Below are 57535 nucleotides of genomic sequence, written 5' to 3'. Positions count from 1 at the left end.
CACCGTGCATGCGGTGATCGACCACGACCATCCAGCAGAGGTCGCCTACCCGCTGCACGTCCGGGACGGCGTCACCGTCGAGTGGCACCTGCGTGACCGGGGCTCCCGGCTCGCCGACGTCGTGTCGGGTCTCGATATCGGGCGAGACCCGGCCGACGTCTTCCTCTTCGCCGCAGGCGAGGCCAACGACATCAAGCCGTTGCGCCGGTGGGCGAAGGAGCAGGGGATCGACGCGCTGGTCACGGGCTACTGGAAGCGGGGGGAGGTCGAGTTCGACCGGGAGGACCACGACCACGACGGCCACGACCACGACGGCCACGACCACGAGCAGGCGTGAGCGCGACCACTCACCGGATCCCTGCACGCGCCCTTGCCGTCGGGTCGGTGCTGCTCGGCGCCGCCGTCCTGGTCAGCCTGACCGTCGGCAAGGGCGGGGTCGGCAGCGCGGATGCGCTTCGCGCGCTCCTCGATCCCGAGCCGGGCAACGCGGCTCACCTGACGGTCCGCTCGGTCCGGCTGCCGCGCGCCCTCCTTGCCGTGCTCGTCGGGGCCGCGCTCGCCCTCTCGGGTGCGTTGGTGCAGACCCTGACCCGCAACGCACTGGCCGAGCCGGGCCTCCTCGGCGTGACCGCCGGCGCGTCGTTCGCCGTGGTTCTGGGCACCCGGTTCCTCGGAGTCTCCGGGCAGGCGCCGACCCTGCTGATCGCCTTCGTCGGCGCAGCGGTGGCCGCCGTTGCCGTGCAGGCGGTCGGCCGGGCTGACCCGCTGCGCCTGGTGCTGGCGGGCGTGGCACTCACCGCGGTGCTTGCCGGGCTGTCGATCGGCATCCGGCTCACCGACCCCGAGACGTTCGACAAGTACAGGTTCTGGTCGGTCGGCTCGCTGGCCGGCCGCGAGCAGTTGCCGCTGCTGCTGCCGTGCCTGGTGTTGACCCTCGCCCTCGCCGCCGCGTTGCTGCTGGGCAGGCCGTTGGGCGCGCTGATGCTCGGCGACGACGTCGCCCAGGGGCTGGGGGTGCCCGTGGCCCGGGTGCGGGGGCTGACCCTGGTGGTGGCCACCGTCCTCGCCGCGACTGCGACCGCCGTGGCCGGACCGATCATGTTCGTCGGCCTGATCGTGCCGCACCTCGTACGCCGCTTCGCCCAGGCGTCGATCACCTGGCTGATGGTGCTGTGCCTGGTGGTCGGCCCCTTGCTGATGGTCGTCGCCGACACGCTCGCCAGAGTGCTGCTGCAGACCGGCGAGGTGCCGGTAGCGGTGCTGACCGCGGTGCTCGGTGGAGCGATGCTGATCTGGGTGGTCCGACGACACGGAGCGATGGAGCTATGAGCCTCACTCTTCCGGTCGCTCCCGGCCGGCGTCTCCGCCTCGACGTACGCACGGCTCTCGTCTGTCTCGTCCTGGCGCTGCTGTCGTTGGCGATCGGCCTCGTGTCGCTGTGCTGGGGGAGCGGGTGGGACCCGCCCGGCGACGTACTCGCGGCATTGCGCGGGGAGGGACCGATCCAGATCTCGGTGACCCAGTGGCGGATGCCGCGCATCGTCGCCGCCCTGGTCTTCGGGGTGGCGCTCGGCCTGGCGGGCGCGATCTTCCAGAACCTGACGCGCAACCCGCTCGGGGCGCCGGACATCATCGGCCTCGATGCCGGCGCCTACACCGGCGTGCTGCTGGTCTTCACGTTGACCGCGGCGTCGGAGGCAACGATCATGTTGGCCGCCCTCGCGGGTGGTCTCTCGGCGGCGCTGGTGGTCTATCTGCTCTCCAGCGGCACCGGCTTCTCGGGGCTGCGCCTGGTCGTGATCGGCATCGGCGTGCAGGCGATCCTCACCGCAGTGAACTCGTGGATCATCCTCCGGGCGGAGCTGGACGTCGCGATCGCTGCCAGCGTCTGGCAGGCCGGATCGCTCAACGGGCTGGACTGGGTCGACATCGACACCCCCGTGACCGTCATCGCTGTCCTGACCGTGGCGCTGGTGCTCCTCGCTCGGCCCTTGCACCAGGCGGCCCTTGGGGACGACCTGGCGATCACCTCCGGGGTCCGCCTGGAGCGACTCCGGGTGCTGTTGGTGCTGCTCGGCGTCGGTCTCTCGGCCACCGTCACCGCCGTCGCGGGGCCGATCGTCTTCATCGCCCTGGCTGCTCCGCAGATCGGGCGACGCCTGGCAGGCGCGGCCGGCGTACCGCTGTTGCCGGCAGCCCTCGCTGGTGCGCTGCTGCTGACCGGCTCGGACCTGCTGTCCCAGTGGATCCTGGCGCCGACCGTCATGCCGGTCGGCGTGGTGACCACCGGGGTCGGCGGCCTCTACCTCTTGTGGCTCTTGACGAAGGAGATCCGCCGATGAACCGCTTGCGTGCCCAAGGCCTGGGGTTGGGGTACGGCGACCGGCTGGTCGTCGAGGGACTCGATCTGGAGGTGCCGACCGGGGCGTTCACCGCCATCATCGGCCCCAACGCCTGCGGCAAGTCGACGCTGCTCCGTTCGTTGGTGAGGCTGCAGCCGGTTCGCGAAGGGCGCGTCGAGCTCGACGGGCGGCGCCTGGCGGAGTGGAAGGGCAAGGAGGTTGCGAAGGAGCTGGGCTTCCTGCCGCAGTCGAGCACCGCTCCGGAGGGGATCCGAGTCGAGGGCCTGGTGCGCCGTGGACGCTACGCGCATCAGTCGGTACTCGGCTCGTGGAGCCCCGCCGACGAGGTGGCGGTCGCGGAGGCGATGCAGGCGGCAGGGGTGGCGGAGCTGGCGCACCGGCTGCTCAGCGAGCTCTCCGGCGGGCAACGGCAGCGGGTCTGGATCGCCATGGTGCTGGCCCAGCAGACGCCGATCCTGCTGTTGGACGAGCCGACAACCTTCCTCGACATCGCACACCAGTACGAGCTGCTCCGGCTGCTGCACGGCCTCGTCGCTGCTGGCCGCACCGTCGTCGCGGTGCTGCACGACCTCAACCAGGCCTGCCGCTTCGCCGATCACCTGGTGGCGATGCGCGAGGGCTGCGTCATCGCCCGCGGCACTCCCGTGGAGGTGATCACCGCCGAGACCGTCCAGCGAGTCTTCGGCATGGCAGCGGTCGTGGTGCCCGATCCGGTCACGGGAACGCCGATGGTCGTGCCCGAGCGCTGAGTGCCGGAGCCGCGGAGGTCATGCGCGACGGACCGGGGCCCGTCGGACGCATGACCTCCGCGATCCCTACCCGACGAGCTGCTTGGCGAGCTCGGCGCTGGCCGGGTAGTCGACCTTGCTGACCGGGGTTCGCGGCACCTTGTCGACGAAGAAGATCTGCTTCGGCACCTTGTAGTTGGAGATCAGCGACCGGCAGTGCTCGCGCAGCTGCTCCTCGGTGGTGGCGACTCCCTCGCGCAGCTGCACCAGCGCGGTCACCTGCTGACCCCAGCGCTCGTGGGCGGTGCCGACGACCACTGCGTCGAAGACGTCGTCGTGACGCAGCAGTACCGCCTCCACCTCCTCGGGGTGCACCTTCTCGCCGCCGGTGTTGATGCAGACCGAGCCGCGACCGAGGACGGTGACCGAGCCGTCCTCCTCGCGGCGGGCGAAGTCGCCCGGGATCACCCAGCGGACACCGTCGATCTCCTTGAAGGTCGCGGCCGTCTTCACCGGGTCCTTGTAGTAGCCCAGGGGTACGGCGCCGGAGCGGCCGAGCAGCCCGTCCGCGCCGACCGGGCACGGCCTGAACTCCGCATCGAAGACCTCCACGTCGGGACCGACTCCGAACTTCGGTGCTCCGGCAGGTCCCTCCTTGCCCTCGTCCATCCGGGAGCCGGTGGCGCCCGACTCGGAGGCGCCGTACGAGTCGAGGATGTAGCGGCCGGGCAGGGCCTTGCGGATCTCGTCGCGGACCCCGTCGGAGAGCGGCGCGGCTCCGTTGGAGACGGCGACCAGCGAGCTCAGGTCCCAGCGATCCGGCTCGGCCAGGATCGCCTCGGCGACCGGGCGACCCATGGCGTCGCCGAGGAAGGTCAGGGAGTTCACCCCGGCCTTCTGCACGAGGTCGAGGATGCCCTCGGGTGAGAAGTTCGGCTCGGTGTAGAGCGCGACGGTGAAGCCGGCGACGTGGCCGTTGCCGAGGATCCACTGGCTTCCGCCGTGCATCATCGGACCGCAGGCGAGCAGCGTCAGGAAGCCCTCGTTCGCGGCTGCCTCGGCTGCCAGCGCCTCCACCGACTCGATCGGTGCCCCGAAGCGACTGGCGTTGAGCGCCGCCTTGACCACATCCTCGTTGCGCCAGACGACGCCCTTCGGGTTGCCGGTCGTCCCACCGGTGTAGAGCACGTAGTGATCGTCGGCGGAGCGGCCGGTGACCTGACGCACCGGAGAGGCTGCGGCCAGCTCGGTCTCGTAGCTGTCGTCGAGCACGAGCAGCTGCCTCAGGTCGGGCAGGTCGAGGGCCTGCACCATCTCGACGAACTCGGGAGCGATGATCGCCGCCACGCAGTCGGCGTTGCCGTAGAGGTAGGCCAGCTCGTCGTGCTTGTACTTGTAGTTGATGTTGATCGGCACGGCGCGCGCCTTCAAGCAGCCGTAGAAGGCGTCGATCCACTCGATCCGGTTGGGTGCGTGCACCGCCACGTGGTCGCCCGGCTCCACGCCGAGCGCGACCAGGCGGTTGGCCAGGCGCGTGGCTCGTTCGTCGATCTCGGCGAAGGTGTAGGACCGATCGATCGTCTGGACGGCGATCCGGTCGGGGATGGTGTCGGCCATCGCCTCGAGGATGTCGGCGATGGTGAGGGGACGGGGCGCGGCTGTGGTCTCGGTCACAGGGACAGGGTGGCAAATCAGAACACGTTCTCGCAAAGGAACTCCCGAGAATCGGGACCCAGGGCACCGGCACAGGACCTTCGTCCCCTACCGATCGGCTCTCGACAGGGTGCTGCCGATCCGACATGGTGGGTGACATGAGCGGTCTGGGAGGACGTGTTCAAGAAGGCTCGGCGACTCGCTCGCCGAACATGATGCTGGCTGTCGCCACGCTCGGCTTCGCGGTCAACTTCTGGGCCTGGGCGCTGCTCAGTCCGTTGGGCCCGAAGTACCGCGACTCCGGGGAGCTCGGCGCGCTGACGGAGTCCGACGTGGCACTGCTGGTCGCGGTGCCGGTGATCGTCGGCTCCCTCGGCCGGATCGTGATGGGCGCCCTGACCGATCGGTTCGGCGGACGGGTGATGTTCCCCGCGGTGTCGGCGGCGACGGTCATCCCGGTGCTCTTCCTCGCCTTCTTTGCGCTCGACTCCTACGACCTGCTGTTGGTCGGCGGCTTCTTCCTCGGCCTCGGCGGCACCACGTTCGCAGTCGGCGTCCCCTTCGTGAACGCCTGGTTCCCGCCCGAGAAGCGCGGCCTGGCCACGGGCATCTTCGGTGCCGGCATGGTGGGCACCGCCGTCAGTGCGCTGACCACGGTCGCGATCTGGGACGGCGTGGGCCGCCGGGCACCGTTCCTGTTCGCCGCCGCGGCACTTGCGGCGTACGCGGTCCTGGCGTGGGTGGTGCTACGCGACGCTCCGGGCCGGCAGGTGCCGACCACCAGCATGCTGACCCGGATGCGCGCCACCGTCCAGCTGCCGATCACCTGGCAGGCGGGCGTGCTGTACGCCGTCGCGTTCGGTGGGTACGTCGCGTTCTCCGTCTACCTGCCCGCCTACCTGAAGACCGCACACGGGCTGACGGCGGCGGATGCGAGCAACCGGATGGCGGGCTTCGTGGCCGTCGCGGTCATCATGCGGCCACTCGGCGGTTGGCTCTGCGACAGGTTCTCCACCGTGCGTGTGCTCGCCGGCTGCTTCGCTGTGATCGCCGTCTGCGCGGGCGTCGCGGCCACCAATCCGCCGATGGACATCCGTGGCACCGCCGCCTTCTTGGTGATGGCCGCCGCGCTGGGTGCCGGGAGCGGCGCCACCTTCGCTCTCATCGCGCAGGCGACCGACCCGGCCCAAGTGGGCAGCGTGACCGGTCTGGTCGGCGCGGCCGGTGGGCTGGGCGGCTTCGCCCCGCCGTTGCTCATGGGCTACATCTACGGCCGGACCGAGTCCTATGCGATCGGCCTGTGGATGCTGGCGATCACCGCCGCCCTCACTCTGCTGCTGACGCTGACCCGCGTCCGCCATCTGATCGACGACCGTGAGGAGAGTGTCGCGTGAGCAAGGCCGGTCTGGACAGCGCCCTCAGCGACGTGCTGGTCGGGTCCCGCCGCTTCTTCACCCGGGCGGAGGTGAGCAGCGACCTGCGCAGCCTGCATCGTAAGGGCGGCCGTGAGGCCGACGACTTCTATCGGGATCGCTGGAGCCACGACCTCGTGGTGCGCTCCACCCACGGCGTGAACTGCACCGGCTCCTGCTCGTGGAAGGTCTACGTCAAGGACGGGATCATCACCTGGGAGACGCAGCAGACCGACTACCCCTCGACCGGCCCCGACCGCCCCGAGTACGAGCCGCGCGGCTGTCCCCGCGGTGCCGCCTTCTCCTGGTACACCTACTCGCCGACCCGGATCCGCTACCCGTACGTCCGCGGAGTGCTGCTGGAGCTCTATCGGGAGGGCAAGCGCCAGCACGGTGGTGACCCGCTCCAGGCGTGGTCGTACGTCGTCGACCACCCGGAGCGCGCGGCGGCGTACAAGAGCGCCCGCGGCAAGGGTGGCCTGGTGCGTGCCACCTGGGAGGAGGCGGTCGAGATCGTCGCCGCCGCCCACGTGCACACGATCGGAAGGTGGGGGCCGGACCGGATCGCGGGCTTCTCGCCGATCCCGGCGATGTCGATGGTCTCGCACGCCTCGGGGGCGCGCTTCATGCACCTCATCGGCGGCTCGATGCTCAGCTTCTACGACTGGTACGCCGACCTGCCGGTCGCCTCGCCGCAGGTCTTCGGGGACCAGACCGATGTGCCCGAGTCCGGCGACTGGTGGGATGCCGGATACCTCGTGATGTGGGGCTCCAACGTGCCGGTCACCCGGACGCCGGACGCCCACTGGATGACCGAGGCTCGCTATCGCGGCCAGAAGGTGGTCGCGGTCTCTCCTGACTACGCCGACAACGTGAAGTTCGCCGACGACTGGCTGGCAGTCCGGCCCGGCACCGACGGAGCGCTGGCGCTGGCGATGGGGCACGTGATCCTGCAGCGGTTCTTCCTCGACCGGCAGGTGCCGTACTTCGTCGACTACGTGAAGCGCTTCACCGATCTGCCGTACCTGGTGAAGGTGGACGGTGGCAGACCGGGGAAGTTCTTGACTGCGGAGGACTTGATCTCGACAAGCTCGATCGCCGGGGAGGGCTCGGTCGCCGGGGAGGGCTCGGTCACCGGGGAGGGCTCGATCACCGGGGAGGGTTCGGCTCCGTGGGCGGAGCACCGGGAGAACGCCGCGTTCCGCACCGTGTTGCTCGACTCCGCCACCGGCGAGCCGGTGGTGCCCAACGGGTCGCTGGGTCACCGCTTCGGGGAGTCCGGCAAAGGCGCGTGGAACCTCGACCTCGAGGGGGTGGATCCGTTGCTGCGCCTGGACGGCGAGACCGTCGAGGTGGAGCTCCCGCTCTTCGGGGACCTCGACGGCGCTCCCACCAGCCGGACGGCCTCGGTGCCGACCCGGATGGTCGGCGGGCATCGGGTGACGACCGTCTTCGAGCTGCTGCTGGCCCAGTACGCCGACTTCACCCCCGAGTGGCAGGAGCCGATCACCGGCGTGCCGGCGGCCGCGGCGACTCGGATCGCGACGGAGTTCGCACGCAACGCCGAGGAGTCCCGAGGCCGGTCGATGATCCTGATGGGAGCCGGCACCAACCACTGGTTCCACTCCGACACGATCTACCGCGCCTTCCTCGCCCTCACCACCCTGACCGGTTGCCAGGGTGTCAACGGCGGCGGCTGGGCACACTACGTCGGCCAGGAGAAGGTGCGGCCGATCACCGGCTACAACCAGGTCGCCAACGCACTGGACTGGTCGCGGCCACCGCGCAACATGAACCAGACGGTCTACTGGTACCTGCACACCGACCAGTTCCGCTACGACCAGTTCAGCGCCGACACCCTCGCCGCTCATGACGCGAGCAGCTTCGCCGGCCTGGCCACCGCCGACGTGATCGCCAAGGCCGCGCGGATGGGCTGGGCGCCGTCGTACCCGACCTTCGACCGCAACCCCCTGGCACTCACCGAGGAGGCCGAGGCCGCCGGCCGCCCGGTCGGCGAGTACGTCGTCGAGCAGCTGCGGGCGGGCACCCTCGGTTTCGCCGGCGAGGATCCGGATGCCCCGGAGAACTTCCCTCGTGTGCTCTCGATCTGGCGGGCCAACCTGCTCGGCTCCTCCTCGAAGGGCAACGAGTACTTCCTCAAGCACCTGCTCGGCACCGACTCCTCGGTCCGGGCCACCGAGGCTCCGGAGGGCATGCGACCGCGTGACGTGCGCTGGCACGACGAGGCGCCGGTCGGCAAGCTCGACCTGCTGCTCACCCTCGACTTCCGGCAGACGTCCACGACCCTCTTCTCCGACGTGGTGCTGCCGGCCGCGACCTGGTACGAGAAGCACGACCTCTCCAGCACCGACATGCACCCCTTCGTGCACTCCTTCAATCCGGCCATCGCGCCGCCGTGGCAGTGCCGCACCGACTGGGACGCGTGGAAGGCGATCGCGGCGAAGTTCTCCGAGCTCGCCGCGCCACGCCTAGGGATCAGGCGGGACGTGGTGGCGGTGCCGCTCTCGCACGACACCCCCGACGCGATGGCCAACCCGCACGGTCTCGTCAGGGACTGGCGCACCGGCGAGTGCGACCCGGTGCCGGGCACGACGATGCCCAAGCTTGTCGAGGTGACCCGCGACTACGGCGCCATCGCAGCGAAGATGACGTCGCTCGGCCCTCTGGTCGACACGTTGGGCGCGACGACGAAGGGCGTGACCTTCGACCTCAGCGGTCCGGTCTCCCACCTGCGTGCCAAGAACGGGGAGACCCGTGGCGGCGCCGGCGACGGCCGCCCCAAGCTGGAGACCGACGTCCACATGTGCGAGGCGATCCTGGCCATGTCGGGCACCACCAACGGCCATCTCGCCACGGCGGGCTTCAAGCAGCTGGAGGAGCGGGTCGGCAAGCAGTTGCACGACCTGGCCGCGGAGCACGAGGGCAAGCAGGTCACGTTCGCCGACACCCAAGCCGCGCCCGTCCCGGTGATCACCTCGCCGGAGTGGTCCGGCTCGGAGTCGGGGGGACGCCGCTACTCGCCCTTCACCGTCAACGTCGAGCGGCTCAAGCCCTGGCACACGCTCACCGGTCGCCAGCACTTCTACCTCGACCACGATTGGATGCAGGAGCTGGGCGAGGTGCTGCCGGTCTACCGGCCCCCACTCAACATGGCGGCGCTCTTCGCGGAGCCGGAGCTGGGCTCGGTCTCGCCGCCGGGCAGTGCGGCCGAGGGACTCACCGTGCGCTATCTGACACCGCACAACAAGTGGTCGATCCACTCGGAGTACCAGGACAACCTGTTCATGCTCTCGCTCTCCCGCGGCGGCCAGTCGATCTGGATGAGCGAGGCCGACGCCACCCGCATCGGCGTGGCCGACAACGACTGGATCGAGGCGGTCAACCGCAACGGCGTCGTGGTGGCGAGGGCGATCGTCAGCCACCGCATGCCGGAAGGCACGGTCTACATGCACCACGCGCAGGACCGACTGATCGACGTACCGCTGGCCGAGAGCTCGGGGAAGCGTGGTGGCATCCACAACTCGCTGACCCGTCTGCTGATCAAGCCGTCGCACCTGATCGGCGGGTACGCGCAGCTGTCGTGGGCGTTCAACTACATCGGACCGACCGGCAATCAGCGTGACGAGGTGACGGTGATCCGGAAACGGTCGCAGGAGGTGACCTACTGATGCGCGTGATGGCCCAGATGGCGATGGTGATGAACCTCGACAAGTGCATCGGCTGCCACACCTGCTCGGTCACCTGCAAGCAGACGTGGACCAACCGGGCCGGCACCGAGTACGTCTGGTTCAACAACGTCGAGACGAGGCCCGGGCAGGGCTACCCCCGCCGCTACGAGGACCAGGAGCGGTGGCGTGGCGGCTGGACGCTCACCAAGCGTGGACGACTCACGTTGCGCGGCGGGGGGCGGCTCAAGAAGCTGGCCACCATCTTCAGCAACCCGCTGCTGCCCTCGATCGACGACTACTACGAGCCGTGGACCTACGACTACGCGACCCTGACCAACGCCCCTGCCCAGGAGCACACCCCGGTGGCTCGGCCGCGCTCGTTGATCAGCGGACGCACCATGAAGGTCTCCTGGTCGGCCAACTGGGACGACAACCTCGGCGGCTCGGTGGCCACCTGGGCGGGAGACCCGGTGCTGGCCAAGGTCTCTGGAGAGGTCAAGCGCTCCTTCGAGGACGCCTTCATGTTCTACCTGCCACGCATCTGCGAGCACTGCCTCAACCCGTCGTGCGCGGCGTCCTGCCCGAGCGGCGCCATCTACAAGCGCGAGGAGGACGGCATCGTCCTCGTCGACCAGGACCGGTGCCGCGGGTGGCGGATGTGCGTCTCCGGGTGCCCCTACAAGAAGGTCTACTTCAACCACCGCACCGGCAAGGCGGAGAAGTGCACCTTCTGCTTCCCGCGGATCGAGGTGGGACTGCCGACCGTGTGCTCCGAGACCTGCGTCGGTCGGCTGCGCTACCTCGGCCTCGTGCTGTACGACGCCGACCGCGTGCTCGACGCCGCCTCGACGCCCGACGAGAAGGATCTCTACGCCGCGCAGCGCTCGGTGCTGCTCGACCCCCACGACCCCGAGGTGATCAGGGCTGCCACGCGCGACGGGATCCCGCACGACTGGATCGAGGCGGCGCAACGCTCGCCGATCCACGCGCTGATCAGCACCTTCGAGGTCGCACTCCCGTTGCATCCGGAGTACCGCACCATGCCGATGGTCTGGTACATCCCGCCGCTCTCGCCGGTGGTCGACGTGGTGCGCGACACCGGGTCGGACGCCGAGGACTCCGACAACCTCTTCGCAGCCATCGAGGCGCTGCGGATCCCGATCGAGTATCTCGCCGAGCTCTTCACTGCCGGCGACGTCTCGCTCGTCGACGGCGTGCTGCGCAAGCTGGCCGCGATGCGCTCCTACATGCGCGACATCAACCTCGGCCGGGAGCCGAACGCCGCCATCCCGGCGGCGGTGGGCATGAGCGAGGAGGCGATGTACGACATGTACCGGCTGCTCGCGCTGGCCAAGTACGACGAGCGCTACGTGATCCCCAAGGCTCACGTCGAGCAGGCACACGCACTGGAGGAGCTCGCCACGGAGTGCTCGCTCGACTACGACGGCGGACCCGGCATGGGCGGCTCTGGCCCGTTCGGGGAGGGCTCGGGGGCACAGGCGGTGCCGATCGCAGTGGAGAACTTCGCGGTGCTGCAGGCTCGGCAGACCTCCGACGACGTGCAGTCGATGGGCAGCGGTCGGGTCAACCTGCTGAACTGGGACGGCAAGGGTGCGCCCCCGGGCCTCTTCCCGCCACGGCCCGACGGCCAGGCGCCGGGGGAGGAGCGGTGAGGCGGCGGCGTACTCCCGACGACCGCGTGGTGGCAGCGACCTGGCAGTGCGCGTCCTTGCTGCTCGACTATCCGGGGGCGGTCGACCTCGACCCGGTGGCGCGCACCGTGCCCGAGCTTCCGGCGACCTTCGCCGAACCGCTGGGCGCGGTGCTCGAGCACCTGCGTTCGGGCGACCCGACCGAGCTCCAGGCGTCGTACGTCGACACGTTCGACACACGCCGCCGTCACAACCTGTTCCTCACCTACTTCCAGCACGGCGACACCCGCAAGCGCGGCATGGCGCTGCTGCGGTTCAAGCAGGCCTACCTCGCGGCCGGCGTGCAGCTGGGCGACGAGGAGCTCCCCGACCACCTGTGCGTCGTGCTGGAGTTCGGGGCATGCGTGGATCTCGCAGTCGGACGACAGCTGCTCCTCGATCATCGTGCCGGGCTCGAGCTGTTGCGGATGGCGCTGGTCGAGGCCGAGTCGCCGTGGGCCGGGGCGGTCGTAGCCGTGACGGCGACGCTGCCCGCACTGCGCGGGGATGAGCAGGAGGCGGTGCGCCGGCTGGCCGAGCAGGGACCGCCCGACGAGGAGGTGGGGCTGACGCCGTACGGCACCCCGGCCTTCGACGCGAGGCTGGCCGAGGCACGAGGGCCGGTCGACCTGCCGATGCCTACCCTCGCCGCGCGCGGCCCGGGGCGGGTGGAGAGCCCGAGGAGGCTTCGATGACCGACTTCTGGTGGGTCGTGGTTCCCTACGTCTGTCTGACCGTCTTCGTGGTGGGCCACGTCTGGCGCTACCGCTACGACAAGTTCGGCTGGACGACGCGCTCCTCGCAGCTCTACGAGGACAGGTGGCTGCGCCTGGGCAGCCCTCTCTTCCACTTCGGGATGATCGGCGTCTTCTTCGGGCACGTCCTCGGCCTGGGGATCCCGGAGTCGTGGACCGAGGAGCTCGGGATCAGCGACGAGGCCTACCACGTGGTCGCCGTCGGTGGGGGCGTGCTGGCCGGCGCGGCCGCAGTCGCGGGGCTGGTGATCCTGGTGCTGCGCCGTCGACTGGTCGGCCCGGTCTTCTCAGCGACCACGCGCATGGACAAGGTCATGTATGCCGTGTTGGGAGTGGTGATCTGCCTCGGCATCTGGAACACGATCGCCGGCTCCATCCTCAACCTCGGTGGGGAGTACGACTACCGCGAGGGCGTCTCGGTCTGGTTCCGCGGCATCTTCCGCGGCGACCTGCACCCGGAGCTCATGGCGGAGGCACCGTTCGGTTTCCAGGCCCATGGCCTGGCCGCGATGCTGCTTTTCGCGCTCTGGCCGTTCACTCGGCTGGTGCACGTCTTCAGCGCACCGCTCGGCTATCTCACCCGGCCCTACATCGTCTACCGGTCCCGCGACGGGCGCCCGACCGCGCAGCCCGGCTCCCGGCGCCCACGCCGAGGCTGGGACCAGGCTTCCTGACCGTTCCCGGGTTTCCTCGCAGGTAGACCCTCCGGGTGCCGATGAGGTAGCCGGAGGGAGAGGGCATGGACCGATCAGGTGCGGGTCGCGAGCGTGGCGCCGCTGCTCTGGAGTTCGCCCTCGTCGTGCCGATCCTGATGGGCCTGGTGATGGGCATCGTCGACTTCGGGATCGCGATCAATCGCGACACGCTCGTCAACAACGCGGTCCGTGAGGGAGCCCGGGAGGCGAGCCTCAATCCCGACGCCACGCAGGTCGAGGCAGTGGTACGCCGCGTGCTCACCTCGCTGCCCGCCGATGCGGTGACCGTGACCGTGGGCTGTCGCACGCCGGCCGGGACCGCCTGCGCCTCCTTCGCGGCCGGCGCGGCCTCCGGGGGCACGGCGATCGTCACCGTCACCTACCGGCACGAGCTGGTCACGCCGATCTCCAGTCTCGTCGGCGACAGCCTGACGCTGTCGGAGACCGCGGAGATGAGGATCGAATGAGGCGGCTCGCCGTCGGGACGACGCGCTCCGAGGTGCCCGGCGCCTCCCGCGGTCGGGACGCAGGTGCCACGACGCTGTTGGTGGCGGTGCTCATGTCGCTGCTGATGATGGCTGCTGCGCTCTCCATCGACATCTCCCAGCTGGTGAACGAGCGACAGGAGCTGCACGACACCCTGGACGCTGCCGCGCATGCCGGTGCCTACCACCTCCCCGGCGACGGGGTTGCGGCCGAGGACGCGGCCCGCCGGTTCGCGACTGCGAACGATCCCGACGTGCGGCCGACGATCGACTTCTGGTGTGTGGTGGCACCGACGCCTGCCGGTCTCGTGGACGCCACCCAGGTGCCGTCGACCTGCGATCCCGGGCCGCCGCCGTACACGAACGGGACCTATCCCGCGTTGCGCTGCAACACCCGCTACTGCGCGATCCCCTGCGATCCGCGCGAGGGCGACCGCTGCAACACGATCCGCGTGGCGGACAGCAAGGTCGTGCCCTTCGTCTTCGCGCCGGTGAGCGACATCAGGGAGGGCAGCACCGGCTCGATGGTCTCGGTCGCCTGCAAGGGAGCGTGCGGGACAGTGGCGCCGAACCCGCTGGACATCGCGATCGTCGCCGACCGCACCGGCAGCATGAGCGCCGCGGACGTGAGCGCCATGACGACGGGGATCCTGGCGACCCTGCGCACCATGACGCCCGCTCAGCAGTACGTCGCCCTCGGCACGATCGGCAGAAGCCGCACCGGCACGCCCTCGTGCGCGGTGGCCCCGAGCACCAGCGCGACGAGCGGTCCCTGGGTCCCCGTGCCGTTCACCGCCGACTACGTCACCGGGGCCGGCGCGACCCTCAATGTCAGCAGTCCGCTGGTCAGGGCGGTCAACTGCCTCGGCAGCTCCTCCTCAAGCACCGGCACCCATCTCGCCGCGCCGATGAAGGCGGCCGCCCGCTACCTGCTCGGGCTCGACCCCAACAACCTCCGGAGCTTGCCGCCACGGGCCGGGACGCCCCGCAAGGTGCTGCTCTTCGAGACCGATGGGCAGCCCAACGAGACGCTCAACAGCGCGGCTGTCGACCTTGCCAGCTCCGGTGAGCCCGGTGGAGGCAGCAACGGCAACACCGCGTGCTCGCGTTTTCTCGACGTGGCCACGCGCGCCAAGGCGGCCGGCATCCTGGTGGTGACCGTCGCCTACAACCTCGGCACCTTGGAGTGCGACGGCGACAAGCGCTCGGGCAACGCGCGTCGAGTGACCGCGGTGCTGGCCGAGGCCGCCTCGGTCGACTCCACCGGGGCGGCCAGCGATGCCGACAACGCCTGCACCACGGTCGCCCTCCGCGCGGCCGAGAACAGCGACGGCGACCACTTCTACTGTGCCGCGAGCGGTGACGACATGGCGAGCCTCTTCACCTCGGCCATCAGCGCGGCCGGGCAGGGGATCCGGCTGCTCCGACTGCCCTGAGCACGGGTTCACGAAGGTCATGGCCTGACCGAGCCTTCACGTGCTGAGGTGGGCTGCCCGGATTCCGCCGCGCACTGATCATCTGTTCGCCACCCGGCGGACGGATGCGGGTCGCCCGACCGTGATGGAACGAAAGACATGGGTCGGACGCGTGTTTTCCTGGCGGTGCTCGGCAGTGCGGCGGTGGGCTTCGTCGTCGGCTCCCGTGAGCTCCTGCGCCACCAGGCGCGGGTCGCCCGCACGGCCATCGGCAAACCGCTGGGGGAGGAGGCGCCGTACGCCGACCAAGTCTTCAAGCCGTCCTACGGGCAGCCCGTGGAGCTCCTCCTGCTCGGTGACTCCATCGCCGCCGGGCTCGGGGCCGAGACGCCCAAGGGCACCCTGGGAGCGCGCTTGGCGAAGGGGCTCGCCAAGGCCAGCCTGCGCTCGGTGCGGCTGACTACGGGCGCCGTCGTCGGCGCCGAGTCGTCGATGGTGGCCGACCAGATCGCCGTGCTGCCGCCGGACTATCGGGCAGACGTGGCCGTGATCGTCGTCGGCGGCAACGACGTCACCCATCGCGTCCCCGTGGCCGAGTCGCTGCAGCATCTGCGGGAGGCGATCACCGCCCTCCAGAAGCGCGGCACCGCCGTGGTCGTCGGCACCTGCCCGGATCTCGGCATGCTCCGTCCGGTGCCGCAGCCGCTGCGCTCCCTCGGCGCCCGTGCTTCCAGGCAGCTGGCCGCCGCGCAGCGCGAGCTCGCGCTCGACTGCGGCGCCTATGCGGTGTCGTTGGCAGACGTGGTGGGACCGTTCTTCATCACCAACCCGGACGAGATGTTCAGCCTCGACCGCTTCCACCCCTCCGCGCTGGGCTACAAGCGGACGGCGAAGGCGATGCTGCCGTCCGTGCTGGCCGCGCTCGGGCTGCGTGACGCCGTACCCTTCGGGCATCACGCGCCAGTAGGGTTCCTCAGGTGACCGAGATCCTGCTGGTGACCTGTGCCGCCCTGCCCGACGGCGAGCCTGAGGGGCAGCTGCTGGTCGACGCCTTCGCCCGCCGTGGCGCGTCGGCGCGCTGGGTCGCCTGGGACGCAGACGACGTCGACTGGGCGGCCGCTGACCTGGTGGCGGTCCGGGCCACCTGGGACTACGACGCGCGCGTGGAGGAGTTCCTCGGCTGGGCGGAGCGGATCGAGGCCGCCGGCGCCCGAGTGCTCAACGGCGCCGGAGTCTTCACCTGGAACACCGACAAGGCCTATCTGGCGGCGCTGGCCGAGGCGGGCGTCCCGGTGGTGCCGACGGTCGTCGTCGACGGCGAGGAGTCGCTGCCTGCGGCCGTTGCGGAGTTCGGTCGCGCCGTCGTGAAGCCGCGTACGGCCGCGGGTGGTCGAGGTGTCGTGGTCTTCGATCTCGAGGCCGGTGGGCCGTCCGACCTCGACGAGTCGGCGCTGGAGATGGGGCCGTGGGTGGTGCAGCCCCTGGTGGAGTCGATCCATACCGAGGGTGAGTGGTCGGTCTATGTGCTCGGCGGTCACGTCGTCTCGGCGGCCCGCAAGATGCCCGCTCCGGGCGACATCCGGGTGCACGAGCAGTACGGCGGCCACACCGTTGCTGCCGAGGTGACGGCCGGGCACGGCGCTCTGGCGCTCGCCTGCGTCGAGGTCGCCCAGGAGCTGCTCGGTCGCCGGCTGCCCTACGCCCGCGTCGACCAGATGCGGCTGGCGGACGGCACCCTCGCGGTCAGCGAACTCGAGGTCACCGAGCCGGGGCTCTATCTCGACCAGCTGCCCGGCAACGCTGACGCGTTCGCCGACCTGGCGCTCGGAGAGCTCAGCTCGCCCGGATGATGCGCTGCTCGATCGCCTTCGCGACCGCCCCGGCCCGGGAGTCGACGCCCAGCTTCGTATAGATGTGGGCGAGGTGGCTCTTGACCGTCGCCTCGCTCACGAGGAGCTCGCGCGCCAGCTGCTTGTTGGCCAGCCCGGCCGCCAACAGCCGGAGGACCTCCACCTCGCGCTCGGTGAGCGCGTCGGCGGGACGGGTGGAGCGTCGTACCAGGGTGGCGGCGACCGACGGCGCCAGCACCGTCTCGCCGGCGGCGATCCCGCGTACCGCCCGGAAGAGATCCTCGGGCGGCGCGTCCTTGAGCAGGTAGCCGCCCGCGCCGGCGTCGATGGAGGCCAGGACATCGGCCTCCGTGTCGTAGGTGGTGAGCACCAGCACGGCCGGCGGCTCGGGGAGGGCACGGACCTGGCGGGTCACCTCAGCGCCGCCCTCACGACCGGCCAGGTTGAGATCCATCAGCACCACGTCGGGATGCGTGGCGCCGATCGTCGCGAGCGCGGAGGGGAGGTCGACGGCCTCTCCGACCACTGTCAGGTCGGGCTGCCCCTCCAGGAGCGCGCGTACGCCGGCACGCACGACGGGATGGTCGTCGACGAGGACGATGCGAACGATCCGGTCGGTGGTCACGCGATCTCCTGGGGCAAGGGAAGGGAGACGGCGACGGCGGTGCCGTCGCCGGGGGCCGACTCCACGGTGAAGTGGCCGCCGAGACGGGTGATCCGCTCCTGCATGCCGTGGATCCCGTGTCCACGGCGTGGCACCAGACGCCGCTCGGGGCGGGCTCGCGGGTCGAAGCCGCGGCCGTGGTCGCCGACGTCGAGGAGCACCTGGCCATCGTCCCAGGTGAGCGTCACGAAGGCGCGGTCCGTGGCGGCGTGGTCGCGCACGTTGGCGAGCGCTCCCCGCACGGTGTGCACCAGCGCCTGCGCCACCTCGGTAGGTACGGCGCGGGGCGCGGTGCCGTGCTCGGCGAGATCGACACGGAGCCCCGGCTGCGCGGCGACGACCTCGTCGAGGAGGCGACGGAGGTGTGCGCTCGGCTCCACCCCGTCGGGTGCCAGGTCGCTGACCACCCGCCGTACGTCGGCCAGCGAGTCCCGGCTCGAGACCGCCGCCTGCGCGACGTGGGCGCGCGCTGACGCGGGGCGGGGCACCCAGTCCTGCTCGGCGGCCTGCAAGAGGAGGTTGATGCTGGTCAGGTGTTGGGCGACCGAGTCGTGCAGGTCGCGGGAGAGCCGAGCCCGCTCGGCGAGTGCGCCGGCCCGGCGCTCGACGGCGACGAGATCGGCCTGGGCGTCGCGCAGCTCGTCCAGGAGCATCTGGCGAGCCCGCGCCTCGGCAGCCAGGGTGCGGTAGCAGACGACGGTGAGCACCGTCAGGCACAACGGCCCGACCAGGACCGTGGGGTCGAGATCGCCGCGCACCCGCGTCCAGCTGGCGGAGACGGCGACGACCATGAGCGTGAGCGAACCCGTCGCCCAGCCCAGACTGAGATCCCTCATCACCAGGAAGGCGACCGGAGCGGCCAGCCAGGAGAAGGAGGGGGCGAGGAGGGCCAACGCGATGAAGAGGACGACCACCAGGATCGCCCGTGCCGGCGTCCAGCGGCCCGGGAGGCGGGCGAACCAGACCACCAGGAACGCGGCCGCGGTCAGCAGGATGGGCGCACCCAGGTCACCCAGGCCGTGCGCGGTCAGGTAGCGCACGGTCGAGGCGAGGAGCAGGGCGAGCACCGAGACGTGCAGCCACAGCTCGAGCGAGGCGGCCCGGGGCAGCAGACGATCGGCGGTCACGGTCACCGAGCGTAGTGCCGGGCGGCCGCGCGACGCGTCATCCGTTTGGCTATCCAGAGGTGGCCGGTTGCCCGTCGTGCGCGGGGCCTCTACCTGGCGAAGGTAGTGGCATCGCCGGTTCGGAACGTCCGAGCCGCACGCTGAGGAGGAACCTCGTGAGCACTCGCACCACCGCCCGTCTGGCCGTCACCACCCTCGCCGGGGCGCTGACGCTTTCGGCCCTTGCTCTCACGCCGACGCAGGCCGCCCCTGCTGCGAAGCGGGTCAGCCAGCCGGTCAGCTACCAGCTGCCCGGCGACCCCGAGGGCTCCAAGTTCGAGGGCATCGGAGTGAACCCCAACGAGAAGCGCTACTACGTCACCGAGGTGACCGGCGGCGAGATCCACCGCGGCAAGGTGGGCGGCACGTCGGCTCGCGAGTGGAAGCCCGCGGGGGCAGACGGGCGCACCACCGCGCGCGGCATCACGACCGACGCCAAGGGCCGTGTCTACGTCGCCGGCGGCCCGAACGGCATCGGCAACGACAACCCCGACCTGTGGGTCTACAACAAGCGCGGCAAGCTGCTTGCCGCCATGAAGACCGGCGTGGAGAACTCGTTCCTCAACGACGTGGTGGTCGGTCCGGACGGCGCGGCCTACTTCACCAACTCCAACGCTGCCCAGATCTTCCGCGTCGCGAAGAACAGGTCGGGCGACTGGAAGGTCCGCACCTGGGCCGACGCCAGTGACACGATCGCGACGACCGAGGGCTTCAACCTCGGCGGCATCGTGGTCAGCCAGGACCAGCGCAGCCTGATCGTGGCGCAGGGCAACGTAGGCAAGCTGTGGCGCTTCAAGCTCGCTGACCGCTCCGTGAAGCGGATCCGGCTCGGTGGCACCAGCGTCGACAACGCCGACGGCCTGGTGCGGCGTGGCAACAAGCTCCTCGTCGTCCGCAACTTCGACAAGGTGCTCACCACCTTCCAGCTGAACAAGCACAGCGGTCGCGCCACGGTGGTCTCCGAGCGCCCGAGCGATGCAGACCGGGTGTTCACCACGGCCAAGATGGCGCAGGGCCGACTGCTGCTGGTCGACTCGAAGTTCGACGAGCAGACCGCGACGCCGCCCTACGAGGTCGTCGTCCGGCGCTGGCAGCGCTGACACCATGACCGGTGTGCGCACCGCGACCGCCCTCGCCCTGGCCGGCGTCCTCGTGACGCTGGCCGGGTGCGCGGGCGGCTCTCCGGCAGACCGATCCGACGCGCCGCCGACCGTGGTGCCCAGCGCGGCGCCCTCGGAGAGCCCGGAATCCGTCACGACCAAGCAGAAGGAAGTGGAGAACCCCTTGTCCGAACTGAGCCAGGCCGAGCTCGACCGCCGGCTGTTGGACGCCGCCTGGGCCGACGACGTACCTCGGGCGCGCCGGCTGATCGAGGCCGGCGCCGACGTCGACTGGCGCGACGACACGCTGCAGAGTGCGCACCTGGTCGCGGCCAGCGAAGGCTATCTGGAGCTGGTCCGGCTCACTCTTCGCAACGGCGCCGACGTCGACGTGCACGACTCGTTCGACGGCACCGGCCTGATCAGGGCCGCCGAGCGCGGCCACGACCTCGTCGTGGGCCGCCTGCTCCAGACCGAGACGCCGGTCGACCATGTCAACAATCTCGGGTGGACCGCGCTCCACGAGTCGATCACCCTGGGCGCGGGGACCCCGACCTACCAGGCCACCGTCCGGGCTCTCGTCGCCCGCGGTGCCGACATCGCGAGACCGGCCGAGCGGAACGGGCAGACGCCGCTGCAGATGGCGCGTGCCCGGGGGCAGGACCGCGTTGCGAAGATCCTGACGATCGCTGGCGAGCCGGCGCCTGCCGACCCCGACGCTGCGCTGCTCGCGGCCGCCGAAGCGGGCGACCCGGACCGCGCCGCCCTGGCGCTGCGTGCGGGAGCCGACCTGGAGGCGCGCGATGCGGCCCGCCGTACGCCGTTGCTGCTTGCGGTGGCCGGCGATCACGACGTCACCGCACGCCTTCTTGTCGCCCTGGGCGCCGATCCGGATGCGCTCGACGAGCGCTCGGACACGCCCTGGCTGGTGACCGGGGTGACGGGCTCGGTGCCGATGGCCCAGCTGCTCCTGCGGTTCCAGCCTGACCTCACCGTCCGCAATCGGTACGGCGGGATCTCGGTGATCCCGGCAGCCGAGCGCGGGCATGCCGACTACGTGCAGCTGATGACGACCACGGCCATGGACCTGGACCACGTCAACGACCTCGGGTGGACCGCTCTTCTCGAGGCGGTCATCCTGGGTGACGGCGGCCCGGCGCACCAGCGCATCGTCCGGACCCTGCTGGAGGCGGGAGCCGATCCCGCCCTCGCCGACCGTGAGGGCGTCACCGCGCTGCAGCATGCCCGACAGAAGGGGCAGGCGGAGGTCGCGCGGATCCTGCGTCGGCACGGGTGACGAGAGGGGGTTTTCTTGCACTCTCACCAGGCGAGTGCTAAACATGAGGCTGGCACTCTCGATAGGAGAGTGACAACACATGCGGACCGGCGAGTTGAGGTCTGAAGCGTCGGCGGGAAAGGGTCCGCCGAGTCAGCCAGATCGGCCGTCGCGGGCAGCGAGCCGGGCCGTCCACGAACTCTGAAGCGTGAGGAATCGCAGGAGTCATGGCAAAGCTGATTGCTTTCAATGAAGAGGCCCGCCGCGGGCTTGAGCGGGGTATGAACACCCTCGCCGACGCGGTCAAGGTGACCCTCGGCCCCAAGGGCCGCAACGTCGTCCTGGAGAAGAAGTGGGGCGCCCCCACGATCACCAACGACGGTGTGTCGATCGCCAAGGAGATCGAGCTCGAGGACCCGTACGAGAAGATCGGTGCGGAGCTCGTCAAGGAGGTCGCCAAGAAGACCGACGACGTCGCCGGTGACGGCACCACCACCGCCACCGTCCTGGCCCAGGCGATGGTCCGCGAGGGCCTGCGCAACGTCGCCGCCGGTGCCAACCCGATGGGTCTCAAGCGCGGCATCGAGGCCGCCGTCTCCGCCGTCTCCGAGCAGCTGCTCGGCATGGCGAAGGACGTCGAGACCAAGGAGCAGATCGCGTCCACCGCGAGCATCTCCGCTGCTGACACCACGGTCGGCGAGATCATCGCCGAGGCGATGGACAAGGTCGGCAAGGAAGGCGTCATCACCGTCGAGGAGTCCAACACCTTCGGGCTCGACCTCGAGCTGACCGAGGGCATGCGCTTCGACAAGGGCTACATCTCGGCCTACTTCGCCACCGACCTGGAGCGGATGGAAGCGGTCCTGGAGGACCCCTACATCCTGATCGCCAACTCGAAGATCTCCAGCGTCAAGGACATCCTGCCGCTGCTGGAGAAGGTCATGCAGTCCGGCAAGCCGCTGCTGATCCTCTCCGAGGACGTCGACGGCGAGGCCCTCTCGACCCTCGTGGTCAACAAGATCAAGGGCACCTTCAAGTCCGCCGCCGTCAAGGCTCCGGGCTTCGGTGACCGCCGCAAGGCCATGCTGCAGGACATCGCGATCCTGACCGGTGGCCAGGTCATCTCCGAGGAGGTCGGCCTCAAGCTGGAGACCGCTGGTCTCGAGCTGCTCGGCCAGGCCCGCAAGGTCGTCATCACCAAGGACGAGACCACCATCGTCGAGGGTGCCGGCGACCAGGCCCAGATCGAGGGCCGGGTCAACCAGATCCGCGCCGAGATCGAGAAGTCGGACTCCGACTACGACCGCGAGAAGCTGCAGGAGCGCCTCGCCAAGCTGGCCGGCGGCGTGGCCGTCATCAAGGTCGGCGCGGCCACCGAGGTGGAGCTCAAGGAGCGCAAGCACCGCATCGAGGACGCCGTCCGCAACGCGAAGGCTGCCGTCGAGGAGGGCATCGTCGCCGGTGGTGGCGTGGCGCTGGTCCAGGCCGCCGCGACCGCCTTCGACAAGCTCGAGCTCGAGGGTGACGAGGCCACCGGCGCGGCGATCGTTCGCCTCGCCACCGAGGCCCCGCTCAAGCAGATCGCCATCAACGCCGGCCTCGAGGGCGGCGTCGTGGCGGAGAAGGTGCGCAACCTCGAGGCCGGCCACGGCCTCAACGCTGCCACTGGCGAGTACGTCGACATGATCGGCTCCGGCATCATCGACCCGGCCAAGGTGACCCGCTCGGCGCTGCAGAACGCAGCCTCGATCGCGGCCCTGTTCCTCACCACCGAGGCCGTTGTCGCCGACAAGCCCGAGAAGGCCCCGGCCATGCCGGGTGGCGACATGGGCGGCATGGGCGGTATGGACTTCTGATCCGCCCCTGAAGCACTGCTTCACCCGCTGCGCGGTAGGCCCGACCTTGGGCCTACCGCGCAGTGTCATTTCGGCGCAATGTTGTACCGGCCTGTGGAGGTCCTGGCACGACACCCGCTCCTGTGGCACAAGTCACTTGGAAAGCCCAAGGAAATTGTTGCGGCTGGCTGACTGAAGTCGGAAGGATGTGCGTTTTGCGTGGGCTTCGGGAGGTTGCCCACCCTGCGGGACTCTGGGAGGGGTGCAGTGCAGGCTGCCTTGAAGAGGACGGCGATCGTTGCGATTGCCGGTCTGGTGTTGTTGGCGGGACTGGTCGGCGGTGGTGTGGGCGCCTTGGTCGCGCAGGACGCCGCTCTGGAGCCGACCGGAGCGTCGGCCGCGCCGCGCGGAGTGGCGGGAGAGCCCGGGCCCGCTGGGGCGGAAGGTCCGGCCGGGGCTGAAGGTCTGGCCGGCACGCCCGGTGTCAGTGGCGAGCAGGGCGCTGCCGGTCCGGCGGGCGCCCCGGGGGCACCCGGTGCAGCCGGGCCGGACGGGGCTCGTGGGGCGATCGGCCTTCCGGGGGAGCGGGGTCTCGCCGGACCAGCAGGCGCACCTGGTGTGATCGGGCCACAGGGCCCGCAAGGCACGGCGGGCGCGGAAGGGCCGCAGGGCCCCGACGGTCCGGCTGGGATCGCTGGACCTTCCGGGGAGCCCGGACCGAAGGGAGCGACCGGGGACGCAGGCCCGCCCGGACCGGCGGGGCCTCCCGGGCCTGCGGGCGCGCCGGGCCCGAGCGCCTGGTTCTTCGCCACGGCTGAGGGCACGGGTGATGGCGTCGTACCGTGGCAGGACGAGGTCGGGACGCCGCAGGCGTTCGAGCTCAACAACGGGGTCGTCACCGTGGCCGACGCCGGCCTGTATCGGGTCACGTACTCGGTGCAGTTCCAGCCGATCAAGGTGTCGACCATGTCGGTCTCGCAGAGTCAAGGGCCGTCGATGGTCCTCGGTGTTGCGGGCCAGGTCGAAGAGGCGAGTCGTCGCTACCGTCCGACGCTGAACGTCAACATCGCGCTGATCTTGACCTTGCGTGTGCTGCTCGAGGGGGTCGGTCTCGACCACTCAGGCGTCTATGCGCTGCCAGCGGGTGGTGAGGTCGATCTGCGACAGGTGGGGTCGAGCCCCGGAGTGGGCGATGAGCATTACGTCGCCTCGCTGATGATGGAGCGACTCTCGTGAGGAACGGACGCTCGGCCTAGGCTCGCTGCATGCGACGGGGTCGGTGGGTACGAGTGGGTGTGGCGCTGGCGCTCTCCTTGGCACTCGCGGGTTGCGGCAGTGATGACGAGAGCAGCAGTAAGCCGACGAGGGAACCATCCACGCCCGTGAGCAGTGAGGCGACGGAGCCGACTCCCACGCCGACGCCGACGCCGACGACCGTGACCACGGCGGAGTTCTGCGAGTTGATCCGCGACATCGCCTCGGGCGACCGCGCCCAGCGGTCGGCGGCCACGCTGGAACTCCTCCAGCGTGGCCTCCCCCATGACCTCGACGGCGACGCCAAGCAAGGGCTACAGGTCTTCCTCGACCATGCACCCGACCTGGGCTCGGTCCGCGGGTCGTGGCGTGTCTACCGCGATCTGGGCGGAGCGGAGCGCTCAGACCTGCGCTCCCTCACCTGGTGGGTCACGAAGTCATGCGGCTCCGGGTACCTGAAGGATCTGCTGCCGGAGCTTCCGTCCCTTCCGGACGGTCTGCCGGGACTGGGCTGACCTCCTCCGGTACGGCGCACGCGTCCTCGTCGGGCGTCTCCTCCGGCTCGCTCTCGGCGGTCGACGTGTCGTCGGGGGCCGGGGCGTTCGTCGTCGGCGCCTCGTCTGGTGGAGTCGTCTCGTCGGCGGGCGGTAGGCACGGGGTCGTCGGCTCAGAGGGCTCAGTGGGCTCGGGCTGAGGCGTGCTCGGCTCCTCGGGCGTCGTCGGCGTCTCCGGGAGGGCCGGCTCCGTCGGGAGCTCCTCCGAACCCGCCGTCTCCGGTGCTCGTCCGTGGCCGCCGCTGGGGCGGGGTGGCGTGAACGAGCTGCCTCCGCCGGCTCGTCGCTCGGTGCGGGCGGCTGCCGGGGCCACCGGACGCGGAGCGACGAGGCTGGTCGCGGTGAGTCCGGCGGAGAGTCGGCCTGGCATCGCGTAGGCGGCGGTCAGCTCCAGTACGAGGTCGGCGTAGTCGCGGTCCCGGTTGTGCCCCTGGAGGGCGGCCCGGCGGCCAGGATCGGTGGAGAGATCCTCACCGGTGCTGCAGAGCAACACGGCCAGGCCGAGGGCGGCATCGTCGAGATCGTGCAGATCGCGGGTCCCGTCGCCGTCCGCATCGACGGCCACCGCCGCCCAGGTGACCGGGGCGATCTGGAACGGGCCGGAGAGAAGGTCGCGCTCTGGCGTGCCGTCGTACATGCCTGCGTCGGTGTCGGGCCCCGCGTCGGCGGCCGGTGGGGTACGCCGGCCGTGGTCGGTCTCGACCTGTGCGATCGCCGCCAGGAACTGCCAGGAGAGTGCGCAGCCGGGGGAGGAGGCGTTGATGACGCTCTCCGCCCGCTGGTAGGCGGCCAGGGCGGTGGCAGGCAGGTCGCTGCTCGGTACGGCGGAGCGGAAGGCAGCCGGTGCCGTGCGGGCTGTGCTTGCCACATCGGTCGGCGCCACGGGGACGGGATCCGGGGTCGCGGCGCGCGCGACGGGCGGCTGAAGGACAGGGGAGCCCAGCTGCAGCGGCGTGGACTCGGCGAGTGCCGCCAGGGGGATGACCAGGCCGAGAGCGAACGCACGCCGAAGTCTGGTCCGGCCGGCTGGGGTGCCGGTGACTGCCCGGGATGCTCGACGTCGTTCTCTCACCTCCCCAGTGAGCCACCGATCGGTGTCCGAACGCAATCCTCCAGGTGGGTTATCCGATGAACGAGCGAAGAACTTGTCACGTAGGTGACAACTTCTGCAGTTGGTTCTCACGAGTTCGCTCCAGGGGGCGGCGCCGGAGCTGTGGTCGGTGCTACTAATCGAGAGCGAGCGAAGGAGGTTGCGATGGCTGAAGGAAGCCTGCTCGTCGCTGTGGGCGGCGTGGCCTGCGCGATGATGGCGCCAACGTTGGCGATCGTGGCCGCGCGCAGGCGGCGCTCCGGTCACGCGGACTCGGCGTCGAGCGTCGAGGGGGAGCAACCCCAACTGGAGGCGGGCTCCGAGGCCCTGGTCGTCGCCGACCCGGACTGGCTGGAGTGCTCGGTCCGGAGCGATGCCCCGGTGGCGGAGGCGCTCAGGCGGAGCGGTCTGGCAATGCGCGTGGAGGACGCGAGTTGAGCCAGGCGGCGACGGCGACGATCGCCGACGCGCCGAGTGCGCTGGCGCCGGCTCCATAGGCGCCCAACGGTGCGACGGCGCCCGCGAGCGCTCCTGCGCAGGAGAGCGCCAGGGCGACGCCCTCGACCTGGTGTATCCGTTTGGGGCCGGCCAGCACACGACGGAGTGCATCGTCGGCGGTGGCCAGGTCGAACTCATCGAGTGTGATCACTCCGGGTGCTGCTGGCGTTGCCGCATCGGTGACCGCGATGTCGGCCGCGTGCAGGGCATCCTCGTTGTGGGGTTGTCGCGGTGCGATCATGGCCACGCGGCCTCCGTCGGCGTGGGCTTTCTGCACCTGCTCCAGTCGGGCTACGGCGTCTGCCTCGGCGACGAGCTCGTCGACTCCGACGAGAGTGCCCAGGGCGGAGGTGTTGCCGGGTGTGTCGTCGGAGAGCAGCACGAGGGGAGCGAGCTCTTCGATCCGGCGTACGTCCTCACGCGCGTGAGGCCGCACGGTGTCTTCCAAGGTGATGGTGCCGAGGGTGCGCTGGTCGACCTCGACGCCGACCGTCAGGCCGCGTCCGGTCGAGCTGGTCATGCCGACGGTTGCGGGAGGGCCGAGCCGCACGGGATGTCGGTCGACGGAGCCGGAGAGGGTGTTCGGGTCGGACTCGCGGTAGTCGCTGACACGCCCTCCGCCGGCCCGACGGGCGAGGGCGACCGCGAAGGGCGCCGTGCTGCGCCGTGAGAGTGCCCCGGCGAAGAAGAGCAGGTTGGTGCGGTGCTCCGGATCGAGGGGATCGACCGAGCTGATCTGCATCTCGCCGGTGGTGACGGTCCGATGCTTGTCGAGCACGATTCGAGCGAGAGTGGCCTCGTCGCGGACGACGTAGAAGGGTGGGAGGCCGATGCCTGCCCGCCGCGCCCGCACCCTTGTCCATCGCGCGGTCAGTGGCCGCGCCGCGACGACGCAGGCAGGCGAGGCGGCGACGATCGTCAAGGCTGCCTGGGAGAGGGCCGAGGAGGGGCCGGACCGTGCTTCGAGCGCGGCGCCTGCCGCGGTGAGGCAGGCGAGCGCGAGAAGCCACCAGGGCGGTGGCAGCGCCGGCGTCGGCTCCGCCCGGCGCAGCAGCAGCCCGCCGATCATCAGGCAGGTGGTGAGGACGAGCAGGAGCAGGAGGATGGTCATGAGGCTCGGTTGCTGGCGAGATAGCGGTCGACGTCGCTGGTGTCGCCCGCCTTCCACATCGGGACAGTCGCCTTGAGCAGCATGGTCACGGTGATCACGAACTCCGGGTCGTGCAGCAGGTCGCCGAACAGCTCGTTGATGCGCTTCCAGCGGTAGCGCACTGTCTGCGGGTGCACGTTGAGTCGAGCGGCGATCGCCGGAGCGCTGTCTCGCGACTCGAGCCACGCCAACATCGTCTCGGCGAGGATCTCCCGGGAGTTGTTCGTCTCGTTGAGCAGGGGCGGAAGGAGCTGCAGCACGAGGCTGCGGCGCAGCAGGGGCTCGGAGTGCAGCCAGAGCTGGGTCATGTGCTCGACGCAGCGGACGACGAGCTGCGGTTCGATCACGCCGGCCGCAACAAGATCCAGGGTGCGGCGCGCCCATCGGTCGGCGGCGGCCGCTCCGGTGGGCGCGACGGGCCAGCTGACGGCGACGCGGACCCCGGGGCCGCCGCGGCTCACCCGCTCGGCGACCGCCGACGCCTCGCTGGGGGACACGACCAGCACTGCGGGGTTGAGACGCTGGTCGACGAGCACGCTGTCTTCGAGGGGCACGGTGGGGAAGTGGCCGTGGTAGCTGACGCGCATCACCACCACCTGATCAGGCAGCGGCCACTCCGCGTGCGCTGCCTCGGCTGCGATCTCGGTGGTGCGCGCGTCGGACTCGGGGGAGTCGTCCAACAGCACGGCGAGGAGGCGGTCGCGCGACGGTTCGTCCGCCCGTTCGGCTGTGGTGAGGCCGGTGACGTGGCCCCGGGCGACCTCCTGGTCGAGGAGATCGAGGTAGGCGAAGAGGGCGTCACCGAGCCGACCGAGGAAGGCGGTGTCGAGCGCGTGTGCGGTGACGACACGGTGGATGAGACGCCAGGAGTGACGGGTCGCGATGCGCAGTGCGCGACGCATCGGCTCCAGGGTGTTGCCGTCCTGTGCCTCCCCGTAGCCCATGTCGCGGAAGAGGCGGAAGACGTTCGGGTCGTGCTTGGTGGGGCCGAGCAGGGTGTCGAGGAACTGGTGAGCCGCCGCGGTCACGGCCATGGCGATCACCCGTTGACGCTCGCCGTGCTCCCGGCCCGCGTACGCCGGCACCTCGACCCGGATATCCGTGACGATCTGCGCCACCAGCGACGGCACGGCGTCGCGAGCGTCGGCCACCATCTCTGCGAGGTGGGCAGGCTGTGCTGAGGGCTCGGCAAGCTCGCTCATCAGGTCCCGCCACCGCATCGTGCGCGATCGGCCCACATGCCGACCCCCTCCCCTCGTCCGGTCATGGTGATCCACATCACTACCGCTTCCCGTGCCCGGCGTCAAAGGTCTGTCGCTGCTCATTCACTCAGCAGGCCCCGACAGCCGCAACGAGTTCAGGAGAGCCGAGACGGATTAGTAGCGGAATTTGTCATCTGCGACACAACTTTTCTTGGCGGCCGCGCGAGCTCCCCTGCTCTGGTGGCTACGCCGACCATCGGGAGATCGGACACGCCGCGTGCTCACCGCGAGGTGTTCCCCGCTGGTTCCTCGCTCGCTTCCCCCTTTCCGGATGTGCGCGTTCTAGCATGACTGTGCCGCCAGCCACGGGGGTGCGATTGCTGCCTCGGAGGCCGACTTTCACGAGAAAGACCGGAAACTTGTCACGTAGGTGACAAATTTACCGCGCGGGATGATGCCCGGACCCCTAGGAACCGCGGGATCCGGACATCGGTCCCGAACGCCTCGTGCCTATCGAGTGTGGCAATCGGGGGCGCAGATCGCGCACCCATCGACCTGGATGAAGTACCGCCGTGCGGCTTGGACCGCACCGGAACACGATGAGTGGTAGCCAAGGTCTTGACGGTTGGTGGCCGCGGGCAGACATGGCTGGCGCGCCGTCACATCGTGGACTTCGTGGTCGCCGTTAGGCTGCGCGTCCTTGTTGACGCAGTAGTTCGGCATCTCTGAATCTCCTCTCTGTTGGGGGTGGTGCATTCGCGCTCGGGCGCGAAGTTCAGCGCACGCGCAGTGCCGTCTTGGCCTTCGACTTCCTCGCCGCCGCGTCGCCTGGATAGCGGGCGACGATCGTGTAGCGGCCCGCGTGCAGGCGCCTGACAGTGGTTGCCGTGGTGCCTCGACGGAGGCGTTGGACGGACTTGAAGACCACACGCTTGCCCTGCTTGACGCGGATCGTGACGTTGCCGGTCGGTGTGGCGTTCTCGGCAGTGACGCTGATCCGCAGCCTTGCCCTGCCGCTCGCCTTGCCATTCCGGCTCTCTTGGACCTTGACCTTCTTGATCGCCGTACGCGTGGGGGAGCCGGTGGGCCAGAGGTTCGAAGGGGGTACCTGCAGCGGGTCGGAGTCTGCGTGTCCGGACGGGAAGCCCGGATGCGAGGCAGTGACTCGGACGCTGAGTCGGGCGCCTTGGTCTGCTGCGGTCACGACGTAGTCCCGGCCGAGTGGGTGAGCGTCGTCCCCGCCGATGATGGGCTGGCCGTCGCGTAGCCAGAGATAGCTGTACTCCCAGCTGGTACGTCGCTCGTTCCAGCGCCCGGGTGTGGCGTGCAGCGTCGTGCCCACACTGACCTCGTCGCCGACGGCGGTGACGGTGGGGGCCGCGAGGTTGGTCGCGACGCAGGGGGAGTCCAGTGAGTCGATCCAGCCCGCCCCGTTGATGCATGCTCGGTCATCAGCGATGGTGGGCTTCTGCGCGAAGAAGTCACGAGGGACGAGCTGGAAACGCTGCCAGTGCATGTGCATCGGGCTCTGGTCCTCGTCGCGGTCGATGTGGTGGAAGCCGACGTTGACCCATGCGACCGGGTCGTCGAGTTCCCCTTCCGCGTCCGTGACGTAGTCGAGCACCGACTCGCCGGGACATCCGGCGTGCAGGTTCATCGATGCGTACTCCTGGCAGGGATGCACGTTGGTGAAGCTCATGAGGGGGGCGAAGACGTCGATCTCCCGGTGCGGGAGATTGCGGTTGACGATCTCGTACGAGCGGGGGTGCCCATCGGCGTTGAGCGAGTCCGGGTTGAGCACCCGGAACCAGGTGTCGTGTTCCATCGTCTTGCCGGGCACGGCGTGGAAAGCCCGCTGTTTGCGGAGGCTTGTGCCGGTGAGCTTGGGGACGGCACCGGGCTCGGCGACGTTGTCGTAGTCCCACTGCTCGACGTACTGCCGTTCGCCCCGGTCGATACCGAAATCGACGCGCCAGATCGCGTTGTGCCAGTGCGAGGCGGCATGGGTCGGCTCGCCCTGCTCAGTGCGCTGGCCACCCAGTTGCCATCCATAGGCGGGGTCGGTGCCGAACATGGCGCCGCCGACGCCTCCGGGCGCGACATCGCCCGTGGCGCCGAGCGCTACGTCGATCTCGCCGTGATCGTCGAAGGTGATCTTCTGCTGGTACTCGTACCACGAGATCTTCGCGAGGGAGCTGACCTCGAGAGCCGAACCCTGCTCCGCGATGCGGAACTCCTTGGTGCCGATCGCCTCCAGGGAGTGGGTGGCGAGCCCGGTCGGCACCTCTTGCACGCAGATCCCTGGAACGGCGCGGGTGACCAAGATGCCCTCCAACAACTTGGTCTGCGCTACCTCCAGTGCGTTGCCCGGACACGTGACATCCGTCTGGGGGATCAGGTGGTCGCCCCCGAACCCGAACGAGGTGATGTCGTCGTACTGCACCAGGCCGTTGTCGTAGGGCACGTTGAGTTGCGCGAGCCAGAGCTGGTCCAGCACCCGCTTGTAGCCGGCGTACTCGCGGTCAGTCGGTGGCTTGAACTCGATCTGCTCGAGGACCAATCCCTTCATCGGATGGATACGCGCGCACATCCGCCACGAGGCGCCGTTGGCGAGGTCACGCTCCACGAGGTCCGCGGAGCAGTCCAAGTCGGTCGGTGCGGCTTGCACTGTTCGGCCCGTCGCGGTTGTGGCAGGGGGAGTGGCGAGTGCGACCGAAGTCGTCGCGGTTGTGCTTGCCACGAGAACCAGGGCGAGGAGTCCGAGCGGCTTCACGATGTGGCCTCGTCGTGGGGATGAACGTGGTGGCTCGCTCCGAAGGTGATGACTTGCCTGGCGGTGAGGTCGACAACGAAGTCCCACGCCGCGAGGTAGACGCCCGACGGGCCCTGGATCATCAGCTGGACGCACCGATGCCGTCCGCATTCGGTGGTTGCGGCCTGGCTGCCGTCGTGCCGGTAGACGCCGGCCACCGAGGTGACCTGGTCGGGGGAGAGGAGCGGTACGCCTTGGGCAGTCTCGAACTGCCGAGCAAAGGTCAAGGTGGGGGTGTGGTCGATGGCGAGGTGCAGTGCAGCCTCGGCCTCAGCGGCCGAGATCCGGCCTTGCAGGAGTGGTGATCGTTCGGCGCGCACGCGACCGGTGCTGAGGTCGACGGTCAGCTGATAGCCGACGTCATCGGTGTAGTCGTGAAGGTCCACGACCGCGACCCGATGATCTCCGCTGAGCTCGGACGGGACCTCGATCTGCAGCACCTCGGCACCGGACTCGCCCACGACGTTCGTCGCAGAGCCGGGTACGACGCCGTCGGCGAGGGCGAGGTGGAGTGCGTAGCTGCTCTCCTCGGCACTGAGCTCGTCGCGGGGGGAACGCAAGGCGGGCCGTCGGGTCAGAGGATCTCCGTCGCCGACGACACGGTAGGTATGGTCGTCAGGCTCGGCCGCCACGCCGGACGCAGTTGGGCTACTGACCGGAGCAACATTGAGCAGTGCGGCACCCAGCAGCGCGATGACGGCGACCAACGCCAACACCCACACCTCGCGTGCACCGCGTCGTCCCACCTCAGCCCTCCTGGTCCAGTCACGACCGAGCATGGACACGCGCGGCCCAGCAGGGAAGGAGAACGGCGCAACCAACAGCCTGGGAGGAGAAGATTGCGCCGGATCTTGTCACCCAGGTGACAAGATCCGCCGTCCGTCGGTGCTTGAGTTCCGGCGATCGCTTGTTGGCGCTGGGACTTCGAGCGGTTAGCCGAGGTGGGACCGGCGCGCGTCCTACCGCCCAGATAGACGCAGATCGGATTCGCTCATGAGGATGCATACGGCAAGCGCACCGAGGAACGGGTCACCGAACGCAACTGTCACCGGCCACCGATGCTGATCACGCAGTACCATCGGCGCGCGACCTGACGCGGCAGGCCGAAGGAAATTAGCGCGCGGCAGCCAACACGTGTTGGGCGGTTCATCGGCGGCCGCGGTACAAACTCCGTAGGCTCCAATCGTGTTGTACCAACCCCAAGCTCTCGGTTCCCCGCCAGGCACCGTCGCCGCGCATCTCGCCGCGCGAGCGCACGACGGGAGGCTGACAATTTATGCTGGCGCCGGAATCTCGCAAGCGTCTCCGACAGACCTTCCGGGTGCCGCCGCCCTCGCCGACTTGATTGTCACGCGCTTGTCGGGCGTCATGTCCTTCGAGGGTGTCGATCGTTGGGACCTGCTCGCCGTCGCGGATCACATTGCAGCGCATGAGATGGGCGGAGCGCTGTTGCGCGAAACAGCGCTTTCGGTCGCAGATTTCGTCGGCGCACCGTACAACTACGCCCACGAGGTATTGGCAGTACTACTTTGTGAGGGCGCAGCAACCATCTTCGAGACGAACTATGACGATTGCATCGAACGAGCCTCGCGGCATGAACATCCGCCCGTTGCGCGTACGGCGTCTGAGCTCCTCAATGGCCCTTCAGGCCCACTCATCAAGGCCCACGGTTGCGTGACGTTGCCGCCGACGATGCTATTCACGACTGAAGAACTCGACAACGTAGATCTCTGGGCCAGTGCTTCTGTAGCCGCGAAACTCGCTCACGACACTGTGGCGTTCATCGGCATCGGAAGCGTCGCGGATTACGTGCGGACGTCAATCGCCACAGTCCTGGCCGCGACCGGAGTTGAGCACCTCTTGCTCGTGGGACCGGGCCTCGGGGAGTGGGATGACGACCCCAACCTCGACTGGCGGCAGCTGCTGCCAGACCTCCCGCTTGGGCAACGCGTCGCACTCTCCGCGGAGGAGTTCTGCGATGCGCTGCTGCGTGCCTACCTCGTCCGCTTTCGTTCGGAGCTCCAAGATCTCGTTGCTGATTTAGCCCCGATGCATGGCCAACGAGTGGGGATGGACAAGCTACTCGCGGCATTCGATTCCAAGCCAGCAGTGCCAGTCATGCTGTGGCTTCGGCACTCGTCGTGGAGACTGCGCTTCGGACAATCAGTAGCTTCTACCCCGTCGGCCACGACAGGGCTGGTGGCGCTTTCCTCGTTGCTCGGAGCGGATTGGTCGGTTCACTGCCTCCGGCCTTGCTGGATCACCGTGGAGTCGCAAGCCGGAGACCTAGTTCATATTGCAGTGCTCTTCGCAGCGGAGCCGAAGGCAGGTGCACGAGCGGCCCGTGAGATCGAAAGAAGAGTGCAGATCGCCCGAACTGAAGGCACGATCGGAGCAGACGCGCGAATACTGGCGCTCTCCGCCGGCCACGTGGGAGGTCTAGGGGCGCACGAACTTATCCTTTCCCGCGAGAGTCGGCTCGCGGAGGCCCTTGAGCAGGCCGAGCAGCTTGCGTCCGGCCTGCCCTCCGACGTGATCGGAGATGTCGAAAAAGATCACATCATCGACGGCACATCGGCGGGAGCGGTTTATCTGATCAACGCAGCGAGTTTGGGAGTCGCCTCGTGAGTGAGCAGCAAGCTCCAACGGCGGACCTTGGGCTTCTCGAACTGGCCGAACTCGTACTGACTGAGAGCGGCTATAGCGTCTTCTATGACACCGTCGACGGAGAAGCCGTTCTTCTAGCCGAGAATCAGGACAACATCGCCGCAGTCGCCGCGCCAGTTGCCATCGACGGCTTAATAGACGTTCATCCGTCAGTAAGCCGGCTCCTCAGTACTCGCGTCGCAGAGGCGGGACCCGCAAGCAAGCGTTGGGACACTTTCGCGGTCCTGCTATGCGCGCAGGGTGCCGCGCGAGAGCAGACCGAGGCACTCGCGAACATTACGAACAACCTCCGCCAAGTTCGGCGACTTGTGCGCGTCGAGGTTGAACCGACGAAGGCCGCGCTTTCGAGAGCGCTTCGGCCACTCCTTCCGCTTCCAGAACCTCCGCATTACGGCGCCCTACGTGAGCCGCTCAAGGAACTCGAAAATCTGCTCCGCGCGGACGGGATCGAGCAAGACTTAATCACTTCAGTTCTTACCGACTTCGCGTTGGGCCTCGGCCGAGACGAATCATCTGATGACGGCTCTAAGGAAGACGACGAGCGATGAACAATTACGAGGTCCTACCTCGATATCAGCGTCCGCGGTTGCTCAGGATGACAATCTCCAACTTCCGCGGGTTCAACCGCCCCGTGACTCTCGACTTTGATGCCTCCGCTGTCCTGTTGCATGGCCCGAACGGAAGCGGCAAGACGAGCATCTTCGATGCTGTCCAGTGGCTCCTAACCGATGATCTGCCTCGACTCGGCACCTACAGATTGCGCAAAGCCGACCTGTACCTGACCAATGCCTTTGGGGGCACCCGGCCAGCGTCGGTGGAGGCCACCCTAGAAACCGCCACCGGCATCGTTCGCGTGACGCGACAGGGAGACGGCCGTAGCTCCGTCCTCGAGCTAGAGCGCGACGAGGTCCGTCTAGAGGGCCCCGCGGCCTACCAAGACCTTCAAGGCCTTCTCGCCCCAGGGCCGCTAGCGCTCGAAGAAGTGCTGCACACGAGTGGCCTCCTCCAACAAGATGACCTTCGCCAGCTTCTCCAGACTAAACCCGACGAGCGTTACCGCCAGTTGATGCGCCTCCTCGGGCTCGATGCGCTTGATCAGGTCGAACGCGTTGTTCAGGCCCGACGCAACCTGACCCGCGACGACGTGAAACGCGCAACGGCCGACCTCGAGAGCGCAACCAGGCAACGAGACTCCCTGGCTGAGCAGTTAGAGACTGCCCGCGCGCAAGTGGACCGTGCAGTCGAGACGTCCGACTTGCACAGCCTCACGACGGCCCTTTGTGCACAGTACCCAGGAACTCTCGTGCCGGCGGCCGCAGATGCTAGTTGGAATGAACGACTCCTTACCGCCGAGATTGCAAGGTTCCGCAACTTGGAGGTACAGCTTCGAGCTGAGATCTCAGGCCTGGCTGGATCGATTTTGGATGCCGCGGAAGGCGAGGTTGCCGCTGCAGAATCGCTTCTGGCCGAAGCTGAGGCCGCTTTTCAAAACGCGAGCCATCTCGCTTCTTCGGCAGAACAAACCCGTGACCGGGTCTTGGCAACCAGTGACGCACTTGCCCGCCTCAGCGCATCGGCGATTCCCTTCTTGTCTCATACCGAGGAGTCGGTCCCCTGTCCGGTCTGCGAGACCCTGGTCGACCCGCGCGTAGTTCGGAGCGGACTCGAGGCAAGGGCCGCAAACTCCGCGGCGTTGGCAGACGCGGACACAGCAGTTCTGTTCTCAACCAACCATCGTGACGCGGCGTCCGAGAAGCTGGCTGCAGCGCGTCGAAGGTTGGCGGAAGCTCGGCAGCAGGCAAGCAAAAAGGCCAGGGACCTGGCGAGCGTTGAGAAGCTGCAAGCTGAAGCTGCGGCTCTCTGGAAGGCACAACTTGTGAGACCCGCCGCAGCGGGGAATGTGAGGCGAGTCAACGGCCGCTCAAGCGCCGCCGAGTATGAGACGGCCCTGAACGACCTTCGATCCGTCCTCGAACTTGTCACCCACCTGCAGCCGGTATGCACCGCGCTTGACGCTGCAGTCGAGGAGTTTGCACGGCACCAAGCCTCCAATCGTCTGGTTGCTGAGCGCGCCAACGCGATCCCTCGGCTTGAGGAAAGCCTGTCGGCAGCGTCGCTCCGCGTCGAACAAGCAAGATCCGCCAGCGAGCGCGCACGTCGCGCTGCAACCGCCAGCGTTACACTCCACGAAGCCACGAAGTCAGCCAACGAAGACATCTTCCGGCGCCGGTTCGCCGCATTGGAACCGCTGATGAACGACGTGTACGCGCGCTTGGATCCTCATCCTGCGTTCACGAATCTGAGTTTCACCGTCGAGTCGTTCCGCTCGCGAGGAACGGCCACCGCAACAGTTACCGACGCCGATCGCAACGTCAGCGTCAACCCGATGCTGATCTTCTCCTCGGCTCAGGCGAATATCGTCGTCCTGTCCGCGTTCCTCGCCCTCGGGTGGGCGGCAGGCCCGAACGGACTTCCATTCGTCCTTCTCGACGATCCCCTTCAAGCAATGGATGACGTAAATGTCCTTGGGTTCGCAGACCTAGCGCGACACCTCCGGCGCGATCGGCAACTGGTGCTCGGGACCCACGATGCGCGCTTCGCCGGACTCTTGGAGAGGAAGCTGGCGGGTCGAGCCGTTGGCGAAGACTTGATCGTTCACGAGTTCGTTGGCTGGAGTCGAAGCGGACCCGAGATTGAATCCAGGACAGTGCCAATCGTGCTAGATCAAGCTCGGCGGATCCTTAGCGCCTAGGGGTAGATCCCAAACGGTTTGCGAACACCGAGGCGCAGAGGAATAGCGAAAGAGTTGGGGCTGCTGCGTTTGCCGGAGCTGTGTTGATGCGGTTGTCAGCGGGTCCTAGGATCGGCCAAGCTAGGACGACCAGGTCGTCGCGGTGGCGTCAAGACGCCCTGCCCCATTCCCCCGCCAGTGACGCTGCCCAGTGCCTCTGGCCTTGTGAGTGACACTGGCTTCGCCAGCAGCTGTGTGACGACAGCGAGGCTCAGATGCCGCCATGGCGGAGGTGTTGCTGCGTCTCCTTCGGATTGACAGGTGTGGGGTAGGTGCGCCGAAGGCACCTACCCCACACCGTCAGAACGACGCGATCACTTCACGCGGAACTTGCCCTTCGCGTTGGATGCCTTGTGAGCCTTGGAGCCGGCGTACTTCGCGGTGATCTTGTACTTGCCCTTCTTGAGCTTCTTGAGCACCACCTTTGCGCCGCCGTTCTTGAGCTTGACGTTCTTGGAGAAGACCTTCTTCTTCCCCTTCTTCACCTCGACCTTGACCTTGCCGGTCGGGGTGCCGGTGCTGCTGGTGACCTTCAGCTTGATGGTCGCCTTGCTCTTCTTGACCTTGACCTTGTTGATAGCGGTCTTCGAGGCGCTGATGAGCGCAGCCACAGCAGCAGTGGGGGTGGAGTCGGAGACGACGTCGCCTTCGGGGGTGCTAGCGGTGGTGCGGAAGGTGATCTTCTTGCCGACGTGAGCCGCGGTGAGGACGAGGGTGGTGCCCTCAGCGACTGATGTGCCGTCGGCGAGCCACTCGGTGCTGACACCGTCGGGGGTGCCAGAGAAGGTCGCCGGTGTTCCGGTCAGGGTCTGACCCTGCTTCGCGGTACCGGAGACAGTGGAGTTGGTGATCGGCATGACCGCGGGCTGGATTGCCACGGCCAGTTGGGAGCTGACTGCTACCTCGGCGATGGTGCCGCCGTCGAGGTCCGCAGGCACGTCATCTGGCCGCGTCGAACCCCATGTCGTGATGGCGCCGGTGTCGTCGATGGCCAGGTTTGCCCCCGTGTTGCTCGCAGCAATCCTGGTGACGTTCTTGTCAGCCAGCGATGCCGGCGGGAGGTTGTACTTCGCGCCGAACCCGACCGTGGCCTGCTGGCCCCAGGAGACCAAACTGCCGTCGCTCATCAGAGCCAAGCCTCCGGCGCCACGTGCGGCGATGTCAACGACACTGCCAGGCTCGCCGACCGCCGCCGGCATAGTGACCTGCTGGAACTGGTTGCGTCCCCAGCCCACAACGGTGCCGTCCGCGCGGAGGGCGTAGGAGTGCTCGTCGCCGGCAACGACCTTGACCACGTCGTCGAGGTCCCCGGGCACGTCGGTCTGGCCGTCGGCGTTGGCTCCCCATGCCACCACGGTGCCGTCGGCTTTGAGCCCCACCCCGTGGTGCTGGCCGAGGGCGATCTGGGTGAGCTCGTTCACTGGAGTCGATCCCACATCTGTGCTGGGGCTTGCGACGTTGCCCCAGAAGATCAGCTTGCCGCTCTCGGTGAGTGCCGCGTAGGCACTGCTAGCCGCGATCGAGATGACCTTCTCTCCGGCGAGCTCTTCGGGCACCTCGTCCGCTGGGTTGTCGTCGTACACCTCACGCATGATCACTTCGCCAGTGGCAGTGAGGAAGACGGCTTGATCAGCGAAGACGGCGACGTCTGCGATCGCTGTCGAGCCGAGCTCCGTAGGTAGTGAGATCGGGTCGGCACCGGTCTGACCCCAGGAGACAACCTGGCCGGCGTCGACCGGGTCGGGCGCCGCGTGGGCGATTCCGCCGAGCAACCCGGCAGTCAGAGCCAGTACACCCGCGGCAGCGATGCTGCGGATGAGGGGTTTGGTGGACATGTTCTCTCCTTTGATGGTTGCGGTGCGTGTGAGTTGGATCAGAACTGCTGAGGCGGGATGGTCAGCTCGGTGGTTGGAAGGTTCGAGGCATCGCAGTGCTTGCGAGCGTCGTATCCGCCCAACGGAGGCAGAGGGCACAGGGGTGTGCCTACGGTGAGGACAACTTCGTTACCGGGGCCGGAGACAGTGGAGGAGAGGAGCGGCGAGATGTCTTCGCCACTTGGAGTCCGGCATGAGCTGAAAGACGGGATGTCGATCGTGCCGGTTATCACGCCGCCCGAACCAGCTGCGTAGTGGCCTGAGGCGCCGGGATCGTCTTCGTCGACCGGGTCGTTCGGGTCGCCTCGAAACCAGCCTTTGCCGACTAGGTCGAGGGTGGCATGCGTCGCGGTGCGGCAGCCGGGGCGCAACCTAAGATCGACTCCGTCGATACGCACCGTCTCAATGACGAGATCTATCTCGTCCTGCAACTGTGCGTCGTAGTAGCGGTGCGCGGTGACCCACCCAGCCGGCTTGAGCGGCTCGGGCCACCCTTCGTCGTAAGTCACTACGTCGAAGGGGACGGGCAGGTCGGCGGCAGTGCGACGTTGGGCCAGGCGCAAAGTCGCAACAACAGGTATAGAACCGAAGGCGACGGTGCGCACGGTGAATGGAGCAGTTTGTCCATAGGTGTCCGCAGCGCCCGCCTCGGCGATCAGGTAGAGCTTGTTGCGCGTCTCGAAGTACCGATACCGAGGATCACCAGGCTCGCGTAGCTCCCGATTGATCGAATAGGCGGCTGTCGCCTGCAACGGCACCCGCGCCCACTGCTTGAGTCTCTTCGTCTCCGCGACGCCAGCCTGTGGCACGGCGGTCCAACGGCCGCCGGCCTCAGTGTGCCGCGGCAAACCGGGCCGCGGACCATCCGCTGGCGCGCTGTCGGCAGTGCCACTGCCTAGCAAGCTGACACCGAGTAGGACGCAGCCGAGCAATGTAGAGAACGGGTGACGACGCATGGCTGGACGGTGACACCCATCGGTGGTGCACCACAATCGCTTCAAGCGGATTGGTGCACGCTGAGCCGAATAAGTGGCAAAAGTTGTGAGCTGGGTGACAAGTTTTCGCGATGGCGAGTCTGCGCCGCGCCCTCGTGCGAGGACAGGCATGGCGCAAAAGTTGTCACCTACCTAACAAATTCCGCATCCAATCTGCGTCCAGCGGTGATTTGTGGGGCTCCTGCTCTGGACGCGCTACTCGGTGGTAGGGCCACCATGTCCGCGTGGCGTGAAGTTCGTCACGTCCGTCGAGTAGGAATGAGGAACCAATGAGAAGCAAGGTAATCGGCCTGGCCGCAGCTGGTGCGACCGTGGCCACCCTCGGCCTGGCAGCCGCCGCGCACGCGTCGCCTGCCACCGTTGAAGTGGCGGGATCGTCCGCGGATGCGGACTACCCGTTCTACGCCCTCGCAGCTGACCCCAACCCGTCGGACCCGACGGCGATGGCGATCCAGTTCAGTGTCAGGAACGCCAGCAACAACATCATCAACATGGGGTGCAAGCAGGTGCACGCAGAAGGCAACGTGCATGGTGGTCCGGTCGACCTGGATGGTGACGCGATCGCGACGATCCAGGCCGTGAGCCGCGCCAACACTCCGGAGGGCTTCAGCCACTCCGAGTGGAAGGGTTGCAAGGGTCCGGTCAACCTCGACATGACCGTCGTGCCGCTCAACGACTGGGAGATCCACGGCTATCCGCCTGTCAGCTCCGGCAACGATGTGATCCCCGGCTACATCAGCGGGCCCGCCGGTGCTCCGCTGCGAGCAAACGTGTACGCGACGACGGGTTCGTCGGGCTGCAGCTTCGAGGTTGAAGGCTACGCGAACGGTTCCTTCGACGAAGGCAACCAGACGTTGTCGGTCAATGAGACCGGCTACACCGGGAACCTGAAGGTGGTCGTTGCTGGTGGCGGGAGCACGTGCCTTGGGCTGGTTGGCGATGGCAACGCCGCCAACTTCGAAGGTGACTTCGTGGTCGGTGACGACAACGCCGCGAACACGAAGAGTGGGATCACCCACTTCTTCCCGATCAACGTCTACTGAGTTGATCGCTGAGTGACGCCCGGGGCACCGGATTCCTAGAAATGTCCGGTGCCCCGGTTGTCGCGGGGTCATCTGCGACAACCGTGGGCCACCTACAGCCTGTGGCATCCCGGGGGATGCCAGAGAACCGCTCCCAGATCTGGAGAAGATCAATGAAACTTGGAATGAAGACTCGCCTCGGCGTGGCCGCGGTGAGCGCTGCTGCCGTGGCGACGACCATCGCCGCGGCACCGGCCTCGGCAGAACCGATCCTGCCCATCGACTACGACGCCAGTGGTTCGTCGTACATCGCGAGCACCGACTCCACGGTGTCGCTCGGCCCGACCACCTTGAGCACGAACGTGGACTACGCGACCTTCGAGTTCACGGGCAGCATGCCGCTGCCGGGGACGCGGACCAAGTTCAACCTGATTGGTTTCCTGCCGGTCACCGCGGACGTCGCCTTCGTTGAGGCTGCGCCGATCACGGGAAACCTGAGCGCAGGGCAGGTCGAGAGTCGTGTGGACGCGGTCGCGACCTACCACCTCAAGCTCTCCAACATCAAGATCGCCGGATTCCCGACGTTCACCGGCTCGCACTGCCGCACCGTCAACCCGATCACCATCCCGATCGAGTCGCCGCCGGAAGGTGGTTTCAACCTCTTTGTCGGCGGTCACGTCAGTGGCGAGTTCAACATCGGCAAGTTCCAGAACTGCGGGCTGAACACCTGGTTGATCAACGCTGTCGTTCCCGGCTCGGGAAACACCGTCGACATCGATATCTCCAACGCGCGCGTCAGGCCGTGAGGCACGCGGCCGCCGTAGGAGTGCTCGATCCGAACAGAACCAGCTGACGGCTAAAGGACCGAGGTGGGTTTGCTGAGCCCTAGAAACGCCCAGCACGCCCACCTCGGAGTCTGCTCTCGGGCACCGTGTCGTGCGCGCGACGGCTACCCTGAGTACCCAACGGGGGATGCCCGGTTCGGTTACGCCAATGCTACCTATGGGTAGCCAGAGGTGCAAGCGTCTGTTGCCGGGGGCCGGGGTCTACTTGTGGCCCTTGCTGCACAGCAGTTGGTCGAGCGTCACGTCGAGTAACCGCGCGAGGCGGGAGATCACTTGCAGGCTGGGGTTGCGCTCGCCGCGCTCCAGGGAGCCCACGTAGGTGCGGTGCAGGCCGATCTCTTGAGCGAGCTTCTCCTGGCTGATGCCCTTTGCGGTTCGGATCTCCCGGATCCGCTCGCCGACCTGGCGCTGTAGTGCGAGATCTGCTTCGTTTGCCTTGGTCATGTCTTGGATCCTGGCCAGAGTGCTCCGGATTCGTCTACAGCCATATAAGTCTCTCCTTGTCGGTGGTTCACCGCTCATCCCTCGCGGGCGGGCTGGCCTGGGCGGAGGCGAAGTGATGCGGGCAGATCAGCTCCAGGGTGGTCAGGTTCAACTGCTTGGCAAGTGCGGCAATGGAGAGCACGGTCAGGTTCGTCCCGCCTCGTTCGATCAGGCCGTAACGCTTGGGGTCCATGTTGAGCTGCTCGGCGAACTTGATCTGAGTCATGCCCCAGTCGGTCCGGAGGGAGCGGAGGTGGTCGCCGATCAGTCTCAGGGTCTCGTCCTTGGGCATGTCCCGATTTTCTCGTGCTGCTACTCATACGTCGACAGACTGATAAGTACCTATTTCGCGCCTGTGTTGGCAACCGCCAGGAGGGTGCGGCCCAGGGCTCGTGCACCCTCGGGGCTCAGGGTGAGGCCCGGGCCGCTGCCTTCGCCGGTCATCAGGTGCAGCCAGTCTTCGTCGTCATCGACTTCGCGGAAGCGGACCAGGAGCAGCTCGACCGCGGCCGTGCGTGACGGCGTGGAGATGTCACGGGTCGTCACCGTGAGGCTCGTGGCGACGCTGTCGTGGACGCGGTCGTCGGGCAGGTCGTCCTCTCGGTGCTCCGTGACGCACCAAGCCGGGCACTCATCGGTCTGCCAACTAGGGCGCTGTGGCTTGTTCACTCATGTCTCCTTCGACTGAGATTCCTCCACGCTAGGAGGTGGCTCCGACGGTTGGTTGCGCGTGGCCGTACCGGCGTACGTGGCTCAGACGGCGAGGATACGGATGAGTAGCGAAGTGAGGGAAGGGCGATTCTTGTCACCTGCGTGACAAGTCTTGGACCTATTTCGGTCGCTCCGCCGATTGGTGGGTGCCAAACCGGCGCTCGTGTCGGCGATCACGCCTACGGTCATCTCACGCACCACCTCGGGAGTGACTGCCCCGAGGGCAACTGAGAGGGCAACGATGGGCGGACTTGTCGAGGTCTCGGGACTCAGCAAGAGCTTCGGGAGACAGAACATCTGGCATGACGTGAGCATCACCCTCCCTCCGGGGGAGATCACCGCCCTGCTCGGGCCGTCGGGCACCGGCAAGTCGGTCTTCCTCAAGGCGCTCATCGGGCTGCTTGAGCCGGAGGAGGGGCAGATCCTCATCGACGGAGTCGACATGGTCTCCGCGCGGGAGTCCAAGAGGCTGGAGCTGCGCAAGAAGTTCGGCGTGCTCTTCCAAGACGGTGCGCTCTTCGGGTCGCTCAGCGTCTACGACAACGTCGCCTTCCCGCTGCGTGAGCACACGCGCAAGCCGGAGAAGGAGATCCGCGAGATCGTGCTCACCAACCTCGAGCTGGTGGGTCTGCTGGGCCAGGAGCACAAGCTGCCCGGTGAGATCTCCGGTGGCATGAAGAAGCGTGCCGGCCTGGCTCGCGCGCTGGTCATCGATCCCGAGATCATCCTCATCGACGAGCCCGACTCGGGACTCGACCCGGTGCGCACCTCCAACCTCGCCCAGCTGCTGATGGAGGTCAACGCCGCAACCGACGCCACGATGCTTCTGGTCACCCACAACATCGAGCTCGCGCGCACTCTCCCTGACAACCTCGGCATGCTCTATCGCCGCGAGCTCGTCATGTACGGCCCGCGCGAGGAGTTCCTGCTCACCGATCACTCGGTCGTCAGCCAGTTCATGAGCGGTGATCCCGACGGGCCGATCGGCATGAGCGAGGAGACCGACCATGGCTCGCACCATCACGTCGACTACGAGCAGGAGCTCGGGGGTGGAGACACGGCGCTGCTGACCCGGCATGCGGGCGCCCGGCCGATCGAGGTGCTTCCCCGCCAGCTCGTGCCGCGCACCGGGAGCACGCGGGCCGGTGCGACCCGCCACAAGGAGCGGATCGCTCGCGGCGAGGCACGGCTCTACGTCGCCGACGACGAGGAGGACGACCGAGCGCGGTCCGTTCCTACTCGTGGCCTCGCCACCCGCGCGCTGACCAACATCGGCGCGCTCTTCGCCCTAGGGCTCGACACGATGCGCGCCGTCTTCCGGCGGCCGTTCTCCGCACGAGAGGTGCTCGAGCAGTTCTGGTTCGTCGTCAGCGTCTCCTGGATCCCGGCGATGCTGGTGTCGATCCCGTTCGGGGCTGTGATCGCGCTTCAGCTCGGCACCCTGACCGTGCAGATCGGAGCCCAGTCCTTCACGGGCGCGGCGAGCGTCCTCGCCGTTGTCCAGCAGGCAGCGCCCATCGTGACCACGCTGGTCATCGCCGGCGCGGGCGGCGCAGCCATCTGCGCCGAGCTCGGCGCACGGAGGATCCGCGACGAGATCGACGCCATGCGCGTGATCGGCATCGACCCGGTGCAGCGCCTGGTCGTGCCGCGCGTCCTCGCCTGCGTCTTCGCCGCGGTGCTGCTCAACGGCCTGGTCTCGGTCGTTGGAGTGCTCGGTGGCTACTTCTTCAACGTCGTCGTCCAGGGCGGCACGCCGGGGGCCTACCTCGCGAGCTTCACCGCGCTGGCACAGATCCAGGATCTCTGGGTGGGCGAGCTCAAGGCGGTCGTCTTCGGCTTCGTAGCCGGAATCGTCGCCTGCTACCGCGGCCTCAACACGCCGCCCGGCCCCAAGGGCGTCGGTGACGCGGTCAACCAGTCCGTGGTGATCACGTTCCTGCTGCTCTTCTTCGTCAACTTCGTCATCACCACGCTCTATCTGCAGCTGGTGCCCGGAAAGGGGGCCTGACATGGCAGACGTCCAACCTCGCTTCAGCCCCCTGGACGGGCAGGTCGACAAGCTGGCGGGTGTCGGCCGCAGCCTGCGCTTCCACGCCGCGGTGCTGGTGCGGATCCCGACCACGATCGTGCGGTACCCCAAGGAGGTGCTCCGGCTCCTCTCCGAGGTGAGCTTCGGCTCCGGTGCCCTGGCCGTCATCGGCGGCACCATCGGCGTGATGCTCGGCATGACCCTCTTCGTGGGCACCGTCGTGGGCATGCAGGGCTATGCCGCACTCGATCAGGTCGGCACGGCGACGCTCAACGGCTTCATCTCCGCCTACTTCAACACCCGCGAGATCGCTCCGCTCGTCGCCGCTCTGGCTCTCTCCGCCACTGTCGGCTCCGGTTTCACCGCGCAGTTGGGTGCGATGCAGATCAACGAGGAGGTCGACGCTCTCACGGCTATGGCGGTGCCGAGCGTCCCCTACCTGGTCACCACGCGGGTGGTCGCTGGCTTCATCGCGATCATCCCGCTCTACGTGGTCGGACTGCTCACGTCGTACGCCGGCTCCCGCTTCATCACTGTCTACTTCTACGGCCAGTCGGCCGGCACCTACGACCACTACTTCAACTTGTTCCTGCCGCCGATCGACATCCTGCTCTCGTTCGCGAAGGTGCTGGTCTTCGCCGTACTGATCATCCTGATCCACTGCCGACTCGGATTCACCGCGAGCGGGGGGCCGGCGGGTGTGGGCGTCGCGGTCGGCACTGCCGTACGCCGGAGCATCGTGACGGTCGCTGTCCTCGACCTCGTGCTCTCGATGGCGCTGTGGGGGACGACCACGACCGTGAGGATCGCCGGATGAGCGCGCGAAGGCTCCCGGTGCCACGGGAACGTCGTTGGCCCGACCTGCTGCTGGCCGTCGGCTACGGCCTGGTGATCGTCGCCCTGCTCGCGGGTGCCCTGGCGGCCTACAACCAGTCGTACGTCGATCGCGTCGAGATCACCCTGCAGACGACCAAGGTCGGCAACGCCCTGCAAGGCGGCTCGGACGTGAAGCTCCACGGGGTGCCGGTGGGCCGAGTGACGGCTATCAAGGCGACGGCCGACGGTGCTGACGTGACGCTCGCCCTCGATCCCGACGCCGCGGCGCGGCTGTCGCCGGCCACCGTCGCGCGGCTCTTGCCGAAGACGCTCTTCGGCGAGCGCTACGTCTCCCTGCACCCGCCGCAGGGCGGTGGCGACGGGCTCAGCGATGGCGATGTCATCCAGGAGGACGCCTCGAGCGAGGCCGTGGAGCTCCAGGAGGTGTTCGACGAGCTTCTGCCGACCCTGCAGGCGATCCGCCCGGAGAAGCTCTCGGCGGCTCTCGGCGCCACGGTGCAGATGCTCCGCGGCCAGGGCGAGGAGCTCGGCGACACGATGGTCGCCTGGAAGACCTACCTCGCCAAGCTGGGTCCACTCGTGCCCGAGATGACCCGCAACCTCGGAAAGTTCGCCGAGGTCACCCAGGTGTACGCCGACGCCGCGCCCGACCTACTGGATGCGGTCGAGTCGCTGGCCGTCACCAACCGCACGCTGGTCGACGAGCGCGACACCCTCTCGACGCTCTTCGCGTCGGTGGTCGCGAGCGCAGACGACGCAACCGGCTGGGTGCGCGACAACCAGCAGACGATCGTCGTGCTCTCGAAGGAGAGCCGACGGGCTCTGCAAGCGGTGGCGCCCTACGCGACAGAGTTCCCCTGCCTCTTGGAGTCCGCGCGCCGCTACATCCCGGAGATGGAGAAGGTGCTCGGGGCGGGCACTGACGAGCCGGGCGTCCATGTGCGGCTGAACGTCGTGCCGTCACGCGGCAAGTACGTGCCGGGCAAGGACACGCCCCGCTTCGCCACCGACGGGAAGCCCAGCTGCCCTTACGTGACAGGCAAGAGTGGCGCCCGAGGCAGCATCGCGGACCAGCAGGTCGCTCCTCGCGCCGAGGCTCCGGCTCCTATCGCCCCGCCCCCGACCCGCTTCCTCCGTGACCAGCTCGCGGCGGCCGGCCTCGGGCAGGCGAACTCACCTTCGGAGAACCGCTTGATAGCCGAGCTCATGGCCCCGACCGTCGGCCTGCCGCCGAGTGACTACCCGGCCTGGGGCAGCCTTCTCGTCGGACCGATCCTGCGCAATGCGGAGGTGACGGTGCGATGAGCCGGATGTCACCCCTGGTCTGGCTCACCGCGAAGAGCCTCGTCTTCACGCTGGTCACCATCGTCGCGACCGCCGCGTTGGCGGCGACCATCCTCAACAGCAAGGGCGACGCCCACCGTGAGTTCACCGCGATCTTCACCGACGCGACCAGCCTCAACAAGGGCGACGACGTCCGGATGAGCGGTGTCCGGGTCGGAACGGTCAACGAGATCCGGGTGCGCGACGACCGGGAGGCCGAGGTCGTCTTCACCGTGGGGGAGGAGGTGCCCATGGAGGAGGGCACCGTCGCCGAGCTCCGGTTCCGCAACATGGTCGGACAGCGCTACCTCTCCCTGGAGCCTCCGGCGCAGGCGGGGCCGCCCCTCAAGGAGGGACACACCTTCGAGGTGGAGGAGACCCGTCCGGCGCTCGACCTGACCGTGCTCTTCAACGGGTTCCAGCCGCTGCTGCGCATGCTCGACGCCGACGACGTCAATGCCCTGAGCGCCCAGGTCATCGCCGTGTTCCAGGGCGAGGACGCGACCGTCGAGGGCCTGCTCAGCAGTACCGCCAGCCTCACCTCGACACTGGCCGATCGAGATCAGGTGATCGGAGACCTGATCGCCTCGCTCAGCACGGTGCTGGACACGATCGACACCCGCTCCGGCGAGCTGTCCACCACGCTCACCACCATGCAGCAGCTGGTCAGTGGGCTGGCCGAGGACAGGGAGGTGATCGGCTCCACGCTTGAGGGCCTGGGTTCGCTCACCAGCAGCGTCTCCTCGCTTCTCGCCGACAGCCGCGCGCCCCTGAAGGGCAGCATCGACGCGCTTGGTGATCTCGCGGGCAACCTGGCCGACGCCGAGGGCCTGCTCGACACGTTCTTCTCCACTCTGCCGGTGAAGCTCGACCGGATCGGCCGCACCGCGAGCTACGGCTCGTGGCTCAACTTCTATCTCTGCTCGATCGAAGGACGGATTCCCATGCCGGAGGGCTACATGGGCGAACTCGGGGTCAAGCCGGTCGCCGGGAGGTGCCGCTGATGGCGCGCTACCCACTCTCATTCGCCGAGCGCAACCGTGTGCTCATCGCCCTCGGCGGGATCGCCGCGATGGTGCTGGTCTTCTTCCTCACCTTCAACGCCGCCTCGCTCCCGGTGATCGGCAACGGTGACACCTATACGGCCGAGTTCGCCGAGTCGGGCGGGCTGCGGGCCGGCAACGAGGTGCGCGTCGCTGGTGTGAAGGTCGGAGAGGTAACGGACGTACGGCTGGAGAAGGACACCGTCGTCGTCAGCTTCCAGATCAAGGGCGTCCACCTCGGCGACCAGACCACTGCGTCGGTCAAGGTGCGCACGCTGCTCGGGCGCAAGTACCTCGCGCTCGTCCCTCAAGGCAGCGACGACCTGGACGGACGGATCCCGCTGGAGCGCACCACCACGCCGTACGACGTGAATGCGGCCTTCTCCGACCTCTCGGACGAGATCACCGAGATCGACACCGCCAAGCTCGAGAAGAGCCTCGACGTGCTCGCCGCCGCCTTCGAGGAGACGCCGGAGTCGGTACGCGAGATGGTGTCGGGCCTGAGCGCACTCTCGCGCACCATCAGCAGTCGAGACGAGGAGCTGGCCAGTCTGCTGTCCTCGACGAGCTCGGTCACCGGAACGTTGGCGGAGCGCAACGACGAGTTCGCCAAGATCATGCAGGACGGCGCGGACCTCTTCGCCGAACTCGCGAACCGCCGCGAGGCGGTCCACGACATGCTCACCGGCACCGCCGCGCTGGGCACGCAGCTGCGCGGTCTGGTGGCCGACAACGAGAAGACGCTCGCGCCGGCGTTGGCCAAGCTCGACAAGGTCTCCGCGATCCTGCAGCGCAACCAGGGGAACCTGGAGGAGGCCTTGCTCAAGCTGGGGCCGTACTACCGGGTGCTGAGCTCGGCGACCGGCAACGGCCACTGGATCGATTCCTATCTGTGTGGTCTCTTCGACGACCAGCACGCACCGCTGCTGGAGAACGACGTGCTGCGCAACTGCAAGCCGCAGAAGGGAGGTGGCCGATGAGGTCCCGGATCCTTCGCCTCGCTGTCATCGGCGCACTCGTCGTCGGGGTGGGTGGACTCGCTGCCAGCCGGACCGTCCTGGCCGAGGAAGGCACCGAGATCTCGGCGCTCTTCTCCGAGACGGTCGGCCTCTATCCCGGCAACGACGTGCAGATCCTCGGCGTACCGGTAGGAAAGGTGACCGAGGTCGAGCCGTCCGGCAGCCAGGTCCGGGTCGTCATGGAGCTCGATCCCGGCCAGAAGGTCGATCCCGACACCGCTGCGGTGATCGTGGCTCCGACCGTGGTGAGTGACCGCTTCGTGCAGCTCACCGAGCCGTGGACCGGTGGCCCGTCGATCGCCGACGGCACCGAGATCGCCGCGGCGAAGACCGCCGTACCCGTCGAGATCGACGATCTCTACCGCAGCATGATCGACGTCAGCGAGAAGCTCGGGCCGCGCGGTGCCAACAAGAACGGCGCCCTCTCCCGGCTGCTCAGCGTCGCGGCCGACAACCTCGACGGTCAGGGGGCCGGGCTCAACCAGATGCTTCGGGAGTTCGGCAAGGCGTCGGCGACCCTGTCGGGCATCGACGACGACTTCTTCGCGACCCTGGCCAACCTCGACTCGTTCAACAGCATGCTCAAGGCGAATGACGCCGACGTCGCCGCGATGAACCGCAACTTCGCCTCCGTCACCGAATACCTCGCGGCGGATCGTGAGGAGCTGGCTGAAGCGACCGCCAACCTCGCCGATGCGTTCGCCGTGCTCGACGACTTCATTGCAGACAACCGCGATCACCTGCGCACCAGCGTGCGCAAGCTCAACGGGCCGACGAAGGTACTCGTCCGGCAGCGCAAGTCACTCGAGGAGGCGGTGCGCCTGGTGCCACTGCTCCTGCAGAACTTCATCCGCGCCTACAACGGTGACAGCAACACGGTGGACGGCCGCGGCGACCTCAACGAGATCACGCTCTGGAGCAAGGACGGCCTGAGTGCGCGCACCTCGCCGGACGCGCCGCCCGTGCTGCTTGACGCCGGAGGTGAGCGATGAGACGCGTCAAGGCGTGGGTCGGCGGCCTCGGACTGTCGCTGACCCTCACAGGATGTGGGCTGCTCGGCAACGGCGTCTACGAGACGGACCTGCCCGGCGGCGCCGACCTCGGCAAGGACCCGATCACCATCACCGCCGACTTCACCGACGTGCTCGACCTGGTGCCGCAGTCCAGTGTCAAGGTCGACAACGTCGAGGTCGGCCAGGTCAGCCGGATCACCCTCAACAAGGACGGTCGCAGTGCTCGGGTCGAGCTGACGCTGAATCGCTCGGCCGAGCTTCCCGAGGGCACGACGGCGCGACTGCAGCAGACCTCGCTCCTCGGCGAGAAGTACGTCGCGCTGCTACGTCCCGCCTCGACCGGAGCCGCACCGCTGGAGGACGGTGAGCACCTCGGCGTCGCCGCCACGTCGCAGGCCGCCGAGGTCGAGCAGGTTCTCGGCTCGCTGTCGCTCGTCCTCAACGGGGGCGGGGTGGAGCAGTTCCAGACCATCTCCCGCGAGCTCCAGGCGGTGTCAGCGGGGCGTCCGGAGCAGATCAAGGGCTTCCTGCGGCAGCTCAACACCTTCGTCGGCGGTCTCGATGATCGGAAGGAGGCGCTCACGGCGACCCTGGACGGACTTGACCGGCTCGGCGCCACCCTGGTGGCCGACAAGGACAAGATCATCACCGCTCTCGAGGAGCTATCACCGGGCATGCAGGTGCTGGTCGATCAGCGGGAGGACCTGGTGAAGATGCTCTCGGCCCTGGACCGCCTCTCCGATGTCACCGTCGACACCTTGAACGCAGCACAGGCCGACATCGTCGCGGACTTCGAGGCGCTCCGCCCGATTCTCGACCAGCTTGCGGAGGCCGGAGACGACCTCCCGCAAGCACTGCAGATCCTGCTCACCTATCCCTTCCCGGACGCAGTGCTCGGGGCGATTCGAGGGGACTACTTCAACGTGTTCGTGACGACCAACTTCTCAACCCCCGCCAACTGCGGCGGCTTCGCCTGCAACTGGCCGCAGCCGGCAGATGGGCCGGGTGCCAACAGCGTGACCCCGCGGGTGCCTCGGGTTGCGCCCGGGCTGGAGTGGGACGACCATCCGGAGCTCGGGCCGGACCCAGGACCGTCCCAGAGCCCGACGGGACCCACCTCGAGCACGCCGTCGCCGACGCTTCTGCGTCCCACCGACACCGCGGTCCCCGGTCTGCCCTCGCCGACGCTTGTCGTGCCCACTCGGCCCTCAGACTCCCCGACGTCGTCGCCGACTCTCCCTTCAGCCGCATCGTCGGCGACCGCACAGGGGGGTGAGTAGGCGTGTTGAGTCGCACGGTTCGGTTCAAGCTGTGTGCCTTTGTGGTCATCGCGCTGCTCGCCACCGGCTACCTGGCGGTTCGGTATCTCGGTGTCGGCACCTTCGGCGGCGACTACCGGGTCTCGGTCTCCCTCACCGAGACCGGTGGCCTCTTCAAGAACGGCGAGGTCACCTACCGAGGTGTGCCCGTAGGTCGCATCGCCGACCTGCGGGCCACCTCGGACGGGGTGGAGGTGAGTCTCCGCATCGAGGGTGATGCGCCGCCGATCCCGGCCGACGTCCAGGTCGTCGTCGCCAACCGCTCAGCCATCGGCGAGCAGTACCTGGACCTGCGGGGTGAGGACTCCGAGGAGCACCTGGAGGACGGCGACCACATCGATGGCACCGCTGCGCAGCTTCCGCCACCGATCGACCTGCTCCTGCGCAGCGGCCGCGACTTTGTCGCCTCGGTGCCGAAGGACGACCTCGCCACCGTCATCGACGAGACCTACGACTGGACCAGGGACGGCGCGGAGCCGCTGCGGCAGATGAACACGACGCTGCAGCAGTTCGCCGAGGCGGCGGAGGCGAACTTCCTCACCACCTCGTCGCTGATCCGCAACTCCGGCCAGGTCCTCGACACCCAGCTCGCCTCCCAGGAGAGCATCCGGGGCTTCAGCCGCGATCTCTCCGCCCTCGCCTCCACGCTGCGTTCGTCAGACGGCGACCTGCGCGAGCTGATCCGCAACACGCCGGCGACCGCACGAGAGTTCCAGCGGGTGATCCAGGAGGTCGGTGGACCGCTGGGCTCCCTGATGGCCAACCTGGTCACCCCCGCCCAAGTGTTCGGGATCAACGCCTCCGGAGTGGAGGACGCGATGATCAGGCTGCCCGAAGCGTTCAGCATCGGTTGGGCGGTCACCTCGTCGCAGGGCTACAACCTCGGCCTCGCGCAGACCTACTTCGACCCGCTGCCCTGCACCACGGGCTACGGCGGCACCACGGTCCGGCCGGGGCTGGAGGAGTCGGGTGGAAAGCCCTTCAACCTGGAAGCCGGCTGCTCGCTCTCACCCTCCAGCGGCGCCAACGTGAGGGGCCCGAAGAGCGTGAAGTCCGCCCCGCCGGTGCGGATGCGTGTGGCGACCTCCTTGGGTGAGTTGATGGGACAATGAGCGCCGAACCTGACGATCGGGCGACAGGAGACGACGTGGCCGACGCGTCCACCCAGGCCGGAGATGTGGTCGCCGAGGCACACGGCGGCATGCCGCGATGGGCGACGTGGGGCCTGCTGGCCGCCGCGCTCGTCGTGATGGTGACCGGATTCCTCGCTTGGCGCGGCGGTGGCAACGCGGACGCGGAGCTCGCCGAGCGGCGTGACAGCGCGCTCATCGACGGGCGTCGCCTGGTGGAGACGATGCAGACCATGGACTACCGCGCCGCCGACGAGCACCTGGACCGATGGCGCGACGCCACTGCCGGCGTACTCCACGACCAGCTGGAGAACCTGACCGAGGAGGATCGGCAGGTGGTCGTCGACGGTAAGAAGCGCAGTACTGCGCGGGTCGTCGACGCAGCCCTCACCAAGATCGGCGACGACTCCGCGGTGATGCTGGCCGCGGTCGAGGTGACGACGATCGATGACGCGTCCCCCGAGGCGAAGCCGGCAGTGAAGCGCAACCGGTTCGCTGCCGACCTGGTGCTGCGCAACGGCACCTGGAAGCTCGAGAACCTGCAGCAGGTGGCGGTGAACGTCTCATGACGACCTGGCTCGACCGGCTCCGGCGGCACGGAGTGCTGGCCCTCGCGGTACTGCTCCTGGTCGCCGGCGGGGCGCTCTGGCTCCGTGCCCATCAGCTCGACAACCCACCGGCGCTCGACAACGCGGCGCTGGTCGACACCGGAGCCACCGCCCAGGCACGCACCGAGCTCGCCGCTGCCCTCGTGGGTGTCTTCAGCTATGACTACGCCGACCCGAGTGCGTCCCAGGAGGCAGCCGACACGTTCCTGGCCGACCGTGCCCGCAAGGAGTACGACGTGCTGGTCGGCGCGCTGCTCGAGCAGGCGCCCGGCCAGAAGCTGATCCTGAGCGCGACCGTGCAGGACATCGGCATCAAGGAGCTGCGCGACGACTCTGTGACGGCCGTGGCCTTCCTTGACCAGCGCAGCGAACGTGAAGGCGAGAAGGAAGCGACCGTCTCGGCGGCGCAGCTCGACGTCACGGCCCGCAGGATCGGCGGAGCTTGGGTGATCGTCGACTTCGAGGTCCTCTGATCGCCTGGCCGGCTCCTGACCTCCTACTGGCCCAGGCCGCCGAGCGGAGCCACCTCGGTGCCGGAGCGCTCACAGACCCAGACCGGGTCGGGGCCGCCGAGCTCGGGATGGATGTAGAGCGCGTGCACGTCGTCGTCGGCACATCGCCGACAGAGCGGCCATCGTCCGACCCGTTCCAAGAGCGCGTCCTGCACGTCCTGGGCGACCAACCCGTCGACGTACGACACCCCCGCCGGCCACTGCTCTGCCCACCAACGTCGTTCGCTGACGGCGTCCTCCAACAGCGAGACCACCTCGGCCGTCGCCACTCCGGTGGCCATCAGGTCGCGCATCACCAGGGCTCGGGTGGAGAGGAGGGGGTCAGCCATTCCTCCATTGTGCGTCGGGTGCGGTGATGAGAGGTTGGCGCCATGACCGTGCTCGGACTACTGCTTGCCGCCGGCGCCGGGAGCCGGATGGGGCAGCCGAAGGCGCTGGTGCGCGACGCGGACGGCGCCTCCTGGCTCCTGCGCTCTGTCGACGTGCTGCTCGACGGCGGGTGCGACCAGGTGCGGGTCGTCCTCGGCGCCTCGTACGACGACGCTGCTGCGCTGCTCGCCACGCTCGATGACCACCGGGTCACCCACGTGCGCGCGAGCGAGTGGGCGGAGGGGATGAGCGCATCGCTGCGTGCCGGCCTCGATGCTCCGCCGACGACTGTCTCGTGTGCGGTGGTGCATCTGGTGGATCTGCCTGACGTCGGCCCCGAGGTGGTGCGCGCGCTGCTTGCTGGTGGAGCCGCGCCGTCGCGTCTGGCGCGGGCCACCTACGGAGGTCGGTCCGGCCACCCGGTGCTGATCGGGCGGCAGCATTGGCCGGGGGTACGGGCGGCACTCGGAGGCGACCAGGGGGCGAAGGGCTACCTGCAGGAGCACCCGCACGAGCGGATCGAGTGCGGCGCGCTCGCCTCGGGGAACGACGTGGACTCACGACCGCCAACCTCGGGCCAACGTCCGGGTGGCTAGCCTGCGCCCATGGAACCCACTGCACACGGTCTCGACGTCGCATCGGTCGAGGAGGTGACCACGCGGATCGCCGCGACCGGCTACATCAGCGACGAGGAGCTGGCGACCGTGGTGTTCCTTGCCATGCGGATGCAGCGGCCGCTCCTGCTCGAGGGTGAGCCGGGGACCGGAAAGACCGCGCTCGCCGAGGCGCTGGCGGACAGCTTCGACGTACCGCTTGTGCGGCTCCAGTGCTACGAAGGCATCGACGCCTCGCAGGCGCTCTACGACTGGGACTTCCCGCGGCAGATCCTGCACCTGCGCGCTCTGGAGGCGGTCGCCGGCACCACCGACGTCGAAGAGGCGGAGAAGGGCCTCTTCGACGAACGGTTCCTGCTTGCCAGGCCGGTGCTGTCGGCGCTCCGGCAGGCGCCGGCAGTGCTCCTGGTCGACGAGGTCGATCGCGCGGACGACGAGTTCGAGGCGTTTCTGCTCGAGGTGCTCTCCACCTACTCCGTCAGCATCCCCGAGGTGGGCACGGTCAGCGCTCCCACGCCGCCGCTGGTCGTGCTGACCTCCAACCGCACCAGGGAACTCCACGACGCGCTCAAGCGTCGTTGTCTCTACCACTGGATCGAGCACCCGGGTCTGGAGAGAGAGGTGCAGATCCTGCGCAGCCGGGCGCCGGAGGTCTCCGCGCACCTGGCCGAGCAGGTCGTGACCGTGGTGCAGCAGCTGCGCAGCGACGCGGGACTGCTGAAGCCGCCGGGGGTGGCCGAGACCATCGACTGGGCGCGAGCGTTGCATCTGCTCGGCTCCGACGAGCTCGACCTCTGCCGCGCCGCGGCGACCCTCGGCGCACTGGTGAAGTACCGCGAGGACGACGACCGGGTACGGCACGCCCTGGACCGGATGCTGGCGGTCTGATCCGTGACCCACGCCGCCGACGAGATCCTCCTCGGCTTCACGCGCGCACTGCGGGCCGCCGGGCTACCGGTCACCCAGGACCGCAGCCTTGCCTTCCTTGCGGCAGCGGCCGAGCTGGGCGCGGGCCGACCCGCCTCCGTCCGCTCGGCCGGCCACGCCACCCTGTGCGCCGCCCCGGAGGACGTCACGCGCTTCGACCGGGTCTTCGAGGCGTGGTTCAACCACAAGGAGCCCGTGCAGGCAGCGGCGGACGCGCCCCCGGCGACGCGCACCGCGCTCTCGCAGCTCCCCGACAGTGAGGACGGCGGCGAGGGCGAAGGTGAGAGCGACACGATCACGGTCGCGGCAAGCGACGCCGAGGTGCTGCGTCAGCGAGACGTGGCCGGGCTCAGCGCGGGGGAGAAGCGTCGGCTCGCCCGGATGTTCGCGACCCTCCGTCCGCGCCCGCCGATGCGACGCACGGCGCGACACCGGCGCTGGCATCGAGGCGAGCTCGACGCGCGCCGTACCCTGCGGGCCACGCTGCGGCGGATGGGGGAGCCCGGCGAGATCGCCAGGCGACGTCCGGCGCAGCGGCCCAGGCGGGTCGTGCTGCTGCTCGACATCTCTGGCTCCATGGCGTCGTACGCCGAAGCGCACCTGAGGCTGGCTCACCGGATCGTGAGCGGGTCGGGCTCGGCCCCGGTCGAGGTCTTCACGATCGGCACCCGACTCACCCGGATCACCCGCGCGCTCCGACTGCGCGACCCCGAGCGAGCCATCGCCGCGGCTGGCGACACGGTGCCCGACTGGTCCGGTGGCACGCGCCTGGGGGAGTCCCTCCAGGCCTTCCTCGACCGCTTCGGCGCCCGTGGCATGGCACGGGGTGCGGTGATGGTGCTGATCAGCGACGGCTGGGAGCGCGGCGAGACCACCTTGCTGGCCGACCAGATGGCGCGGATGCAACGTCTCGCGCATCGGGTGATCTGGGTCAACCCGCACCGTGGCAAGGTGGGCTATGAGCCCGTGCAACAGGGGGTGCTCGCCGCGCTGCCCCATGTCGACGACTTCCTGGCCGGACATTCCTTGGCGACCTTCGCCGAACTGATGGAGGTGGTGGGTGATGCGTGAGGTGCTCCCGCAGTTGCTGGAGTGGTGGGACCGCGGTGACCCGGTCGGGATGGGCACCGTGGTGGCCACCTTCCGGTCTGCGCCGCGTCCACCAGGCGCCTCGATGCTGGTCGGTCCGGGTGGCGAGGCAGTCGGCTCCGTCTCGGGCGGCTGCGTCGAGGGTGCCGTCTACGAGCTGGCACAGGAGACCGTCGACTCCGGTCGCGCACGGCTGCAGCGCTACGGCATCTCGGACGACGACGCGTTCGAGGTGGGCCTCACCTGTGGCGGCATCCTCGACGTCTTCGTCGAGAAGGTCGACCGGCAGAGCTTCCCGGAGCTCGGCGACATCGCTGCCGACATCGAGGCGGGGCGCCCGGTCGCGGTAGCCACCGTCGTCGAGCACCCCGACCCCGAGGTGTTGGGGGCGCGCGTCGTGCTGCGGCCCGACGATGCCTCCGGGCCGCCTCCGCGCGGCTTCAGCGCTCGCATGGTCGATGCGATCCGCGACGACGCGCTCGGCCTGCTGGCGAACGGCCGCAACGAGACCCTCACCTACGGTCCCGACGGCGAACGCCGCGGCGAAGGCATGCGGGTCTTCGTCTGGGGATTCGCGCCGCGGCCACGCATGCTCGTCTTCGGTGCGATCGACTTCGCGGCGGCGGTGGCCCGCATCGGCAACTTCCTGGGCTACCACGTGACGGTCTGCGACGCCCGGCCCGTCTTCGCGACCCACTCCCGCTTCCCTCACGCCGACGAGGTCGTCAACGAGTGGCCGCACCGCTACCTCGCTGCCGAGCAGGAAGCGGGAAGGATCGATCGGCGCACCGTCATCTGCGTGCTCACCCACGACCCGAAGTTCGACGTGCCGCTGCTCGAGGTGGCGCTGCGCCTCCCCGAGGTCGCGTACGTCGGCGCGATGGGGTCGCGGCGTACCCATGACGACCGGCTCGATCGCCTCGTCGAGGCAGGCCTGTCCGAGGCGGAGCTGGCTCGGCTGCGCAGCCCCATCGG

Annotated in this window: 52 protein-coding genes (2 of these 52 cut by a window edge); 38 read left to right on the top strand and 14 right to left on the bottom strand. The window is 68.4% G+C overall.

Annotated features, from left to right (window positions below; translation table 11 throughout):
• The 4 genes in view from DNK54_RS08680 to DNK54_RS08665 are tightly spaced (each overlapping or abutting the next) and all read left to right on the top strand, a layout consistent with a single transcriptional unit that may run on beyond the window.
• A protein-coding gene (locus DNK54_RS08680; protein WP_110206585.1) for a siderophore-interacting protein crosses the window boundary here: on the top strand, window positions 1-337 show its final stretch. 551 nt of this gene lie to the left of the window's left edge; only the last 337 of its 888 coding nucleotides appear in the window; its start codon lies off the left edge, out of view; the stop codon is at window positions 335-337.
• A complete protein-coding gene (locus DNK54_RS08675) occupies window positions 334-1329 on the top strand; it encodes a FecCD family ABC transporter permease (RefSeq protein ID WP_204164484.1) in 996 nt (331 codons plus the stop codon). Before DNK54_RS08680 ends, DNK54_RS08675 begins: the two co-directional genes overlap by 4 nt.
• On the top strand, window positions 1326-2342 hold the full coding sequence (locus DNK54_RS08670) for a FecCD family ABC transporter permease (RefSeq protein WP_110206584.1): 1017 nt from the start codon (window positions 1326-1328) through the stop codon (window positions 2340-2342). The genes DNK54_RS08675 and DNK54_RS08670 overlap by 4 nt, the downstream gene beginning before the upstream one ends.
• Entirely contained in the window at window positions 2339-3112 is a 774-nt protein-coding gene (locus DNK54_RS08665) for an ABC transporter ATP-binding protein (RefSeq protein ID WP_110206583.1), read from the top strand. Before DNK54_RS08670 ends, DNK54_RS08665 begins: the two co-directional genes overlap by 4 nt.
• A gap of 66 nt (window positions 3113-3178) precedes the next feature.
• Here DNK54_RS08665 and DNK54_RS08660 read toward each other — a convergent pair whose 3' ends face one another.
• Window positions 3179-4765: an AMP-binding protein gene (locus DNK54_RS08660; RefSeq protein ID WP_110206582.1), complete on the bottom strand. Its 1587-nt coding sequence runs from the start codon at window positions 4763-4765 to the stop codon at window positions 3179-3181.
• A gap of 137 nt (window positions 4766-4902) precedes the next feature.
• Here DNK54_RS08660 and DNK54_RS08655 point away from each other — a divergent pair, with 137 nt between their 5' ends.
• The 9 genes from DNK54_RS08655 (at window position 4903) to DNK54_RS08615 (ending at window position 16736) form a co-directional block, all read left to right on the top strand.
• Window positions 4903-6138, top strand: a complete 1236-nt coding sequence (locus tag DNK54_RS08655; protein ID WP_204164483.1) for an MFS transporter — start codon at window positions 4903-4905, stop codon at window positions 6136-6138.
• Window positions 6135-9845, top strand: a complete 3711-nt coding sequence (locus DNK54_RS08650) for a nitrate reductase subunit alpha (protein WP_110206581.1) — start codon at window positions 6135-6137, stop codon at window positions 9843-9845. Before DNK54_RS08655 ends, DNK54_RS08650 begins: the two co-directional genes overlap by 4 nt.
• Entirely contained in the window at window positions 9845-11518 is a 1674-nt protein-coding gene (gene narH / locus DNK54_RS08645) for a nitrate reductase subunit beta (RefSeq protein ID WP_110206580.1), read from the top strand. Before DNK54_RS08650 ends, narH begins: the two co-directional genes overlap by 1 nt.
• Window positions 11515-12231 carry a nitrate reductase molybdenum cofactor assembly chaperone gene (narJ, locus tag DNK54_RS08640; protein ID WP_110206579.1) on the top strand — a complete coding sequence of 239 codons (717 nt, stop codon included), beginning with the start codon at window positions 11515-11517 and terminating at the stop codon, window positions 12229-12231. The genes narH and narJ overlap by 4 nt, the downstream gene beginning before the upstream one ends.
• Entirely contained in the window at window positions 12228-12965 is a 738-nt protein-coding gene (gene narI, locus DNK54_RS08635; protein ID WP_110206578.1) for a respiratory nitrate reductase subunit gamma, read from the top strand. The genes narJ and narI overlap by 4 nt, the downstream gene beginning before the upstream one ends.
• Window positions 12966-13030: 65 nt before the next feature.
• Window positions 13031-13453, top strand: coding sequence for a TadE/TadG family type IV pilus assembly protein (locus DNK54_RS08630; protein WP_110206577.1), 423 nt, complete (start codon window positions 13031-13033; stop codon window positions 13451-13453).
• Window positions 13450-14907, top strand: coding sequence for a TadE/TadG family type IV pilus assembly protein (locus DNK54_RS08625; protein ID WP_110206576.1), 1458 nt, complete (start codon window positions 13450-13452; stop codon window positions 14905-14907). The genes DNK54_RS08630 and DNK54_RS08625 overlap by 4 nt, the downstream gene beginning before the upstream one ends.
• Window positions 14908-15045: 138 nt before the next feature.
• The gene (locus tag DNK54_RS08620) at window positions 15046-15867 is read left to right on the top strand and encodes an SGNH/GDSL hydrolase family protein (protein ID WP_110206575.1); all 822 of its coding nucleotides are present in this window, start codon (window positions 15046-15048) and stop codon (window positions 15865-15867) included.
• Window positions 15864-16736 carry an ATP-grasp domain-containing protein gene (locus tag DNK54_RS08615; protein WP_110206574.1) on the top strand — a complete coding sequence of 291 codons (873 nt, stop codon included), beginning with the start codon at window positions 15864-15866 and terminating at the stop codon, window positions 16734-16736. Before DNK54_RS08620 ends, DNK54_RS08615 begins: the two co-directional genes overlap by 4 nt.
• Here DNK54_RS08615 and DNK54_RS08610 read toward each other — a convergent pair.
• Both DNK54_RS08610 and DNK54_RS08605 read right to left on the bottom strand, forming a co-directional pair.
• The gene (locus DNK54_RS08610) at window positions 16720-17346 is read right to left on the bottom strand and encodes a response regulator (RefSeq protein WP_110207014.1); all 627 of its coding nucleotides are present in this window, start codon (window positions 17344-17346) and stop codon (window positions 16720-16722) included. The genes DNK54_RS08615 and DNK54_RS08610 overlap by 17 nt on opposite strands.
• Window positions 17347-17357: 11 nt before the next feature.
• Complete coding sequence (locus DNK54_RS08605; protein ID WP_204164482.1) at window positions 17358-18527, bottom strand: sensor histidine kinase; 1170 nt, start codon at window positions 18525-18527, stop codon at window positions 17358-17360.
• A 155-nt stretch (window positions 18528-18682) separates the two neighbouring features.
• On the opposite strand from DNK54_RS08605, the gene DNK54_RS08600 reads away from it, so the two are divergent.
• The 5 genes from DNK54_RS08600 to DNK54_RS21065 all read left to right on the top strand — a co-directional run bounded on the left by DNK54_RS08600 (window position 18683) and on the right by DNK54_RS21065 (window position 24546).
• The gene (locus tag DNK54_RS08600; protein WP_239460004.1) at window positions 18683-19666 is read left to right on the top strand and encodes an SMP-30/gluconolactonase/LRE family protein; all 984 of its coding nucleotides are present in this window, start codon (window positions 18683-18685) and stop codon (window positions 19664-19666) included.
• A 13-nt stretch (window positions 19667-19679) separates the two neighbouring features.
• Complete coding sequence (locus tag DNK54_RS08595) at window positions 19680-20963, top strand: ankyrin repeat domain-containing protein (RefSeq protein ID WP_239460003.1); 1284 nt, start codon at window positions 19680-19682, stop codon at window positions 20961-20963.
• Window positions 20964-21169: 206 nt separating this feature from the next.
• Window positions 21170-22798, top strand: coding sequence for a chaperonin GroEL (groL, locus tag DNK54_RS08590; protein ID WP_110206572.1), 1629 nt, complete (start codon window positions 21170-21172; stop codon window positions 22796-22798).
• Between the two features lie 246 nt (window positions 22799-23044).
• Window positions 23045-24013, top strand: a complete 969-nt coding sequence (locus tag DNK54_RS08585) for a hypothetical protein (protein ID WP_204164481.1) — start codon at window positions 23045-23047, stop codon at window positions 24011-24013.
• A 146-nt stretch (window positions 24014-24159) separates the two neighbouring features.
• Window positions 24160-24546 carry a hypothetical protein gene (locus tag DNK54_RS21065; protein WP_162602367.1) on the top strand — a complete coding sequence of 129 codons (387 nt, stop codon included), beginning with the start codon at window positions 24160-24162 and terminating at the stop codon, window positions 24544-24546.
• On the opposite strand, the gene DNK54_RS08575 is transcribed toward DNK54_RS21065, so the two are convergent.
• Complete coding sequence (locus tag DNK54_RS08575; RefSeq protein WP_162602366.1) at window positions 24461-25657, bottom strand: lytic transglycosylase domain-containing protein; 1197 nt, start codon at window positions 25655-25657, stop codon at window positions 24461-24463. The genes DNK54_RS21065 and DNK54_RS08575 overlap by 86 nt on opposite strands.
• A 183-nt stretch (window positions 25658-25840) precedes the next feature.
• Between DNK54_RS08575 and DNK54_RS08570 the strand changes: the two genes are divergently transcribed.
• Complete coding sequence (locus tag DNK54_RS08570) at window positions 25841-26113, top strand: hypothetical protein (RefSeq protein ID WP_110206568.1); 273 nt, start codon at window positions 25841-25843, stop codon at window positions 26111-26113.
• Here DNK54_RS08570 and DNK54_RS08565 read toward each other — a convergent pair.
• The 4 genes from DNK54_RS08565 to DNK54_RS21060 form a co-directional block, all read right to left on the bottom strand.
• Window positions 26070-27284, bottom strand: a complete 1215-nt coding sequence (locus DNK54_RS08565) for a cation-translocating P-type ATPase (RefSeq protein WP_110206567.1) — start codon at window positions 27282-27284, stop codon at window positions 26070-26072. The genes DNK54_RS08570 and DNK54_RS08565 overlap by 44 nt on opposite strands.
• Complete coding sequence (locus DNK54_RS08560) at window positions 27281-28525, bottom strand: helix-turn-helix domain-containing protein (RefSeq protein ID WP_162602365.1); 1245 nt, start codon at window positions 28523-28525, stop codon at window positions 27281-27283. The genes DNK54_RS08565 and DNK54_RS08560 overlap by 4 nt, the downstream gene beginning before the upstream one ends.
• A gap of 775 nt (window positions 28526-29300) precedes the next feature.
• Complete coding sequence (locus tag DNK54_RS08550; RefSeq protein ID WP_275426259.1) at window positions 29301-31115, bottom strand: copper amine oxidase; 1815 nt, start codon at window positions 31113-31115, stop codon at window positions 29301-29303.
• 179 nt (window positions 31116-31294) lie between these two features.
• A complete protein-coding gene (locus DNK54_RS21060; RefSeq protein WP_162602363.1) occupies window positions 31295-32083 on the bottom strand; it encodes a hypothetical protein in 789 nt (262 codons plus the stop codon).
• A 439-nt stretch (window positions 32084-32522) separates the two neighbouring features.
• On the opposite strand from DNK54_RS21060, the gene DNK54_RS08545 reads away from it, so the two are divergent.
• From DNK54_RS08545 to DNK54_RS08540, 3 genes are read left to right on the top strand one after another with little or no spacing between them, the layout of a single operon-like run.
• A complete protein-coding gene (locus DNK54_RS08545) occupies window positions 32523-33965 on the top strand; it encodes an SIR2 family protein (protein ID WP_162602362.1) in 1443 nt (480 codons plus the stop codon).
• A complete protein-coding gene (locus tag DNK54_RS21055) occupies window positions 33962-34552 on the top strand; it encodes a hypothetical protein (RefSeq protein ID WP_162602361.1) in 591 nt (196 codons plus the stop codon). Before DNK54_RS08545 ends, DNK54_RS21055 begins: the two co-directional genes overlap by 4 nt.
• On the top strand, window positions 34549-36756 hold the full coding sequence (locus DNK54_RS08540; protein ID WP_110206562.1) for an AAA family ATPase: 2208 nt from the start codon (window positions 34549-34551) through the stop codon (window positions 36754-36756). Before DNK54_RS21055 ends, DNK54_RS08540 begins: the two co-directional genes overlap by 4 nt.
• 353 nt (window positions 36757-37109) lie before the next feature.
• Here DNK54_RS08540 and DNK54_RS08535 read toward each other — a convergent pair whose 3' ends face one another.
• Together DNK54_RS08535 and DNK54_RS08530 are read right to left on the bottom strand one after the other, a co-directional pair.
• Window positions 37110-38630 (bottom strand): RCC1 domain-containing protein, encoded by a 1521-nt coding sequence (locus DNK54_RS08535; protein ID WP_110206561.1) that lies wholly within the window; start codon window positions 38628-38630, stop codon window positions 37110-37112.
• A gap of 38 nt (window positions 38631-38668) precedes the next feature.
• On the bottom strand, window positions 38669-39427 hold the full coding sequence (locus DNK54_RS08530; protein WP_162602360.1) for a hypothetical protein: 759 nt from the start codon (window positions 39425-39427) through the stop codon (window positions 38669-38671).
• A 506-nt stretch (window positions 39428-39933) separates the two neighbouring features.
• On the opposite strand from DNK54_RS08530, the gene DNK54_RS08525 reads away from it, so the two are divergent.
• A complete protein-coding gene (locus DNK54_RS08525) occupies window positions 39934-40707 on the top strand; it encodes a hypothetical protein (RefSeq protein ID WP_110206559.1) in 774 nt (257 codons plus the stop codon).
• A 116-nt stretch (window positions 40708-40823) separates the two neighbouring features.
• Window positions 40824-41492 carry a hypothetical protein gene (locus DNK54_RS08520; RefSeq protein WP_162602359.1) on the top strand — a complete coding sequence of 223 codons (669 nt, stop codon included), beginning with the start codon at window positions 40824-40826 and terminating at the stop codon, window positions 41490-41492.
• Between the two features lie 240 nt (window positions 41493-41732).
• Here the strand turns inward: DNK54_RS08520 and DNK54_RS08515 are convergent, their stop codons facing one another.
• From DNK54_RS08515 to DNK54_RS08505, 3 genes are all read right to left on the bottom strand, one after another.
• A complete protein-coding gene (locus tag DNK54_RS08515) occupies window positions 41733-41975 on the bottom strand; it encodes a helix-turn-helix domain-containing protein (RefSeq protein WP_110206557.1) in 243 nt (80 codons plus the stop codon).
• A gap of 67 nt (window positions 41976-42042) precedes the next feature.
• A complete protein-coding gene (locus DNK54_RS08510) occupies window positions 42043-42306 on the bottom strand; it encodes a helix-turn-helix domain-containing protein (RefSeq protein WP_110206556.1) in 264 nt (87 codons plus the stop codon).
• 50 nt (window positions 42307-42356) lie between these two features.
• Window positions 42357-42683: a DUF6907 domain-containing protein gene (locus DNK54_RS08505; protein ID WP_110206555.1), complete on the bottom strand. Its 327-nt coding sequence runs from the start codon at window positions 42681-42683 to the stop codon at window positions 42357-42359.
• Window positions 42684-42966: 283 nt separating this feature from the next.
• On the opposite strand from DNK54_RS08505, the gene DNK54_RS21820 reads away from it, so the two are divergent.
• The 10 genes from DNK54_RS21820 to DNK54_RS08450 are packed head-to-tail and all read left to right on the top strand — an operon-like array spanning window position 42967 to window position 53522.
• Window positions 42967-44736, top strand: coding sequence for an ABC transporter permease (locus tag DNK54_RS21820; RefSeq protein WP_476739114.1), 1770 nt, complete (start codon window positions 42967-42969; stop codon window positions 44734-44736).
• Window position 44737: 1 nt separating this feature from the next.
• A complete protein-coding gene (locus tag DNK54_RS08490; RefSeq protein WP_110206554.1) occupies window positions 44738-45574 on the top strand; it encodes an MlaE family ABC transporter permease in 837 nt (278 codons plus the stop codon).
• The gene (locus DNK54_RS08485) at window positions 45571-46899 is read left to right on the top strand and encodes an MCE family protein (protein WP_162602358.1); all 1329 of its coding nucleotides are present in this window, start codon (window positions 45571-45573) and stop codon (window positions 46897-46899) included. The genes DNK54_RS08490 and DNK54_RS08485 overlap by 4 nt, the downstream gene beginning before the upstream one ends.
• Window positions 46896-47921 (top strand): MCE family protein, encoded by a 1026-nt coding sequence (locus DNK54_RS08480; protein WP_110206552.1) that lies wholly within the window; start codon window positions 46896-46898, stop codon window positions 47919-47921. Before DNK54_RS08485 ends, DNK54_RS08480 begins: the two co-directional genes overlap by 4 nt.
• Window positions 47921-48940 (top strand): MCE family protein, encoded by a 1020-nt coding sequence (locus DNK54_RS08475; RefSeq protein ID WP_110206551.1) that lies wholly within the window; start codon window positions 47921-47923, stop codon window positions 48938-48940. The genes DNK54_RS08480 and DNK54_RS08475 overlap by 1 nt, the downstream gene beginning before the upstream one ends.
• Complete coding sequence (locus DNK54_RS08470) at window positions 48937-49971, top strand: MCE family protein (RefSeq protein ID WP_110206550.1); 1035 nt, start codon at window positions 48937-48939, stop codon at window positions 49969-49971. Before DNK54_RS08475 ends, DNK54_RS08470 begins: the two co-directional genes overlap by 4 nt.
• Window positions 49968-51272 carry an MCE family protein gene (locus DNK54_RS08465; RefSeq protein ID WP_110206549.1) on the top strand — a complete coding sequence of 435 codons (1305 nt, stop codon included), beginning with the start codon at window positions 49968-49970 and terminating at the stop codon, window positions 51270-51272. The genes DNK54_RS08470 and DNK54_RS08465 overlap by 4 nt, the downstream gene beginning before the upstream one ends.
• 5 nt (window positions 51273-51277) lie before the next feature.
• Window positions 51278-52423 (top strand): MlaD family protein, encoded by a 1146-nt coding sequence (locus tag DNK54_RS08460; RefSeq protein WP_162602357.1) that lies wholly within the window; start codon window positions 51278-51280, stop codon window positions 52421-52423.
• Window positions 52424-52458: 35 nt separating this feature from the next.
• Window positions 52459-53010, top strand: coding sequence for a hypothetical protein (locus DNK54_RS08455; protein ID WP_162602356.1), 552 nt, complete (start codon window positions 52459-52461; stop codon window positions 53008-53010).
• A complete protein-coding gene (locus DNK54_RS08450; protein WP_110206546.1) occupies window positions 53007-53522 on the top strand; it encodes a hypothetical protein in 516 nt (171 codons plus the stop codon). The genes DNK54_RS08455 and DNK54_RS08450 overlap by 4 nt, the downstream gene beginning before the upstream one ends.
• Window positions 53523-53545: 23 nt before the next feature.
• Here DNK54_RS08450 and DNK54_RS08445 read toward each other — a convergent pair whose 3' ends face one another.
• On the bottom strand, window positions 53546-53890 hold the full coding sequence (locus tag DNK54_RS08445) for a hypothetical protein (RefSeq protein ID WP_110206545.1): 345 nt from the start codon (window positions 53888-53890) through the stop codon (window positions 53546-53548).
• 42 nt (window positions 53891-53932) lie between these two features.
• On the opposite strand from DNK54_RS08445, the gene DNK54_RS08440 reads away from it, so the two are divergent.
• The 4 genes in view from DNK54_RS08440 to DNK54_RS08425 are tightly spaced (at most 9 nt apart) and all read left to right on the top strand, a layout consistent with a single transcriptional unit that may run on beyond the window.
• Entirely contained in the window at window positions 53933-54526 is a 594-nt protein-coding gene (locus DNK54_RS08440) for a nucleotidyltransferase family protein (protein WP_110206544.1), read from the top strand.
• A gap of 9 nt (window positions 54527-54535) precedes the next feature.
• On the top strand, window positions 54536-55432 hold the full coding sequence (locus DNK54_RS08435; protein ID WP_110206543.1) for an AAA family ATPase: 897 nt from the start codon (window positions 54536-54538) through the stop codon (window positions 55430-55432).
• A gap of 3 nt (window positions 55433-55435) precedes the next feature.
• Entirely contained in the window at window positions 55436-56542 is a 1107-nt protein-coding gene (locus DNK54_RS08430; RefSeq protein WP_110206542.1) for a vWA domain-containing protein, read from the top strand.
• On the top strand, window positions 56535-57535 hold the 5' portion of the coding sequence (locus DNK54_RS08425; RefSeq protein ID WP_110206541.1) for an XdhC family protein. Its footprint extends 124 nt past the window's final position; the window shows 1001 of its 1125 coding nt (coding positions 1-1001); the start codon lies at window positions 56535-56537; its stop codon lies beyond the right edge, outside the window. Before DNK54_RS08430 ends, DNK54_RS08425 begins: the two co-directional genes overlap by 8 nt.

This window comes from Nocardioides daejeonensis, from assembly GCF_003194585.1.
Lineage (GTDB): Bacteria > Actinomycetota > Actinomycetes > Propionibacteriales > Nocardioidaceae > Nocardioides > Nocardioides daejeonensis.
This window is presented reverse-complemented; position numbering and strand designations above follow the sequence as displayed.

Coding starts and splice junctions, on each gene's coding strand:
- narI (WP_110206578.1), top strand. CDS start 12,228: ATGACCGACTTCTGGTGGGTCGTGGTTCCCTACGTCTGTCTGACCGTC.
- DNK54_RS08515 (WP_110206557.1), bottom strand. CDS start 41,975: ATGACCAAGGCAAACGAAGCAGATCTCGCACTACAGCGCCAGGTCGGC.
- DNK54_RS08480 (WP_110206552.1), top strand. CDS start 46,896: ATGAGCCGGATGTCACCCCTGGTCTGGCTCACCGCGAAGAGCCTCGTC.
- DNK54_RS08465 (WP_110206549.1), top strand. CDS start 49,968: ATGAGACGCGTCAAGGCGTGGGTCGGCGGCCTCGGACTGTCGCTGACC.
- DNK54_RS08475 (WP_110206551.1), top strand. CDS start 47,921: ATGGCGCGCTACCCACTCTCATTCGCCGAGCGCAACCGTGTGCTCATC.
- DNK54_RS08470 (WP_110206550.1), top strand. CDS start 48,937: ATGAGGTCCCGGATCCTTCGCCTCGCTGTCATCGGCGCACTCGTCGTC.
- DNK54_RS08440 (WP_110206544.1), top strand. CDS start 53,933: ATGACCGTGCTCGGACTACTGCTTGCCGCCGGCGCCGGGAGCCGGATG.
- DNK54_RS08560 (WP_162602365.1), bottom strand. CDS start 28,525: ATGAGCGAGCTTGCCGAGCCCTCAGCACAGCCTGCCCACCTCGCAGAG.
- DNK54_RS08435 (WP_110206543.1), top strand. CDS start 54,536: ATGGAACCCACTGCACACGGTCTCGACGTCGCATCGGTCGAGGAGGTG.
- DNK54_RS08445 (WP_110206545.1), bottom strand. CDS start 53,890: ATGGCTGACCCCCTCCTCTCCACCCGAGCCCTGGTGATGCGCGACCTG.
- DNK54_RS08655 (WP_204164483.1), top strand. CDS start 4,903: ATGAGCGGTCTGGGAGGACGTGTTCAAGAAGGCTCGGCGACTCGCTCG.
- DNK54_RS08565 (WP_110206567.1), bottom strand. CDS start 27,284: ATGACCATCCTCCTGCTCCTGCTCGTCCTCACCACCTGCCTGATGATC.
- DNK54_RS08485 (WP_162602358.1), top strand. CDS start 45,571: ATGAGCGCGCGAAGGCTCCCGGTGCCACGGGAACGTCGTTGGCCCGAC.
- DNK54_RS08625 (WP_110206576.1), top strand. CDS start 13,450: ATGAGGCGGCTCGCCGTCGGGACGACGCGCTCCGAGGTGCCCGGCGCC.
- narH (WP_110206580.1), top strand. CDS start 9,845: ATGCGCGTGATGGCCCAGATGGCGATGGTGATGAACCTCGACAAGTGC.
- groL (WP_110206572.1), top strand. CDS start 21,170: ATGGCAAAGCTGATTGCTTTCAATGAAGAGGCCCGCCGCGGGCTTGAG.
- DNK54_RS08620 (WP_110206575.1), top strand. CDS start 15,046: ATGGGTCGGACGCGTGTTTTCCTGGCGGTGCTCGGCAGTGCGGCGGTG.
- DNK54_RS08630 (WP_110206577.1), top strand. CDS start 13,031: ATGGACCGATCAGGTGCGGGTCGCGAGCGTGGCGCCGCTGCTCTGGAG.
- DNK54_RS08550 (WP_275426259.1), bottom strand. CDS start 31,115: ATGTGCGCGCGTATCCATCCGATGAAGGGATTGGTCCTCGAGCAGATC.
- DNK54_RS08665 (WP_110206583.1), top strand. CDS start 2,339: ATGAACCGCTTGCGTGCCCAAGGCCTGGGGTTGGGGTACGGCGACCGG.
- DNK54_RS08450 (WP_110206546.1), top strand. CDS start 53,007: ATGACGACCTGGCTCGACCGGCTCCGGCGGCACGGAGTGCTGGCCCTC.
- DNK54_RS08540 (WP_110206562.1), top strand. CDS start 34,549: ATGAACAATTACGAGGTCCTACCTCGATATCAGCGTCCGCGGTTGCTC.
- DNK54_RS08525 (WP_110206559.1), top strand. CDS start 39,934: ATGAGAAGCAAGGTAATCGGCCTGGCCGCAGCTGGTGCGACCGTGGCC.
- DNK54_RS08535 (WP_110206561.1), bottom strand. CDS start 38,630: ATGTCCACCAAACCCCTCATCCGCAGCATCGCTGCCGCGGGTGTACTG.
- DNK54_RS08490 (WP_110206554.1), top strand. CDS start 44,738: ATGGCAGACGTCCAACCTCGCTTCAGCCCCCTGGACGGGCAGGTCGAC.
- DNK54_RS08570 (WP_110206568.1), top strand. CDS start 25,841: ATGGCTGAAGGAAGCCTGCTCGTCGCTGTGGGCGGCGTGGCCTGCGCG.
- DNK54_RS08670 (WP_110206584.1), top strand. CDS start 1,326: ATGAGCCTCACTCTTCCGGTCGCTCCCGGCCGGCGTCTCCGCCTCGAC.
- DNK54_RS08520 (WP_162602359.1), top strand. CDS start 40,824: ATGCCAGAGAACCGCTCCCAGATCTGGAGAAGATCAATGAAACTTGGA.
- DNK54_RS08510 (WP_110206556.1), bottom strand. CDS start 42,306: ATGCCCAAGGACGAGACCCTGAGACTGATCGGCGACCACCTCCGCTCC.
- DNK54_RS21820 (WP_476739114.1), top strand. CDS start 42,967: ATGGGCGGACTTGTCGAGGTCTCGGGACTCAGCAAGAGCTTCGGGAGA.